Below are 57,671 nucleotides of genomic sequence, written 5' to 3' on the forward strand. Positions count from 1 at the left end.
TGAAGTAACCAGTCGGTTACCTCACCTACTCATCAACCCTATTTGACAAAGAGCCATTATTTATGACTAATTCCAGGACTTGTCATTTTTTCTGGAGCTAAAATACTTTCTAATTCTTCTTCATCTAGTATCTCTTCAGATAAGATGATATCTCTAACACGTTCATTGTTATTGAGTGCCCGTTTGGCAATTTCGGCAGCCTTCTGATAGCCAATATGAGGTACTAGGGCAGTAATCGTTCCGACACTTTGATCAACAAGTTCTTGACAACGTTCAGGATTAGCAGTGATGTCGGCAATACAATTATCAATAAAGGTCGCAATGCCATTTTGAAGAATTTTAATTGACTCAAAGAGTGAATAGAAAATGACAGGTTCAAAGGCATTCAATTCCAATTGTCCAGCCTCGACTGACATGGCGATTGTAGTGTCATTACCAACAACTCGATAAGCAATTTGACTCACTACTTCAGGAATAACAGGGTTTACCTTACCTGGCATAATAGAAGAGCCGTTTTGCTTTTTAGGTAGGTTAATTTCGTTAAAACCTGTTTTTGGTCCTGAAGACATCAAACGTAAGTCGTTAGCAATTTTTGAAAGACTAAGAGCGAATGTTCTTAGAACACCTGAAACAGCTGAAAACGAATCAATGTGCTGTGTGCCATCTACTAAGTCTTCGCTTTGTTGTAATGAAAGGTCGGTAATTTCAGCTAGAGTAGGAACAATTTGTTCGACATATTCCACATCCGCATTCAAACCAGTCCCAATAGCAGTTGCTCCCATGTTTACTACTAACATCTCTTCAATTACTTGAGTAAGTCTTTGATGAGAGCGACGCACTGCGCTGGCATAGGCTTTAAATTCTTGTCCTAAACGAATTGGGATGGCATCTTGCATTTGAGTACGGCCCATTTTGATGACATCGTTAAATTCTGAGGACTTTTTAGTAAGTGTTTTTTCTAAACGCTCTATTTCTTTAAGAAGGCCTTGAGATAGTTGATAAATCGTCAATTTACCTGCAGTTGGGATAACATCATTGGTAGATTGGCCATAATTCACATGGTCATTAGGGTGAACAGGATTATATTTACCTTTTTCTTTGCCTAGGATTTCATTGGCGCGATTCGCAACAACTTCGTTAATATTCATATTCATAGAAGTCCCTGCGCCACCTTGGATAGGGTCTACAATAAATTCTTGGTCTAATTCGCCTGTAAGAACTTCCTCACAAGCTTTAATGATTGCTTGCATAATTTCTTCACTGATAAGTCCCAGCTTACCATTTGTCATGGCGGAAGCTTTCTTAATATAAGCCAGGCTTTGGATAAAAATAGGATCTAGTAATTGTCCAGTAATAGGGAAATTTTCTTTTGCTCGGATAGACTGAACACCATAATAGGCAGTTTCCGGCACTTGATGAGAACCAATCGAATCATATTCTTCTCTAAATTCCTTGTTTTCAGGGTTTTTCATGGAATGCCTCCTAAAGTATTAGTATTTCTTGTTCATTATATAATGAAAGGGCTTTAACTTCAACATGGATTGAGTTATACTGGATATAACATAAATTTTATAAAGGGGTGCGGTAATGTTTCATGGAAAAGAATATGTTATGACCGTTTTTGAAGAGCAATCCTTTTCAAAAGCATCAGAACGTCTATTTGTCTCTCAACCCTCACTAAGTGCAAATGTTAAGCGGATTGAGAAACGTTTGGGTCATGATATCTTTGATCGATCCACTATACCGATCAAATTAACCGAATTTGGGGTGGAGTATATTCGTAATGCCAAGGAAATCCAACGAATAGAAGAAGATTTTCAGCAATATATTTCGAAGGTCGATAATTTACAGTATGGACGCATTGCTATTGGGGGAACAAGCCTCTTTGCTTCAATGATTTTACCCAAGTTAATGGCTAAGTTTAATGAGATTTATCCTGAAATTCAAATTGATTTATTTGAAGAAACATCAAGTAAACTAATCGCTTTATTGCACGAAGGAGAAATTGATTTACTACTTGATAACACTTTTTTAGATAGTCGTTACTATGATCATTATCAGTTTGTAACGGAATCTTTACTCTTAGCGGTTCCCGAAAAGTTTGAAGTGAATGACTTATTACAGGATTATCAGCTAAGTCTAGAAGTAATTAAAGCGCATGCTTCAGATTCTCTCAGTCTCCCGCTAAAATATTTGAAGGAATTTAAGGATGCACCCTTTGCTTTTTTGAAAGTAACCAATGATACTGGAGCTAGAGCAAGAACAATTTGTCAAGAAGCTCACTTTATTCCTAATATCGCTTTTGAAGTAGAGCAGCAATTAACGGCGTATAATATTTCTTCATCAGGTATCGCCGTTTCCTTCATTGGAGAAGCCTTGATCCAACATATTAGTCATACTGACCAAGTTAAATACTATCGTTTAGAGAGTGAAAATGCTAAACGACCGGTTAATTTCTATTGGAAGAGAGACCGCTATCAATCAAAAGCCGTCACTGCTTTTTTAGATATTTTGAGGGAAAAGTAAAATATTTTTTGTAAAGGGTTTCATTTTAGAACTTAGAGTGTATAATTGGTGATATAAGCTAAATGTTATATATTTTAAAAGGAGGAAGGCTTGTGAAAGTTAGAATTGAGCATGATTCGCTTGGAGAAATTCAGGTTCCAGCAGATAGGTATTGGGGGGCAGTGACGCAGCGATCTTATCAAAATTTTGAGATTGGTAGTGAAAAAATGCCTCGGGATGTTATTTGCGCCATTGCTTTAGTTAAAAAAGCGGCCGCAACTGCCAACCAGGCTTTAGGCGTACTCGATCAAGAACGCTCAGAACTGATTCAGCAGGTTTGTAACGAAATTTTAGCAGGCGATTTAGATGAACATTTCCCATTAATTGTTTGGCAAACAGGCTCAGGCACTCAATCTAATATGAATGTCAATGAAGTAGTTGCCAATCGTGGAAACGAGCTTGTAGGTAAACAATTACTTCATCCAAATGATCATGTCAATAAGTCTCAGTCTTCGAATGATGTTTTTCCAACAGCCATGCATTTGGCCGCATTAGTAAAAATCCATTCGCAATTGTTTCCAGTACTAGATCATATCATGGATACTTTAAGCATGATGGAAGAAAAGTACCGCCATGTTGTTAAAAATGGAAGAACCCACTTACAGGATGCTACACCCGTTACCTTTGGACAAGAAGTCAGCGGGTGGTTGTCATCGATTAAACAATCCAAAAGGATGATTGACTTAAGTTTACAACCTCTTTATGAAGTGGCATTAGGGGGAACAGCAGTCGGAACAGGCCTCAACACACCAGAAGGTTATGCTGAAAAAGTAGCACAAGTCTTAGCTGAAATAACGGATTTACCAATAGTTACTTCATCAAATAAATTTCATTCTCTAGCGAGCAAAGACGAATTAGTCTTTACACATGGGGCACTAGCAGCCTTGGCAAGCGATATGATGAAAATCGCTAATGACGTCCGTTGGCTAGCTTCCGGACCACGCAGTGGTATTGGGGAGATTACTTTACCAACCAATGAACCGGGCTCTTCTATCATGCCTGGAAAAGTGAATCCCACTCAATGTGAAGCATTAACAATGGTGGCAGCTCAAGTGATGGCTAATGATAGTTTAATGAGCTTGGCTAATTCACAAGGGAACTTTGAATTGAATGTCTATATGCCAGTGATGATTTATAACTTTATTCAATCCGTTCAATTGTTATCTGATGCGATTGCTTCATTTGATCATAAGTGTTTAGTAGGAATTGAAGTGAATGAAGGTCGTATGAAAGAACTAGTTGATCAATCGCTTATGCTTGTGACTAAGTTAAATACACATATCGGTTATGAGAAAGCGGCTGAGATTGCTAAAAAAGCTTTCAAAGAAGATACTACACTTAAAGAAGCCTGCTTAGCTCTAGGCTATCTAGAAGCAGAAGAGTTTGATCGTTTAGTTGATCCGTCTACAATGGTCTAATTAGAAAGGAAGTTAAAATGGATATTTTTGAAAAATCTTTAAAATTACATTATGATGTAGCTGGTAAAATTGAAGTAAATAGTCGTGTGAATATCGACACAGCTGAAGATTTATCTTTAGCTTACTCTCCAGGAGTAGCTGAACCTTGTCGTGTGATAGCTAAAGATTATGAAGAATCTTTTAAATTAACGCGTCGTAACAATCTAGTAGCAGTTGTAACAAATGGGACAGCGGTTTTAGGTTTGGGAGATATTGGTCCAGCAGCTGGCATGCCAGTCATGGAAGGCAAATGTGCCCTATTCAAACGCTTTGCCGATGTGGACGCTTTCCCAATATGTGTGGATAGCAAAAACGTTGATGAAATCGTTGATACAATCGCTATGATTTCTAAAAGTTTTGGCGGGATTAATCTTGAAGATATCTCAGCACCCACTTGTTTTGAGATTGAAGCTAAGCTAAAAGAACGCACTGACATTCCTGTTTTCCACGACGATCAACACGGTACAGCTATTGTAACAGCAGCAGCTTTGATTAATGCTATTAAACTAACCAAAAAACCTATGGGTAAATTGAAAATGGTTATTAACGGTGCAGGAGCGGCAGGAATTGCCATTGCCAAATTATTAATTCAAATGAATTTTGGCGAAATCATTATGGTAGATCGTAAAGGGATTATTTGTGATGGGAATCCAGATTTAGATCCAGCAAAAGCAGCTATTGCAAAATTGACAAATTCTAGTAAAATGCAAGGTGAACTAGCGGATGCATTGAAAGGAGCAGATGTCTTAATTGGCGTTTCTGCCCCAGATGTTGTGAGTAAAGAAATGGTAAAATCTATGAATGAACCATTAATTTTTGCTATGGCAAATCCGGTTCCTGAAATTATGCCTGAAGATGCAATCGCAGCAGGTGCTAAAGTAGTTGGAACGGGCAGATCAGATTACCCAAATCAAATTAATAATGTTTTAGCTTTTCCAGGAATATTTAAAGGAGCTTTATCAGTGCGTGCAAAAGAAATTACTGATAAAATGAAGGAAAGAGCAGCTATCGCAATTGCAGAAATGGTAGCTGAAGAAGACTTACGCCCGGACAATATCATTGTCTCACCCCTAGCGGATGGAGTGGCAGATGCTGTAGCTAAGGCTGTAGCAGATTGTGCAGTTGAAGAAGGTGTCGCTAGAATTTAGGGGTTCGTTTAATAAATCAAAGGAGTCGGTTAGCACCCTGCTGATTGACTCTTTTACTTATAGGAGTGTTTAAGATTGAAGCAAAAGATTAATAACAGGGATTTTCTAACGCATGGCCCTATGTGGAAAGTTATCTTAACAATTTCGGCCCCCTTAATGATTAATAATTTGGTACGTACCTTTTATACTGTGGCAGACGGTTTATTTTTGGCTCAACTTTCCGCTGAGGATTTTGCAGCCTCTGCTTTTTCGTGGCCTTTAAACTTTTTTTTTATTTCATTAGGCATGGGAATAGGAGTAGCAGCCACAGCTCTTTTATCAAACTTTTTAGGGTCTAAACAGTATGAACGAGTTCAAGTATATGTAGATAATACCTTGCTGTTGACATTAAGTCTGGGTATTGTTCTTGCTTTCTTAGGTTATCTAGCAACTCCTTGGATGCTGTCAGTTATGGGCGGAAGCGGAAGTTTTTTAGACAAATCAATTATTTATTTTAAAATAAGTTTTATTGGTCTTGCCTTTGATTTTGCTTACTTCACCTACCAGGCCATCTTAAATGCTCAAGGGAACACCAAAATTATGACGGCTATTTCTGCTATTTCGATGACAATCAATATTATATTAGATCCTATATTTATTTATGACAAAGTCCCAATACTTAATATTCCTGGTTTAGGTTGGGGAATAGCAGGTGCTGCTTGGGCTACTGTTGTATCTAAGATTGTATTAATTGTGCTAGCTATTTATGTAGTTAGCCAACAATCTAGAATTCAACCTCAATTGAAGGGGATTCGCTTTGATTGGCCAACCAGTCAACATATTATGAAATTGGCTTTACCATCTTTCTTAGGTTATGGGGGGTCTTCATTAGGATTTACGGTTATGAACGCTTTGATTACCTCATACGGAACAAATACACTGGCAGCTTTTTCTATGGTTAATCGTATTTCAGATATTGTGATGCAACCGCAAATGGGAGTAGGGATGGCACTTACTTCAATCGTTGGTCAAAATATGGGAGCCAAACTCTATACTCGCGCCAATCAAATTTTTAAACGAGCTATTATTTTCATTTTGTTTATGTCGGTAATCTCTTCTGCTTTGATGATTCTTTTCCAACAACCGATTTTAAGTATCTTCATTAAAGAATCAGCAGATAGCGACCTCTGGATGCAAGCCAAAGAGTACCTAGCTTATACAGCTTTCATTATTTTCTTTATGGGTTTATTTGCTGCCCTCAATGGTTTTTTCCAAGGCTGTGGTCAAACCAAATATTCTATGTTAATGACCTTGGGACGTTTATGGTTTATCCGTGTACCAATTGTCATGTACCTGCGTTACTTTACAGACTTAGGATCGACAGGTATTTGGATTTCTATGCTGGTTTCTAATATGTTGATTGTAGTATGGGGCTTCTATATCTATCGTAAAAAAGATTGGAAGACCTTGGTACAAAGGCAGATAGGTTAGTCTAAAAACTTAAGCAAAAATTAAAAGTGTAGGTGAAATTTTCACCTACACTTTTAATTTTTAATTATATCAGGCCATGCATCTGAATGAGTTGAACAATTTTTTGATAAGAGGCTATATCTGCTGCAGTTGCATAATTCTTACCCAAATCAAACTTTAAACAAGTTTCTTTACAGTTAGCAAAGATATCAGACATAATTGCTTGTAGTTTGTGATCGACATCTTCAAAAGACCACTGGAGACGCATTGCGTTTTGTGACATTTCTAAACCAGAAACAACCACTCCTCCCGCATTAGCTGCTTTAGCTGGAGCCCAAATAAAATCTTTACTCTGGTTGAACACCTCAATAGCTTCCGACATGCATGGCATATTGGCACCTTCAGCTAAAAAACGCACACCATTAGCGATTAAGTTTCTGGCTTGATGAGCATTTATTTCATTTTGTGTGGCACAAGGTAGGGCAATATCTGCTGCAATTTGACGCGACCAGATTGAGTCTTGTGAATAAGAAGCATGAGGGAACTCTTGAGTGTAAATAGATAGGTCTTTCTTATGGTGCGCAAGAATATCTTCTAAGTGATTAATATTGATGCCTCTTGGATCATAAAGCGATCCTTGACTGTTGGATACAGCTAATACCATTCCACCTAATTGCATAACCTTTTTGATAGCATTTAAACCAACATTTCCAAGCCCTGAGATCATAAAGCGTTTCTGTGATATTTGTTCCTTCTCTTCATTTAACATGGCTTGAAGGAAATAGATGAGACCGTACCCAGTGGCTTCTTCTCGACCAAGTGATCCATTAGCCAAGATAGGTTTTCCAGTCAAGCTTCCTAGCTCAACCCCCTTAAGGCGTTTATATTGGCCATACATATAACCAATTTCACGCTTTCCAACGCCGATATCACCGGCAGGAACATCTATTTTTTCATTAATATGTTTAGCTAGTTCAGTCATATAGGATTGACAAAAGCGCATAATCTCTTGATCAGATTTACCACGTGTTGAAAAATCACTTCCTCCTTTACCACCTCCCATAGGTAGACCAGTCAGGGCATTTTTCAAAGTCTGTTCGAAAGCCAAAAATTTCATTACACTCTCATTAACTTGTGTATCAAAACGTAAGCCTCCTTTGTAGGGGCCAAGTAAAGAAGAATGCTGGATACGATACCCCCAGTTTACATGGACTTGACCTTGGTCATCTTGCCAAGGGACTCGGAATTTAATGATTCTTTCCGGTGTAACCATACGCTCAAGTATCGCTTCTTTTTCTAGACTTTCATCTTGTTCAACTAGGGGCTCGATGGCGGATAAAAACGCTTTAACTGCCTGCAGATACTCGGCTTGTTCACTGAATTTTGCTTGAAGATCATCATAAACATATTTCACATAGGGGTTTTTAAACATAATTGAGCTCCTAACTTATATTTTGAAATAAGTATAACATATAGAACAAAAGTTTAAGAGCAACCATCATGTTTGAGATCAATATAAGGTAAGTAAATTTATTTAGCGTCTATGCTAAAATATAAAAGTAATTGAAAAGAGAAAAAAGGGATGAGAATAATAAATAAGAAAAATTATTCATATATTTTAGAGGGTCTAATTTTATCAGCGCTGGGCATAGCTCTCTTGCTGTTTAAGCTAAAAATTGCAAATATACTTTTAAATGGTCTAGCTATAATCATCTTAATAATTGGAGGGGTAGATTTTCTGGCGTATCTATTGGGTCATATATTTAATAACTCATCAAAAGTGAGGTTTTCACCACCAATAATAAGTCTAGGGCAGATTATTTTTGCATGCGGACTCTTGACTAATTCGCCCAATTTTTATTTATGGATGGTGCGTTGCGTAGGAATTTATCAGTTATTATTGGCTCTCTTAAATTTCTTTTCTTATTACCTAATGTTTAAAGATAAGGCCTTTGAGCGTTATCAACGTTTAGCTTTTGCAATTGCGAATTTTATATTTGCTATTGATAGTATTTTAATAATGAATCAGGGTTATCCTGCTTTGCTTCGTTTGGGTATCTACCTTATTTTTCTTGGAATCAGCTATCTATATGATGGGGGCTTTAACCTACTTGATCTTGAAAAGCAGCATATTTGGCGAAGAAGTCTACGCCTACCCTTGCCAGTGCTCTTTTCAGCTTTGTTTCCTCAGAAGTTAATTAGAAAAGTAGATGAAATACTGATAGACACGACCCAAGATATTGAATCCGATTATAGAGCGTCACTTTTGGCTAATGAAAATGACTTGCCAAAGCAAGAAGACAATTTAATTACTATCCAAATACCTGTTGGAAAATCAACATTTGATAGGGTGGGTCATATGAACATTGCATATAAAGATACTGTTTATTTTTATGGCAATCAAGATGATGACACTAGAAATTTGTTGGATACAAGTGGAGAAGGTGTCTTGGCCTTAATTGATCGTTCAGAATATCTATCCTTTTCATTAAAAAATCGTCTGACGATTGTAGAATATGATATCGCGCTTTCTAAACAACAAGCCCAGCAGTTAGAGGAAAAGTTGAATGGCATTAAAGAAAAAACAATTAATTGGCATCCTCAATCCAAGACAGTCCTAAATTCTTTTGTAGGAAAATTGATGCGTCAAACTAAATATACAAAATTTTATAAATTCAAAGAAGGGCAATTTCAAACATATTTTGTTTTTTGGACAAATTGTGTTTTATTTTCTGATGATATTATTAAGGAAATAGGGTTGGCTCTTTCCCCTTTGGTTGGAATCCAAACGCCAGGGACTTATTATGATTTCTTGGAAAGAGAATACCAGAAAGAAAAATCAATTATTTTAGAGCGAAGAGTTTACAATCGAGCTTTAGGAAATTATTTATCAAAGCTAGAATTATCAGCGGCTAAAAAGGGAAATTAAAATTGTAAAGGGATTTTCACTTTTCAAAGAGAATAGTATGGATACTTTACCCAGACATGAAACTTTCCTATAATAAGGCTATTGAATTGTAAAAGAGGGTAGAGAATGAAACGTAGTGATTTAAAAAATGCAAAACGAATTATTATTAAGTTAGGAACAAACACAATATTGTCCGATGAAGGGATTAATTTCACTAAATTAGATCGCTTAGCTTATGTCTGTGCTAGTTTGATCCAAGAAGGTAAAGAAGTTGTCATTGTTTCCTCGGGAGCTATTGGTGTAGGGAGTATGGACTTAAATGAAGCCAATTATCCAACTACCATTGCAGACCAACAAGCAGCTTCAGCTGTCGGTCAGACGTTATTAATGGGACACTATTCTCGCTTCTTTAAATATTATGGCGTGAATGTCGGCCAAATTCTTTTAACACGAGATGTAGTTGATTATCCTCAATCGCTACAAAATGTTCAAGTAGCCATGGATACCTTATTAAGACGAAAAATTGTCCCCGTTATTAATGAAAACGATGCGGTAGCAGTTGAGGAGTTAAATCATCAAACCAAGTTTGGTGATAATGACACCTTATCTGCTATTGTAGCTAAAATTACAGATGCTGATCTTTTAATTATTCTTTCAGATGTTGATGGTTTATATGACTCAAACCCACAACAAAACCCTCATGCTCAGTTAATTGATCAAGTGACTGAAATCACACAAGAAATTCAGCAAATGGCAATGGGAAAAGGCTCAGAATTTTCAACTGGAGGTATGGCTACTAAATTGAATGCAGCCGAGGTCATCTTTACTACCGATTCATCCTTAGTCATTACCTCAGGAGCCGATCCTTCGATAATTTTTGATATTCTAAAAGGTAAAAGTATTGGAACTTTTTTCCATCGGAAAGGGGATAAATAAAATGGCAACATCGATCGAATTATTAACCATTGGAAAAAGAGCAAAAGAAAGCTTTGAAAAATTACGTAAGTTAAGCAGTCAAGCGAGAAACCAAGCTTTATTAGCTATGGCTCAATCTTTAGAAGAAAAGCAAGAAAGTATTTTAGAGCAAAATATTCAAGATGTGGAGAACGCGCGTGCGGATGGCATGGTAGCTGCCATGATCGAGCGATTAACCCTAGATGAAAAGCGTTTTGCATCAATGGTAGCAGGTATTCGAAAAATAGCTCAGTTAGCAGATCCATTAGCTAACACACGCAAGCAATGGGTGAATGAATTGGGCTTGCGCATTAGTCAAAGACCTGTCCCACTAGGTGTAATTGGCATTATTTATGAATCACGTCCCGATGTGACAGCGAATGCTTCTGGTTTATGTCTAAAAGCAGGAAATGCTGTTATTTTACGAGGAGGTAAAGAAGCCATCGCCACCAACCGAGCAATTGTTGAAGCCATTCAAGCAGGCCTTGAAATGGCTGGCTTATCTAGGTACTGTGTTCAGTTAATGACAGACCCTGATCGACAGTTAGTTACTCAACTCATGCAAATGAATCATTATGTTGACTGCTTAATACCAAGAGGAGGAGCAGGTTTAATTCAAAATGTGGTGAAAAATGCCACTGTTCCTGTTATAGAAACGGGAGTAGGCAATGTCCATATTTATATACATGAAAAAGCAGACTTTAAAATGGCTCAGACGATTGTTGTCAATGCTAAAACACAACGTCCTTCTGTATGTAATGCTGTTGAGACAATCATTGTTGATGAGGCTTTCGCTAAGGCTTACTTACCACAAATAGGAAATGCCTTGTTTGATGCCAATGTTCAAATCTTAGGAGATGAGCAAACACGTGACTTATTGCCATATTCCGTACAGGTTAGTGAGGAAGATTATGAGACAGAGTTCTTAGATTTAGTAGTGGCAATAAAAATTGTAAAAAATTATGACCAAGCGATTGACCATATCAGCCGTTTTTCAACTGGACACTCCGAAGCTATTATTACGCAAGACTATTCAGTGGCGCAAGATTTTATGAATGATGTCGATTCGGCAGCTGTTTATGTAAATGCTTCGACGCGTTTTACGGATGGTGAAGTCTTCGGATTCGGAGGAGAAATTGGTATCTCAACTCAAAAACTTCATGCCAGAGGGCCTATGGGATTAGAGGCTCTGACTACTTACAAATACCTCATTGAAGGTTCTGGTCAAGTTAGAGAATAAAACAAGGGGCTGGGACAAAAGCCTTGAATAATTAAAGAAAGTCCGGTCAACGATATAATCGTTAATCGGACTTTTTCTTTAACAATATAAACAAAGAAAGCGTTTCCTGCTGTAATCGTAGTAATCACAAAGCCATTTAGGAGGGGCTTTCTATCTAGCAACAGTATACTATGAATCAAACTTGCTTGCTACTGGAAATGGATTGTTTATTCCCTGAAAATCATAGTGTTTAGGCGGATTCATGAGGTAGTCAAACAGATTCAATCTGAGATTCAGCAGCTCTTAAGTGAAGAAATTGAAACGCTTAACTGAGCGATTGAATCGCAAACTGTTGCCGGAGCGGATGAACGCAAAAAGAACGCCGTCGTCTCAAAAGTATCACCGAAAAATTGCCAGGATTTTATTCCTCGTTAAGAAAAACACACCACTTATCAAGCGATATTTAACGGTCGTAATAGCTTTTCTAAGACCGATGTCGAGCGGATATTTATGGCCAATAATCTACGTAAATACCCAAAGCAGCGAGCCTAGATTGGAAAGTTACTTTCCAATCTAGGCTCGCTGTAAATATTGAGGTGGCTGAGAGGTCCTTTTGTCCCAGCTTTTTTGATAGGCTTATTGATTATATTTGTCAGCGAACCCACTTAAACGCATAATAAATTTAACAATTTCTACCACCACCACAATTGAGAGGGCGGCTGCGACAACAATTCCCCATTGTCCAGCTGTTAAAGCATGAACATCAAAGAATTGACTGATACCAGGAATTAATACAACACCTAAAAGCATTGCTCCGGATACTAAGAAGGCTAAGTTTAGCCACTTGTTGTCAAAAGGATTACGGCTGAATAGGGAAGCGAAAACGGATTTGACGTTATATGAATGGAATAGTTGGATTAAACCAAGTGTAATGAAGGCCATAGTCTCAGCAAGAACGTGTCGTTCCTCTCCTATTAAGGATGTTTGCATTGGGCCTTCAGCAGCATACCAATATACGAATAGCGTAATTAAAGCTTCTAGAATCCCTTGATAAAGGATAGAGGGTGCCACCCCAAAGGATAAGAAAGAATCTTTTTTAGTACGTGGACGGTGTGACATTACATCAGACTCTGCTTTCTCCATACCTAATGCGATAGCAGGGAAGACATCCGTTACTAAGTTAATCCACAGGATATGAATTGGTTCTAAAATCACCCAACCGAATAAAGTGGCTGTAAATAAAGTGATCACCTCTCCAAGGTTAGCAGAAAGTAAGAACTGAACAGCTTTTTGGATATTAGCAAATACTTTTCGTCCTTCTTCGACTGCTACAACTATGGTTTGGAAATTATCATCAGCTAAGACCATGTCTGAAGCACCCTTAGAGACTTCTGTACCAGTGATACCCATACCGACACCAATATCGGCTTGTTTAAGAGATGGCGCATCATTAACTCCATCACCGGTCATTGAGACAACGGCATCATTGGCTTGCCAAGCACGGATAATACGCACTTTATGCTCTGGTGAAACCCTAGCATAAACTGAGTAATTTCCAACTTCTTTAGCTAACTGATCGTCTGTAATTTCATCTAATTGGGCTCCGGTCATTACGTGACGTTCATTTTCGCTGTCATTTGGGTCTAAGATAGTTAAACGTTCAGCAATGGCCTGAGCAGTCATTGCGTGGTCTCCTGTGATCATGACAGTACGAATACCAGCCATACGCGCTTTTTCAATAGAAGCTTTGGCTTCTGTTCTTTCTGGGTCAATCATACCGACTAAACCAGTGAAAACTAGGTCCTTTTCTAAGGTTTCCGTTGTAACTTCAGCGGGAATCTCATCAATTATTTTATAGGCACCTGCTAAAACTCTTAATGCTTGCCGACCTAATTTAGCATTGACTTCTATAATTTCTTCTCGATCAGCCGCAGTCATTGCAGTAACTTCTTGGGCTTTTTGAATAGAGCTTGAGCGCTTAATTAATTGATCAGGAGCTCCTTTAACAAAGACTAGATAACGGCCATCATCGGTCTCATGAATGGTTGACATTAATTTACGGCCTGAATCAAAAGGAATTTCCTCTACTCGAGGGAATTGTCTTAATTGTCCTTTGAGATCCATCCCATGGTCTAAGGCGTATTGAATGAGGGCTGTTTCAGTAGGGTCACCGTTGACATTTCCTTGAGCATCGACTTTAGAGTCATTAGGGAAAGCGAAAGAGCAAATAAATTTACCATTATTATCAAGTGGATCTTGAGCATAATGCAATTGACCATCATAATAAACCTTTTCAACAGTCATTTGATTCAGTGTTAAAGTACCGGTTTTGTCTGAACAAATAACCATAGTTGATCCTAAAGTTTCAACAGCAGGAAGAGTTCTTACCAAGGCATTTCTGGCAGCCATGGTTCGCGTGCCTAAAGATAGAATAATGGTTGAAATAGCAGGTAAGCCTTCTGGAATAGCGGCAACTGCCAATGAAATAGAAACTAATAACATTTGAATTGGCGAGAATCCTTTAAGAAAGACACCAACAATAAAAGTTATGATAGCGATTGCGATAATTAAATAGGTAAGTGTTTTACCCAATTTTTCTTGGTCTTTTTGAAGTGGAGTGAGCTGCTTTTCCGTCGAAGACAACATGGCTGCAATATGTCCAACTTCTGTATCCATCCCTGTGTGAGTGACGATTCCTAAAGCGCGCCCATAGGTAATATTGGTTGAAGAGAAAGCCATATTGGATCGATCACCAATCCCAGCTTCTTTTTCAATAACCGCTTCGGCATGTTTTTCAACTGGAACAGATTCGCCAGTTAGTGCCGCTTCTTCGACTTTTAAGGAATTGGTTTCAACTAAGCGTATGTCCGCAGGAACGATGTCACCAGCTTCTAAACTAACTACATCACCAGGAACAAGTTCAGTTGATTTGATTTTCATATATTCTCCATCGCGTAATACGTTGGCTTCAGGTGAAGACATATCACGCAAGGCGTTAATGGCATCTTCGGCCTTAGCCTCTTGGAAAACTCCAAGCACTGCATTTAATAGGACAACAATCAGAATAATAATTGAATCAGTTGGTCCTTCTCCCTCCATATATCCAACAAATGCAGATATGACAGAAGCAACTAACAGAACAATGATCATAAAATCTTTAAATTGGTCTACAAATTTTTGTAGAAGAGACCTTGTTTCTTCTTCTTTCAAGGTGTTTTCACCGTATTGCTCCAAACGCTTTTTTACTTCTGTTTGACTTAATCCGCTCTTAATATCGGTATCTAATTCGCTTATAATCTCTTGATTTGATTTAGTATAAGCAACAAAATCTTTGCTAGACATCCACTTTCCCCCTTTAATTTAACGTGTTTATAAGATTGACTTCGAATAGAAAAAAGACTCATGCCACTTGGGCAACACAAAGCTGCGCTCAATGGCATAAGTCTCACTATTTCAGACTGTACCAGTAGTAAAACTACTTAACGTTGTTGATACAGCCAAGATATCATCTATCTTAAGTTACTCCCTTATGAACATCTAGCTAAATTATAATCAATAGCACATTTTTATGCAAATTTTTTTGTAAAGATAGTCAAAGTTTTAAATCAGGAGTAGTTGTCAAATTTGAAGAAAGATTGATGAAATTTAGTAAAAACCTTTATAAATTTTGATAATTAAGCATTCTAAGGTCGTTGGCTCTTGATTTATGGTAAAGTATAATTGTAGACGAAACATAGTATTTAAGGAGGTTATCAAGATGTTTAAGAGAAAAAATATTTTATCATTTGTTCTAGTGAGCAACCTATTGGCAGTACCAATATTTCAAACCCAAGAAGTTTTAGCTCAAGTTGAAACGCAAGCACAAGAAAATTTTGTAGAGCCTACTTTTAATATTTTTTTACAAGTAGATGAGAATGTCCCCCAAGCTCAAAAAGAGATTTCCTATGATATTATTGATATAGCAAGTCAAGAGGTTGTTTATTCTTATCGTAGTGACAATACTGAACAGCAACCAATTGAATTGACTGCTGGTGAATATATCTTCCGTTTATATGATGACGGGAAGTTTCAAAGGGGAGGACAATCAGTTCGACCTTATCAAGTTCAAATCGTTCAAGAAAAACAAGAGAAGGCTGATGAAATTGCTGAGGATTCAGGAGAAATTGTTGAGTTGGCCGATCAAACGATAGTATATGATTATGCCTTTACAATTGACGGCAATTATTTAGAAACACCTCCGATTTTTAACATTTATTTAGTCGGTGATCAAGTTCAAAACCCTCAAGTACCAAAGATTGAATCACCAACTGCAGACAGTAGTCAAGAAGCTGATAATAGTGAAGAAAACAGTCAAACAGAAGTTGCTGACGAATTAGGAAACGTTAATGTAATTCTTAAGGACAGTGTGGGTAATGTCGTTCCGAATGTAGGAATAGTGATCAATGGGCAGGAAGTTTTAACCGATGAACAAGGGATCGCTCAATTTCAAGAAGTTCCTACTGGTAACTATGTAATGAATTTTGGTCGATTACCAGAAGCAATGTCAGGATATGAAATTGAAGAAAATGTTGAGATTTACTCAGGTCAAACTTACGACTTTCCTTTGATATTGTCAGGTGTTATCGAAGATTCAACAACTTCTCAAACAACTGTAGAAGCTAAAGCTGATTTACAAATCGAAGTATATGATCAAGAGGAAGCACCGGTTGAAGGAGTTAAGATTGAATTGACCAAACGGGATGATCCTCAATTTAAACAAGAATTAGTATCCGACCAATTAGGTGTCGCTCAAGCTTCTGATATTCCCACTGGCAATTACCAATATCAAGTAATCGAAACACCGGAAACACATTCAGCTCAAGGAACATTATTAGAAACACAAGTTTCTGCTAATGAAGAAAATCGTCAAGTAATTGGTATTACCAAGTTAGACCAAGTTGGTCAACTGAATATCTTAGTTACCGATACTCAAGGTCAAGCAATTCCCCAAGCTGAAGTTCAAGTGTTAGACCAAGTTTATACGACTGATGACAATGGCTCTATCTTTATTGATTCATTGCCAGTGGGTGATTACGATGTTACCTTGGTGACGACTTCAGGAAATGCTGATTTAGAGTCCAATGTTCAAAGGGTTGAAGTTTCAGTTAATCAGCCTACTGATTTAACATTTGAAATAGAAGAGCCGACTACAACAATGGAACCGACTACAACTGCTGAACCTACTACAGAAGAGCCAACTACGACGACACAGGATCCCAAAGCGGTTTTGACGATTAAAGTTCAAGATCAAAAGGCTGAAGCGGTAGAAGGTGTGAGCATACGCTTAATCAATACTGAAGATGGCCAAGAACAGGAAATAACGACTGATAGTCAAGGTCTAGCCTCAGCTAGTGATCTTGCTCTAGGTAACTACCAATACCAAGTCAGTCAAACCCCTGAAGGATATGTAGCCCAAGGCAATCTAATAGATGTAGCTGTAGAAAATGAAGCGCCAGAGTTACAAGCTGTGACTATTCAAAAAGAAGCTGAGGTGGGTCAAGTTTCAATAGCTGTCAGCAATAGTCAAGGTCAAGCTGTTGCAAATGTGCAAATGCAAATTGGCGAGTTGACTGTTGAAACTAACAAGAATGGAATAGCTTTAATTGAAGAAGTGCCTGTAGGTAGTTATGAAGTCCAGTTTGTTTCTATTCCTGAAGTTTACCGTGCAGATCAATTCTCTCCAGAAACGATTGAAGTGGTTGCAAACCAAAAAGTTGAACTAGCTTATCAGTTGGAAGAAAATGTTACGACTGATGAGCCTTCAACTACGCCAGAGCCGACAACCACAACTGAAGAAGTGATTACATCAATAGAGCCAACAACTACGACACTAGCATCAACTACACAAGAGTCAACTACCACAACTGTTGAGGAAACGACTGTTACCGAAGAAGCGACCGTTCCTGAAATGGTCTTTAAGGACTTAGAAAATGGAGGACAAGTCCTCTTAACCAAGGCAGACGCTAAAAATGTGGAGAAGGTTCTTATTCAAAAAGTTGATTTAAATGCCGCTAATCTCCCTTCTGAATTGAAAGGTAAAGATTTTGTAGCTTATGAAATCAAAGCTTTTAATCAAAACGGTAGTGAAATAAAATTGGAAAATCCAACAATAATCAAACTTCCTACCCGTCCAATTAATAGTCAACTTTTAGCCATGAAAGTTATGGGCCAACAAGTTGAAGGATTAAAAGTACGCCTTAACCGAGAAACAGCCACTGTTGAAAGCAAAGGCCTTGGTATTGTAGCCTTAGTATACAAAGACGCCAAAACTGATCAATCAACAACCACTCAAACTCAAGAGGATGGGAAAGCAGTTGTTGTTAAAAAGTCAACCGATCGTAAAGAAGCTGAAAAAGGCAATTTACCAACAGCTGGTGAAACAACTTCAAAAGTGATTTACTTAGTCGCAGGCATTTTAGTAGTTGGGGGAGCGCTACTGATTGCTCTAAGAAAAAGAAATCAATTTAAAGACAAATAGATTTTTGAAAACAATCCCTAATATTTTTAGGGGTTGTTTTTTGTGTCTAACAAATCTAATAAATGTTAGATAATTGGGTGATGAGTAAATAAGAGTATGCTAAAATTGAGAGTGTGAATAGTAGAGGAGGCTTAACATGGATACACAACTTATGTTTGGATACGGCTCACAAGCGGTTGGATTAAGCTTAGACAAGTTAAATCGACATGGTCTTATAGCGGGAGCGACCGGAACGGGTAAAACGGTTACCTTAAAAGTTATAGCTGAACAGCTAAGTTTAGCTGGCATACCTGTGTTTTTATCAGATATTAAAGGCGATTTGATATCTTTGGCTGAGATGGGTAGTTCTCAAGCATTTATTGAAAGATTACAAGCCACTCACTATGAAAATTATGATAATCAAGCTTTTCCTATCGAACTGTGGGATGCCCATGGGCAATCAGGGCTGCCACTGAGAGTTACTGTTTCAGAAATGGGACCCATTTTATTAGCCAACCTATTAGGTTTAAATGAGACACAAACTAGTATTTTGAATGTGGTTTTTTCGGTAGCAGACGAAAAAGGGCTTTTATTGATTGACTTAACAGATTTAAGAGCAATGCTAAATTTCGTAGGCGAACATGCCAAAGAATTAAGCGGTAGTTATGGGAATATTTCCAAAGCATCCATTGGTGTTATTTTGCGCAGTATTGTAGTTTTAGAACAGCAAGGAGCTGATGCTTTTTTTGCTGAGCCTAGTCTAGAGATTGAAGATTTATTAAGGGTAGATGAATCAGGAAAAGGCATTATAAACATTTTGAATGCCAGCAAGCTCTATCAAACTCCCACACTTTATGCCATGGTCTTGTTAGCACTCCTAGGAGAGCTCTTTGACAGTCTTCCGGAAGTGGGCGATTTAGCTAAACCTAAAATGGTTTTCTTTTTTGATGAAGCCCATGTTTTGTTTGATGGAACTCCGAAGGTGCTGGTTGAAAAGATAGAATTGATGGTTCGCTTAATTCGCTCCAAGGGGGTAGGCATCTTTTTTGTCACTCAAAACCCTATGGACCTTCCAGACAGTGTGTCTTCACAATTAGGCAATCGAATTCAACATGGCTTAAGAGCATTTACACCAAAGGAACTTAAAGTGGTCAAAGCAGTGAGCCAAACTTTCCGACAAGCAGAATCTTCAGCTGTTGATTTGGAAAAAGTGCTCCAAGCGTTAGCCACCGGAGAGGCTGTTGTTTCTACTCTAGATTCAAAAGGCACACCAAATGTTGCTGAACGAGTTATGATTTATCCTCCGATGAGTAAGTTGGGCCTTGTTGACCCTCAAACTATTTTGAAGACGATTAACCACTCACAACTCTTAGATAAATATAGTGAAACAATTAATCGTGAGTCTGCTCACGAACAATTAAATCAAGCTATGCAAGAAACACAAGAAGAAATGATTGAATCGATTGATGGCAAAGCAGAGGACCTCTCAACCAACCAACGCATTAAAGAGCTGGAAGCAGAATTAGCTAAACAGCTTAAGAAGTCAGGCAAAACAGCTTCAAGACGGACGGATTCAAATTTTGACCGCTTTACTAAAAATATGATGAGTCAGGTTGGTCGCGAGATAGGCCGAGTTATCACACGTTCGATATCTGGTATGTTCAAAAAGTAGACTTTAGCGATTAATAAAGGATGATGATTCTTAAAAAAATGTTATAATCAGTAGGGATGCAATATGATAAATGTTTAACACTTTATTCTAGCAATAATTAAAAAGGAGCATTAATTTCTATGACATTAAAACTCATCACTATTGACCTTGATGAAACACTCCTCAGGACTGACAAGACTTATGATCGGGATCGCTTTAACCGCGTTCTGAAACGGTTAAGAGAAGCAGGAGTGATCGTGGCAATTGCTACTGGTAATTCTTATCAGAAAATTGCAGATTACTTTGAAGAGTCTGTCTGGCCGGACTTATATTTTGCTTGTGATAATGGTAATTACATTGTCAAGAATGATCAGACCTTAAAGAAGATTGGCATTCCATATGAAGGTTTTACCCAAATTATCGACTTTTTAGATGAATTTCAAGCCTATTCTCCCGTTTTAGGATTAGGCGATGCGGCTTATTTTAGAGACACTAAGGGTCCATTATTTGATTTCATTTCACGCTACGCTAAAGATGTAAACTACATTCCTCAATTTTCTGAACTGCCTGAAGATTCTGTTGTAACAAAAATTGCGATTGCGACACAAGATACACTTGACCGCAATAAAGTCTTAGCTCGTATAATCAACGAGCGTTATCAAGAAGTTACTGCAGTTACTTCAGGAGATGGATGGGTAGATGTATATAATAAAGAGGGTGGTAAAGGCAGCGCCTTACTTTATTTACAAAACAAATACAATATTAAAGCTGAGGAATCGATGGCCTTTGGTGATTCTTTGAATGATGAAAGCATGATGGCTCAAGTCCACTACAGTATAGCAATGGATAATGCCGATAAAGACTTGGCTATGCAATGTCGCTATAAAATCGGAAATAATAATGACCAATCAGTTATTTGTGTGCTAGAAGATTATATACAATCATTTGAATTAGACTTTTTAGAAAAATACCGTACAATTAAAGAATAGTAGGTTGATTAAATGGTAAAGAGAACGCAAAAGAAAAACATCAAGAACAGAATGGACGAGATGGCTCAAATTGACGCTTTCTTAATTCCGGCTCATCAAGCAGAAATGTATAAAGTTTTAAGACAAGCAGTAGCCGAAGAAGCCATTGAATATTGGCGAGCAAAATATCCTCAGGTTTCTCGTATAAAGGATAATCCTGATGAAGGCGAGGCTATTCAAATTAAAAATGCTGAGGATCAAGAAGTTTTTCGTTTCTATCTTAATCCTTCTAATATTTCTCAAGCGCAAAAGGCAAGAGATAAAGATCAACTGGATAAGTTTTTAATCAAATTTGAAAATATAGACAAAAATTCCCCACCAATGGTTTAATCAACGGTGGGATTTATTATTATACCTTCATTTTCAGAGCTTCTTGATAAATTGAAAATAGCTGTCGACCAATTTGAGGAAGGTCGCGTTCGATGGCAATTTCATAGGCTTTTTCTACTAATGAAGGGAGTTTGCCTTCATAGGCTAGTTGAATTTTTTCTTGAAAGGCTTTAAGATCTATAGCTTTATGAACATTCACACCGTCTTCCAGCCAACCATCAAATACAGGGATATCACGCACAATAAAATCTGTTTTCATGGCGCAAGCTTCAATTGCAGGAATACCTTCAGTTTCTTCAAAAGTCGGGAAAATATAAAGATTGCTCGCTAACAAACCGGCCCGTATATCTTCATTAGGTACATAACCAGCAAATTTTAAGTTAGGTAATTTCGTAGAGACAGCCTTTTTTATTTCATCCGGTACATAGCGCAAGTCAAGATAGCCAAACCAAATAAATTGAATGTGAGGCATCCGTTTGGCTAATTCAACAAAGTCAAGAATCCCTTTGCGTTTTAAGTATAGTCCAATCCCCATTACAACAAAATCATCAGGCTGATAGTCGTACTTTTGACGGAAAACTTTCTTAAGTTTCTCAGTGTCTAGAGGTTGAAATCTAGATAGGTCTATCCCGTTAGAAACAGAATAAATCGGTTGATCGAGACCGTAATTTTCAAGCAGGCTCTTAGAATATGGAGTAGGGGTGATGAGAATATCACCCAAACGGTAACAAGTTAGCAGCCATTGTTTAAAACTAGGTGCTAGAAAATTTGAGAAACGGAAGGAGTTCTCAAAGTCCTCTTTAGTCGAGTGGGCATGATAAATGACTGGAATATTCTTGCGGCGACATTTGGCTGCTAAAAGATAGGATTTAGGGAAGTAGGTATTAATATGTAATAGGTCAAAAGAGTCCTTGGGATTCATGGTATAATCGATTCCCATATATTCCAATGCTTTTTGCTGATGATGAATGGCTTTGCCTAAGCCTGAGCGTTTGATTTGCTCGAGATTGCCTGAATAAAGTAAAACGCGCATCTACTTACCTACTTTCTCTTTTAAAAATCTTAAAAAACTTATTTTTAATGAATGTAATACTTATTTTATCGAACAGGCCCTATTTTAACAAGTTTTACTAAGTCTTGTTAAAGCAATTTAGTCTTTACCAATGATTTGATGTATAATCCAATAGATGAGCAAAGCGACTTTGAGAGGGGGCTTTTTAATGACAGGACATTTTGGTCAAATTTTCTTACTGCCTGGACGCTCGTTACTTGAAAAAGAAATTGAGAGGTTGCAAGTGGATTTATCGCAAGCTGTATTTGAGTATGATGAATTAATTTATAAGGATTGTTTTTATTTAGAAAAGCACTTTTATTTAAATTTTGGTAAAGAATGGCTCAATTTATTAAAAGCTCATTTTCAAGCTGTCTTCTTAGAAAGAAAGTATAGAATAATACGTCTTTATAAGGAAAAGAATCAAAAGCTAAAACTGCAACAGTTAGAAAAAGATTTATCTGTTTATCAGCAGTTAATTATTGAAACGGAAGAAAAGATACAATCAGCAGAACACTCTATCTACGAAGATACTTTAACAGAAGAAGAGGCGCGCTTGATGCGGGGAATGTACCGTCAAATAGTTTCTAATGTCCACCCTCTTCTATATCCTTTACAAACAAAACACCAAGAGGTACTTTATCAAAAAGCCTTGACTGCCTATAAAAGAGATAATAAAGAGATTCTTCAATTGATTTTAGATCATTTAAATGAAGATTATGCTCAAGCGTCTCCATTAAAATTAAGCCAACTAGTCGATGTGAGGAATGCCTTGTTAGTCTCTTTATATGAAAAGAGGAATCAATTGGCCTTAAGACGATCTGATTTTCCCTATCTCATTCGCGATTACGTTCTAAATGATGAATTAGGCGAGAAAATGCGACAAAGTCTGATGCAGAGACGAAGTCAATTTAAGCAAAAAATAAAACAATTGGAGTTAGAAATTGCTAAGTTAAAAGAGAGTTAATCCTCTATTTAGTCCTTTCACTTCAAGACCCAAACTTTTTAACCAAAACCTAAGGTAAATAACAGAGGAGCAATACATGGCAAATAATTTTGAAAAAAACCAACTCTTACAAGCAAGAGTAGAAGATTTAACTCATGAAGGGTTGGGTGTCGCTAAAATTGAGGGCTTTCCATTCTTTATTGAAGGAGCCTTACCGCAAGAAGACATTGAATTTAAAGTCATAAAAATCGGAAAAAAATATGGCTTTGGAAAGTTAGAAAAAGTAGTAAATAAAAGTCCTGACCGAGTAGCCATAACCGATGATATCGGGCGTCAAACGGGAACGATGACCTTACAACATTTGTCTTACGAGGCACAGTTAGCATTTAAAGAAAAGGTTGTGAGAGATGCTTTTGAACGTATTGGGCATTTTAAAGAATTGACCATTCAACCGACTATGGGTATGGATGATCCATGGGGATACCGTAATAAGGCTCAAATTCCAGTACGGATGGTTAAAAGTAAGTTAGAAACGGGATTCTTTCGAAAAAATAGTCACGACCTCATTCCAGTTGAAGACTATCATATTCAAGATCCCGCTATTGATCAAGCCATTCTAATGGTTCGGGACCTTTTAAGAAAGTACCACATTCCGGCTTATGATGAGCAAGCTCACAAAGGCTGCATGCGTCATTTAATTGTAAGAAAAGGCCATTATAGTGGTCAATTAATGGTCATTTTAGTTTCTAAAGCTAAAGTAATTCCTCAACTTGAAGAATTAATGCAAGAGATGATTAAAAAAATTCCTCAGCTGGTATCAATTATTCAAAATATTAATCCCGCCAAAACAAATGTTATTATGGGAAAAGAGACTTATTGTTTATGGGGAAAAGAGTATTTTGAAGATCAGATGTTAGAGATGACTTTCCGAATATCACCACAATCTTTCTATCAAATTAATACTCCTCAAGCTGAGCGTTTATATCAGCTGGCTATTGCAGCAGCAGAACTAGATGGCAGTGAGACTGTATTGGACGCTTATTGTGGCATAGGCACCTTATCCTTAGCGCTTGCCAAACATGCTCAAGCGGTCTATGCCATGGAAGTAGTGGTTGAAGCCGTCGAAATGGCTGAGAAAAATGCCGAAATCAATCAGATAGATAATGTGCATTTTGAAGCGGGTTTAGCAGAAGATTGGCTAGCAAGATGGAATCAAGAAGCCATTCGTTTTGATGTGGTGACAGTGGATCCACCGCGCAAGGGATTGGATCCTCAGTTTATTGAAAGCTTAGTGGAACAAGATCCAGCTAAGATTGTCTATGTTTCTTGTAATCCAGCTACCCAAGCGCGTGATTGTCAACTACTTGCTCAAGCGGGCTATCAAGTCAAAAGTATTCAACCGGTTGATCTTTTCCCATTCACTAATCATGTGGAGACGGTAGCTTTATTAACAAAACTCAATAAATAAGATTTTAAACCAATGAAATTAAGAGCTGTTCCAATTTTCTTCAATAAGGAATTGGAATAGCTCTTTTTTATATGAAGAGTATAAATTGTATTAAATAATAAATAATACAATCAAATTAAAGTTTTTTAAAACGATCTTCGATTATAATCCTTTCGTCTTACTTCTATAATTAAGCTATAAAGAAAAAATACATTTTTGAAAGGAAAACATTATGATAGGAGAAAACATTTTACTCAGTTCCGTGTTTGTTGCCGGATTATTGTCATTTTTTGCACCCTGTACCTTCCCCTTAATTCCAGTCTATATTGGTTTTATGACGGATGAAGCAGGAGAATATCAAAAATTAAAAATTGGCAAGTTCGAAATCAATAAGGGAGGCATTATTAAAACCATGTCCTTCGTATTAGGACTTTCAACCAGTTTTATTATTTTAGGTTTTGGCGCAGGATGGTTAGGCCAAGCCCTAAATAATTCTTCCATTTTAATCTTTGCAGGCTTTTTAGTTTTTTTACTGGGTGTCCACCAAATGGATATCATCCACTTTAAAAAACTGGATCGTATGCGTGGAATACAAGTGAATGTAAAACAGAAAAAAGCCTTAGGAACCTATCTGATGGGTGTTTCCTTTAGTCTTGGCTGGACACCTTGTGTAGGACCAATATTAGGAGCTGTTTTAGTCACTTCCGCCAGCGGAGACACTCAATTTTACGGAGCCTTCTTGATGTTAATTTACTCATTAGGGCTAATGATTCCCTTTTTGATTATGGCGATTCTATCCACTTATATGTTAGACCGTGTTAGCTTTTTCAAAAAACATCTGGTAACCATCAAACGAACAGGTGGCTTCTTGGTAATGATAATGGGAATCGTCCTAATGACCAATCAACTTCCCAACTTAGTCGCTTATTTTAATAACTTATTCAATTAGGAGGAAATGAAATGAAAAAATTTATATTATTACTAGCTGTCGCTTCAATCGCAAGTGGTTGTGCCTTAGCTTCCAACCAAGAGACTACAGATGGCGAATCGAACAATTCAGCCCAAGAGCTTAAAAAGACAAATAAAGTTTCAGAGGATTCAAGCATATCTTCAAAAAGAGAAAGTGCTTATGATTTCACCTTAAAAGATTTAAAGGGAAAAGATTATTCTTTAGCAGAACAAAAAGGCAAGCCAGTTTATGTCAAGTTTTGGGCATCCTGGTGTCCGGTTTGTTTAGCTGGCTTAGAAGATTTAAATACTTTAGCTGGTCAAGAAAATGACTTTGAAGTTGTAACGATTGTTTCTCCTGGTTATAACGGGGAGAAAAACAAAGAAGATTTTATGGAGTGGTTTAATTCGCTAGAATACAATAATATGAAAGTACTTTTAGATGAAGAGGGCCAGACCTTTGCTAATTATGGAGTACGTTCAATGCCAACTAATGCCTTGATTGATAGTCAAGGGGTGCCAGTAAAGATTATTCCAGGTGAAATTCGCAAAGAAACATTAACTCAATTGTTTGAAGCCTTAGCAAAGGAGAATTAAGATGAAAAAGATATTCGTTTTATTGGCGTTTGCCCTATTTTTAGTCGCTTGTTCACAAGTGAGTTCTAACAATAAAGTGAATGACAGTAAATTAGCTGAAATTGACGCCATATTGGATCAAGAGAAAGCTAAAAGCAAAGTGAACCCTAACAAAGACATCGATTATTCTTCTGCTGATTTGAAAAAAATTTATTTAGCCGGTGGCTGTTTCTGGGGTGTTGAAGCCTATATGGAAAGAGTCTACGGTGTTGCAGATGTAATCAGTGGCTATGCGAATGGAAACAAGAGGGAAGTAAGTTATGAAGAAGTGATTAAAGGATCGGGCCATGCCGAAACGGTTGAGGTGACCTATGATCCGGAGCGCATTTCTTTAGATGGACTGTTAGATTATTATCTAAAAGTAGTTGATCCAACGAGTAAGAACCGTCAAGGAAATGACCGCGGTGTTCAATACCGCACAGGTATTTATTTTACTGAAACTACTGATCAAGCGATCATTCAAGCTCGCTTAGATAAAGAACAGGCCAAATATCGTAAAACCATTCAAGTAGAAGTAGAAGAATTGAAAGATTTCTATCCAGCTGAAGAATATCATCAAGATTATTTAGAGAAAAACCCCAATGGCTATTGTCATATTGATTTGAATAAGGCTAATGAACCTTTAATTGATCCGGCTCTATATCCAAAGCCAAGTGATCAAGAGCTCAAAGATAAATTAACAGCCATACAATATAAAGTAACGCAAAAAAATGATACAGAGTCTTCTTTTTCTAACGAATATTGGGATAATGAAGCAGCGGGAATTTATGTCGATGTAGCTACGGGTGAACCTCTCTTTAGTTCAAAAGATAAGTTTGATTCTGGCTGTGGCTGGCCATCTTTTTCTCGCCCCATCGCTAAGGAAGTTGTAACATATAATGAAGATTTAAGTTATAATATGAGTAGAATCGAGGTTAGAAGCCGTGCAGGCGATTCACATTTAGGTCATGTGTTTGAAGATGGGCCTGAAGAATTAGGCGGTTTGAGGTACTGTATTAATAGTGCTTCAATTGATTTTATCCCATTAGAAGAAATGAAAGCTGCAGGCTATGAATCCTTAATAAATTTTGTGAAGTAGGTTATTATGTTGAAATTATTGATAGCTGATGATGAATCAATCATTCGCAGGGGTATTAAACAATTAATTCCATTAGAAGATTTAGGCATTTCAGACGTTTATGAAGCAGAAGATGGTGAAGAAACTTTAAATGTGGTAGAAGACTTTCAACCTGATATTTTGCTTCTAGATATTAATATGCCTAAGCTGGATGGCTTGAGTGTGGCTGAATCTGTCAAGGCTAATTATCCCCAAATTTATATTATTATCTTAACAGGTTACGATTATTTTGAATACATGCAAAAGGCTATTCGAGCTAAAGTGGATGATTATATTTTGAAACCAGTATCCAAAAAAGACATTGAGTTCATCTTACAAACAGCGATTACTAAGATAAAAGAAAAACGTCAAAAAGATGAAATTCAGGCATTAGTTCCTGAAGAAGTCGATAGGGTTAAACGCTCAGATTTGATTGAAGACTATTTGGATAAACATATATTTCAAGCTGATTTGTCGCTTAGTCAGATGGCGGAAGCAATCGGCTATAATAGTAATTATTTGTCTGTTTTGATCAAAGATTACTATGGAATGAGCTTTCAGGACTATATCAATAAACGACGTATGGAGAAAGCAAAGCTACTTTTACTATCAAGCGATAAAAAGAACTATGAGATTGCGCATGAGATCGGAATCGAAGATGTCAATTATTTTATCACTAAATTCAAAAAATATTATCAAATCACCCCCAAACAGTTTAGGCAGGCAAAAAAATGAAAACAATGCGCAACCGATTTGACCGAAAAATCAGTGTATACTTTTTCAGTATTTCAATGATGATCGTTTTAATATTATCTTATGCTAATTATAGGTCTTCAGTTAAAATTATTAAGCAAAATATCGAAATGGAAAACAGTCAGCAGTTGAAGACGGCTAGTTTATATATTGCTTCTTATCTTGAGAAGATGAAAAGTTTAAATAGTTTATTAGCCATGACCCCCGAATTAAATAGTGATCAGGAGCAAGCAATTGATGAGCGTGCTGTAAAAAGCACGCTTGATTTAATAAAATCGAGCGATAACATTATAAAAAATATTATGATAATTACTCAATCCGGTCAGTTAATTACTCAAACCGGAAGCGTAATGGAAAGTAAAGCGTCGGTGTTGAATGAAGACTGGTACCAAACAGCTTTAAAGTCGAATAACATGGCTCAAATTACTCGTGAAAATCATTCGGGCTTTACCATGAATAAAAGTGAACGAGTCATTTCCTTGAGTCATAAAATCGAAGATGCTAATAGACAATTTCAAGGACTTTCTATCATAGATGTCTCCTATAAGTTTATTGAAGATTATATTTCTACGGTAAATTTAGGGGAAAATGGTTTTGCCTTTATTGTAGATGAAAATAAGCAGCTGATTTTTGATTCTGAACAGATGAATGGTGATTCGCTAAAAGAAAAGGCCAATTACCTTGCTATTATTGAAGATTCGAGTGCTTTTAACAAAGAAGATTACATTATTTCATCAATCTATGTTCCGAATACAAATTGGCAATTGACGCAAGTTAGAAGTCCTGAAGAAATTTACATTCTAAATAGAAAGCTGATTACCGAAATGCTTATCTGGGCTTTTTTAATTCTACTTTCAAGTATTTTTCTTTCGATTTTCGTATCAAAAAAAGTCACCAATCCTATTGTGGACTTAATTGATGAGATGAAAAAAGTGAATCAAGAATTTTCGAATATCCCGGTAAACCAACAAGCTTCTCTAGAAATCAGAGAACTGACCTTGGAGTATAATTTGTTATTAAATCGGGTAAAAAAATTGACAGAGGCAATTGAAGAAAAGGAAAAAGCTAAGCGTACTTATGAATTAAAAGCCCTTCAAAGTCAAATTAACCCACATTTTATCTATAACACTTTGGATACTATTTTATGGCTGGTTGAACTAGGAGAAAAAGATCAAGCTGTCGAAGTTATTCAATCTTTAGGTAGTTTATTACGGACCACCTTGAGTGTGGACGAGGACGTTATTGAATTGAAGAGAGAAGTAGAGCAGGTTAAAAATTATATGAACATCCAAAAGATTAGGTATGATGATAAATTTGATTACGATATTTCGCTTGGAGCAAATACAGGCGAAATTTTAGTACCTAAGTTAATTATTCAACCGATTGTTGAAAATGCTATTTATCATGGTATTAAAACTAAAAAAGGCCAGTCGCATATCCAAATTACTTCCAGGATTGGAGCGAACGCTTTAATGATTCAAGTGGAAGATGATGGGATAGGATTTAAAGGTAAAGAGCATTCAAACAAACCAAAGCCTAAACTAGGCGGTATAGGTATGGCTAATGTGGATCAAAGACTGAAAATCCTCTACGGAGAAGCTTATGGCCTAAGCTATACCAGTGATGATCAATTAACTAGGGTAACATTAAAGATAAAAATCTAAAAAGTATTTCTATCCTAAATTTCTACAAGACCGTTAAAAGAATTGAACCAGCGACACTGTAAAACGTTCCTGGTTCTTTTTGACTTGACAGTCCTAACCGTAAAATTTGTTATCAAACAATCAATCATTTAAAATGTAAATAAGAAAAGATAGCAATTTATTGACGCATTAAAAGTCAAAAATAGGATTAGTTAGAAGCTATTATGTATTTCATCAAAAAAACAAACCCTGAGCTTACTCAAGTAAGTAGAAGGGAGAAGATCTGAAAGTAATTCAACAATAAGTCTTGTGCCTTTTTGCTAAAGGAAAGCCTTTTTGATTAAGTGAGAAAATGTGAGCTAGAAATGATAGACAGCAAGTTAGATGGATAATAAAGTCATCGAGAGGAGGAATTATTCAATGACTAAAGACAGCAAAAAGGATTATCAAACAATTATTCATCCCTTGAAGCCATTCTATAAAAAGGACTCTAAAATCTTAATCTTAGGCTCATTCCCTTCAGTGAAAACGAGAGAGTATGGTTTTTTCTATGGACATCCACAAAACCGTTTTTGGCCTTTGATGGAAAAACTATTTAATGAAGCATTAAGTTCCAATATAGAAGAAAGAAGAAAATTTTTAATGAATCATAAAATTGCCGTTTATGATTCGATATATCAATGCGATATTGTCGGTTCGAGTGACGCTAGCATTAAAAATGTAATTCCTTCTAATTTAAAAATGATTTTTGACAAAGCATCTATTCAGCAAGTTTTCTGTAATGGAACTACTTCTTATAAGTATTATCAAAAATATCATGCAAAAGATATGGGTATTAGGGGAATTAAATTATCTTCTACCAGTCCAGCCAATGCGCGATTTCGTTTAGATGATTTGTTTTTAGAATGGAAAAAAATAATCACCTATCTAGATGAATAAAGGATTAGTGAAAAATGGGCCAGAATGGGTATAATGAACATACTCTATTAAGGATGGGAGAAAATATAAAGTAGAGCAGACTCAAGATAATGGTATAAGTCATGGTTGACTATTACCAATAGATGAGTGGGGAAGGACTGAATGTAAAAGAACAAGCAATATAAACAAATGATTAAATCAAAGGAGGAAAAGATGGAACGTTCAAGTGGGGTTTTAATGCATATATCTTCGCTACCCAACGATTATGGAATTGGGTCCTTTGGGCAAGCAGCTTATGATTTTGTTGATTTTCTATCGGATACTAAACAAAAATACTGGCAAATATTACCTCTAACAACGACTTCTTATGGAGATTCACCTTATCAATCTTTTTCAGCTTATGCCGGAAATCCTTATTTTATTGATTTAGACATACTGCAAAAAGAAGATTTATTAACGTTAGAAGATATAGAAGGAATCGACTTCGGCCAAGATAGAAAGTCAGTGGACTATGCTTTAATCTTTAAAAGTCGCCAAACTATCTTGGAAAGTGCCGTTCAACGTTTTAAAAACAAGAATCTAAGTGATAGCTACCAACAATTTATACAAGAAAATCAGGATTGGTTAAATCCTTTTGCTGAATATATGGCGATTAAAGAAACGTTTGATCTTAAAGCTTGGTATGAGTGGGATGAACCAGCAAGAAAACGGGAGGCTGATGCTATAGCTAGCTATCGTTTAGATTTAGCTGAACGACTTGATTATTATCGAATAACCCAATTCTTTTTTTACCAACAATGGCAATCCTTAAAAGCCTATGCCAATCAAAAAGGGATTGAGATTATTGGAGATATGCCGATCTATGTCTCGAGAGATAGCGTAGAAATGTGGACCCATCCAGAATTATTCAAAGTCGATAGAGAGGGCAATCCGACTCTAGTAGCAGGAACGCCACCTGACAACTTTTCCACCGATGGACAACTTTGGGGCAATCCAATTTATGACTGGGAATATCATCGTCAACAAAATTATAAATGGTGGGTCCAACGTTTTAAAGAGAGTTTTAAACTTTACGACTGGGTGCGAATCGACCATTTTAGAGGGTTTGAGTCTTTTTGGCAAGTTCCGCTTTCGGCTAAAACATCCGCTGAAGGAGCATGGTCTAAAGGACCAGGTTGTGATTTGTTTGCTGCTGTCAATGAAGCGTTAGGAGACTTAAATATTATCGCTGAAGATTTAGGTTTTATGACAGCTGACGTGATTGCTATGCGAGAAGCGACCGGTTTTCCTGGGATGAAAATCTTACAGTTTGGTTTTGAGGAAGTGGGTGACTCACCAGATCTCCCCCACCACTATCCACACAATTCAATAGCTTATGTTGGCACTCATGACAATGAAACAGCTAGGGGATGGGCACAAGATACAGCGAGTCCGGCGTCTTTAGATAAAATAAAAAATTATCTAGGAGAATTAAAAGACGAAAGTATAGCTGATTGTCTAAATCGTGGAATTGCTATGTCACGATCTTACTTAGCAATTTTTCGTATGCAAGATCTTTTGGACCTAGATAACCAATCACGAATGAACACTCCTGCAACATTAGGAGGAAACTGGAAATGGCGTATGACGAAAGAACAATTAACAGAAACTGTCAAGACTAAATTGTTGAAACTCACCCAAACTTATTATCGCTAAGGACAGTATTAATATTTCAACAGTAAAAGAAATGGCTATCCTGTTTCTTGCGGATGGTTATCATTGATTTCTTTCAGAAAGATTCTTGCTAATAGTTTCTGGCAATAATGCATTTCATGGATCAAAGAATTTAATTACTTTGCCTTTCAAAGATTTTAGAAGGGAGTCAATTTTATTATGATTTTCTTAGTGTCAAATTAATAGTGTAAGCTAGATCGCAAAATTATAATAAATAGACCAGCATTTTTACTCTTTTCTAATAGTCAGCTCGCATTTTGATGAGCTGTCGATTGCATTGATACGATTGAATATTTGCCTTGCAAGTATGCTCAGCTAAAAGGCGAGGGAAGCAAAGGGCGCTGACTCATCCATTCAAGCTACTTAGCGCATTGTTAGCTCTCTTTTTATTTTTTTGTGAACAGCTCCTTTTTGATCCACAAGGTGTTGAAGTTTGAAGCGGACTTTATCAAAGCTTCATGTATCCGATGTCTGAACTTTGCATCATACTCTGTGATATAACAAAAAATCGTTTTCTCCAGAGCTGCTGTATGAGGAAATTGTTCTTTCACTTTGCTGATTCGCTGGATTTGTTGATTAATTGCTTCTTTTGAATCATTTCCACGTCTAATAGGAGCAAAAGCAGGGCCACAATGAAGACAAACATAATCTTTTTATGGGGTGTTTTTGTTAGCCTTCGGCTTCCTATTTTTAAAATTAAGAAGGATCGACCGCTCTTTGTTCAGCAAAAAGTTAATGGCATCTTCTAAGGCTAGGCGCAAAATTACTGAACAGACTCACCTTGTGCGAGTGCAGTCATTCGTTTTGTGTTAAATTTTTCTATAAGGGACCTCCTGTTTGTGATTGTTTTGTGGCCATCACAATCTTATAAAAGGAGGTTTTTTCTATTGAGACTTCGAGCTTAGACCAAAAATTTTAGGCTGTGGAGATACTTTGTAAAAAAAGAGTAATTGTTTGTATTTAAAAACGTTTATTTATAGAATAAGTGTGAAAAAGAAAGGAGAGTCATTATGACAAAAATAATCGCATTTGGTATCCGGGATGAAGAAAGACCGATAGTTGAGGCTTGGGCCAATAAAGCCAATGTAGAAGTTAAGATGTTGCAAGATATTTTAACTGAAAAGACAATTTACCAAGTAGAAGGGTATGATGGGGTCACCTTATCCCAAGTGGCTCCTTTAGAGCAATCGATTTATGCTAAGTTAGAGGCATTTGGCATTAAACAGATCGCTCAAAGAAGTGCTGGAGTGGATATGTATGATTTGGAAATGGCTAAACGTCATCATTTGATCGTTTCCAATGTCCCTACTTACTCACCAGAATCAATTGCAGAATGGTCAGCTTTGACGGCGATGAATCTTATTCGGCATTATGATGCTATTCAAGAACAAGTGAAGAAGCATAATTTTTCTTGGACACCAAATATTAGAGGTCGAGTAATCGGAAATATGACCGTTGCAATTATCGGTACCGGTCATATTGGCCAATGTGTCGCACAAATTTTTAAAGGGATGGGCGCTAAAATAGTTGGATATGATTTATACCCAAATGATGAACTGAAGGATTTATTAGAGTATCAATCTTCGATAGAACAGGCAGTAGAACAAGCAGATATTGTTTCTTTACACATACCTGCTATTGAGGAAAATCACCACTTATTTGATGAGAAGATGTTTAAGAAGTTTAAGCAAGGAGCAGTCTTATTAAATATGGCAAGAGGATCAGTAATTGATACGACGGCACTACTAAATGCTTTAGATGAGGGCATCCTATTAGGAGCTGGACTGGATACCTATGAACATGAAGCGCCTTATATTCCCAAAGATTTTTCAGACAAGGAAATTGAAGATGAAGTCTTTGTAAAAGTATTAGACCATCCTAAGGTGATTTATTCTCCTCATATTGCATTTTATACGGATGAATCAGTAAAAAACTTAGTAGAAGGCGGCCTAAACGCTACATTAGATGTCATTAAAACTGGAACAACCAAAAATCGAGTAAATTAAGATAAAAATTAGATATACAATTTTGTATATCTAATTTTTATATAGGGGGTAGGAAGGAAAAATGAAAGCAAGAGTTTGGTTTGATGAAAAACGTCAAATGAGTTATTTTGATCAAGTTATTGAGAAGGGGACAAATCAATTTGAGGGGGTATTAGCCGGTCAAAGTGAAGCAAATCTATGGAAATTATCAGAAGGTGACTGCTTGATGTATTCGACGGCTTTGTTTGAAAAGACAGCTAAAAAGAGTGGTAAACTGATCTATGAAGGAGACATTGTTAAGAGCCGATATATTCATGAACGATTAAATTGTGGAGGACTTAATACACCAGAAAATATCGGAGTGGTTGTTTTCAGACAAAATGAATGGCAATTGAAAGTTAAAGTAGAGAAAAAATTAGCTTATTTAAGGGATAACTATTTTTATTTTTCTTTGGATGATCCTTATAGCTATCGTCAAGTCATTGGAAATGAATTAGAAAATGATCTCGATCAATTAGTCGAGAAACACACCACCAAAATGTAAACCAAGAGAAGACAGCTCTTTGTCAATTATTTTAAGGGTTTTGTTTAGCTTGAGGATAAAATCAATAGCATCATAGATTTTATGTATTTTACCTTTGTTGAAACAAAACTTATAATAAAATTGTAAGCGCTTAATAAAAAATATAATGGAAGGTAGTGAAAACATGGTGAAGAAGCTAAGTAGTGTTGACTTTAACCAAGTTGTTGATCAGTATGCCAAACCTTTTGAAATGGTTCAAGTTTTAGACGAAAATGGAAAAGTTGTTGATCCAGAAACATTGAAATCAATAACAGATGAAGAGTTAGTATCTTTGATGGAAGATATTGTTTGGGGTCGTGCTCTCGATGAGAGAACAATTATTTTAAATCGCCAAGGAGCCTTGGGAAATTATGCAACGGCAGGAGGGCAAGAAGCGAGTCAATTCGGCTCATTGGCTGCCTTAACTCGTGATGATTTCTTAGTTCCGACTTATAGAGATTTAGGAGTATTGATTCGTCACGGATTGCCTATGTATCAAGGGTTCCTATGGTATAAGGGCCATGTTGCAGGTAACCAATTTGAGCAGGATTTTAATGCATATGCTCCCCAAGTAATGGTAGGAGGAACTTTACCTCCAGCAGCGGGTGTAGCCATTGGTAAAAAATTCAACGATTCAAAATCAGTTGTACTGGCTCTTTGTGGAGATGGAGCAACTTCACAAGGTGACTTCTATGAAGGAATCAACTTCGCAGGAGCTTATCAAGCACCATTAATTACAGTTGTTCAAAACAATAGATATGGTATATCTGTTCCAGTGGCACAACAAACAGCTGCTCAAACCTTGGCTCAAAAAGCGGTTGCAGCAGGTATTACTGCTGTACAAGTAGACGGCATGGATCCAGTCGCAATGTATGCAACAGTCAAGAAAGCACGTGAATATGCGATAGCGGGTAACGGTCCTGTATTAATTGAAGCCTTGACTTATCGTTTTGGACCGCATACGATGTCGGATGATCCAAAACGTTATCGTGGAGACGATGAACTAGCAGAATGGATGGCAAAAGATCCACTTATTCGTCTTCGCAATTATTTAACAGAAAAAGGCTTATGGTCAGAAGAAAAAGAAAATCAAGTCATTGAAGATTTGAAGAGTGAAGTGAAAGAAGCGATGGCACGTATGGCACAAGAGCCTGCTCAAAAAGTTTCTGATTTCTTGAAGAACATGTTTGAAGTGACTCCGCCAAGTATTTTAGAACAAATTAAGAAGTATGAAGCAAAGGAGATGAGATAAGATGGCAGTATTAACACTAGCACAAGCAATTACAGCAGGACTTAAAGAAGTTTTAAGCCGTGACAACAAAACCTTAATATTTGGTGAAGATGTCGGTTTAAACGGAGGTGTTTTCAGAATTACCGATGGATTACAAGAAGAATTTGGGAAAAATCGTGTGTTTGACACACCGTTAGCAGAATCAGCTATCTTAGGCATGGCAACAGGTTTGGCTACAGAAGGTTTTCGTCCTATTCCAGAAATACAATTTTCTGGTTTTATCTTAGAAGCAATGGATCCTCTAGTGGCTCAAATTTCTCGTTTTCGCTTTCGTTATGGTGGAACTCGTCAAATGCCTGTAACCATTCGTGCTCCATATGGTGGGGGAGTTCACACACCTGAATTACACTCTGATTCATTGGAAGGAATGATGGCTCAAGTTCCTGGCTTACGTGTAGTTATTCCTTCTTCTGCTTATGACGCAAAAGGTTTACTCATTTCATCTGTTGAATCGAACGATCCAGTTGTTTTCTTAGAACATTTAAAATTATATCGCTCAGTTAAAGGCGAAGTACCTGAAGAATATTATACTGTACCGTTAGATAAGGCGAATGTAGTCCGTAAAGGAAAAGATATTACTTTAATTGGCTATGGACTAATGGTAGGGTTGGCAGTTAAGGCTGCTGACAAATTAGCACAAGAAGGAATTGAAGCAGAAGTAATCGATTTACGTACCGTAGCTCCTTATGACTTTGAAACAATTCAGTCTTCGATTGCAAAAACTCATCGTGCAGTTGTTTTACAAGAATCGCAACGACTTGCAGGAATTGCTGGTCAGATAGCTTCAGATATTAGTGAACGTTGCTTTATGGATTTAGATGCACCTGTTGCGCGTGTAACCTCACCTGATACTGTTTATACCTTTGGGGCAGCGGAGTCAGTTTGGATACCAGATGAGAATGATATCTATGAACAGGCTCTAGAAACATTTAAATTCTAAAAGGAGGCATTTTGATGTATCAATTTATATTACCTGATGCTGGTGAAGGTACTCATGAAGCAGAAGTGCTCACCTGGCATGTTAAAGTTGGAGATAAGGTTGAAGAAGACCAAATCATTTTGGAAATACAAAGTGATAAAGCTGCTGTTGAATTGCCTTCACCTGTATCCGGAACAATTTCTAAGCTATATGCTGAAGAAGGTGAAATTGCTTTAGTAGGCAAGCCTATTGCCGATATAGCTCTTGAAGGAGAGGAAGTGGGGAGCCAAGTAGAAAATGTTGCTCAACCAGATTCTCAAGATAATCTGGTTGAAGAAAACAGCTCCAATACATCAGATACAGTGGATCTAGTGGAAGAAAAAGATACTAATAGAACGGAAGCTGTATCGGATGATATTCGTAAGATGGCTATTCCTAGAGTACGTAAATATGCTCGTAGCAAGGGGGTTGACCTTTCGAAAGTAATCGGCACAGGAAATCACGGTAAGATTACGATAGAAGATATCGATCATTTCTTAGAAACAGGTCAAACTGTAGCCCCTAGCGAAGAAACTTCAAATAAACAAGTAAGTCAAGCAGTCGTTGAAAATCAAGTGTCTACTTCTAGCGCGACTCCAGTAGCTGCTGAAGCAATGGCTGAAGATCGAGTGGAAAAACTGAGCATGATGCGTAGAGTAATTGCTAAAGCCATGGTTGAAAGTAAGCGAGTTTCACCTCACGTAACGGTATTTGATCAAGTAGAAGTTTCAGCTTTAGTGGAACATCGTAATCGAATGAAACAAATTGCTAAGAATAAAGATATTAAGTTAACCTATTCTGCATATTTTGTGAAAGTTCTAGTGGCTATGTTGAAACGTTTCCCAGAATTAAACGCTTCTATGAATCTTGAAAAGGGAGAAATATATTACCATAATTACTATCATATTGGCGTAGCTACCGACACTCCTAAAGGTTTATATGTTCCTATGATTCGTAACGCAGAAAGAAAGAGTCTATTTGAAATAGCTCAAGAAATCCAAACTCTAGCGGATAAAGCTCAAAATGGAGAGTTAGAAACAACAGATATGGATAATGGCTCTATGACTTTAACCAATGTGGGTGGCTTAGCAACAGGTGGAGTTTGGTCTACACCTATTATTAACCAACCTGAAGTAGCTATTTTGGGTGTAGGTCGAATTGAAGAACAATTCTTACCAGATGAAGAGAAGAATCCGGTATTAAAACCTGTGTTAAAATTATCTTTTGCTTTTGACCATCGAGTAGTGGATGGTGTAACCGCTCAAAAAGCAATTAATTTAATGAAAGAATACCTAAATAATCCAGATTTATTATTATCGGAAGGGTGATTGACAAATGGTAGTAGGAGATTTTGCAAAAGAAGCTGATACGATTGTAATTGGATCTGGACCGGGAGGATATGTTGCCGCCATTCGAGCGGCACAAACAGGTCAGAAAGTACTCATCATTGAGAAAGATCAAATAGGGGGAGTATGCTTAAATGTTGGTTGTATTCCTTCAAAAGCAATGATTACGGTCGGAAATGAATACGTTAAGACTAAAAACAAAACGCCTTATGGATTAGAATATGGAGACGCAAGTCTGGATTTTACGGCTCTACAAGATTGGAAGAATAATGAAGTAGTCAAAAAATTAACAGCTGGCGTTCAAGCTTTATTGAAAAAGAATAAAGTGGAAATAATCCATGGCGAAGCAATGTTTACTTCTGACCAGACTGTTCATGTTGTAAAAGAAGGAGAAATGGGCGAGACCTATCAGTTTAAGAATGTGATTATAGCTACTGGTAGTCGTCCAATTGAACTTTCAGGTCTACCATTTAGTGAAAACATTATTGATTCGACAGGACTACTTAATTTAACAGAACTTCCAGCATCCTTAATTATAATTGGTGGCGGCTATATCGGAATGGAATTGGCCGGAGCCTATGCTAATTTAGGTACTAAGGTAACAGTCATTGAAGCAAGTGATCGAATTCTTAATGGTTTTGAAAGTGATTTGACCAAGCCAGTTATTAAACAGATGAAAAACAAGGGTATTGACATAATTACTAAAGCAACCGTTGAATCAGCAGTAGACAAAGAAGGAAAAGTGACCGTTTCATATTCTGTTAAAGAGAAAAAAGAAGACCTTTCAGCTGATAAAGTAGCGGTTTTAGTAGGAAGAGTTCCTAATACGGATCTCTTAAGTTTAGAGTTGGCCGGAGTTAAGGTTGATGATAAAGGTTTAATTCCAGTTAATGAGAAAGGACAAACCAATAAAAATAACATATACGCGATTGGCGATATTGTCGCAGGACCGGCTTTAGCTCATAAAGCGAGTTATGAAGCAAAAGTTGCAGCTGAAGCAATTGCTGGTCATGCAGGAGTAGCAGTTGATTATTCAGTTATTCCAACAGTCTGCTATACTTATCCAGAAATTGCGACAGTCGGATTAACTGAAAAACAAGCTAAGGATCAAGGAATCAATGTCAAAAAAGCAAAATTCATGTTCCAAAGCAATGGTCGTGCTCTATCAATGAATGAAAAAGAAGGATTTGTTCGTTTAATCTCCGATAAAGAAACAAATCGTTTGATAGGGGCTCAAATGGTTGGTCCAGAAGTAAGTGAATTAATTGGAGAAATCACCTTGGCAATTGAAAATTTAATGACAGCTGAAGATTTGGTATTAACAATTCATAACCACCCAAGCCTAACAGAAACCATAATGGATGCTGCTGAAATACTTTTAGATCAAGGAATTCACCAATAGCAAATTAAAAGGAGATTTATATGATGGAAAATAAAATGACCGGTAAACAATTTGCAATGAATATTCTTAATGGTTTAGCTCTAGGTACGGTAATCGTATTAATTCCTGGCGCCCTCTTAACAGAACTGGTTAGAGCTATCGCGCCGGGATCACCTTTATTAGGTGTTCTGGCCATGTCAAACTCTATGCTAGGATTAGTCAGTGGTGTCATGATTGGATTGAATTTTAAATTTAATCCAATCCAAGCTGCCTCAATTGGTCTAGCTGCAATGTATGGAGGGGGTGCGGTTCAATTCGTTGGTGGCGCCCTTACCCTGAATGGAACAGGGGACGTCATTAATGTCGGCTTAACATCTGCATTAGCTGCTTTTGTGATATTATTAATTGGAAACAAGCTAAAATCATACACAATTATTGTAATTCCCACTTTAATTTTAGCTTTAGTAGGGAGTATAGGCCATTGGATTTTGCCTTATGTCAAAGGTATTACTGTGCTAATTGGACAAGGCGTGGCTAGCTTATTAACACTTCAACCGATTATAATGTGTATTTTAATTGCTATTGTTTTTTCGATCTTGATAGTCTCTCCAATTACAACGGTAGGAATTGCTTTAGCTGTAGGACTTTCAGGTATAGGCTCGGGAGCTGGAAACCTTGGTATTTGTGCTTGTGGTTTTGGATTAGCTATTATGGGATGGAATGTAAATGGTTCAGGAACAGCCTTGGCCCACTTTATTGGTTCACCTAAGATGTCAATGCCCATTGTGGTTAAAAATCCTAAGACAATGATTCCGATTATATGTAATGCTGCAGTCTGTGGGATGATGGCTGCTTTGTTCAATATTCAAGGAACACCGATGAGTGCAGGATTTGGTTTTAGTGGACTGGTTGGTCCGATAAATCATCTGAACTTAGTAAGTGGTGGTTTCTCATTGATAAACCTCCTAATTACTTTTGTTGCTTTTGTGGTAGTTCCTGTTAGTTTAGGCTTCGTCTTTAAATACGTTTTTACCCAAGCGGTGCCATTAGTGACCGAGGAAGATTATCGTTTAGAATTATAAAAACAAAGTAAGAAAGAAGGAAAGTTATGTCGTTCATTTCACAAATTAAGTCCTTCAAACAAAAAGAAAGATCTAGCAAAAACAAATTCGTCCTAGCTGTAGTAAAAGCTGCAGACGATGAGGTAATGAAAAGTGCAAAAAAAGCCATTCAAGAAGAAGGCTTGAAGATGATCTTTATTGATGATAAGGAGCAATTAGAAAAAATCATTGCAAATTATCAACTATCAGCAGAAGATTACGAAATCATTGACGAATCCAACGACTCACAGGCAGCTTTTGAAGCAGTTCGTTTAGTCCGTGAAGGTAAAGCTGGTGCGATTATGAAAGGGAAGCTTTCCACCGGAAAGTTATTGAAACAAGTCGTTGCTAAAGAGACAGGAATTGTCAAAAGTGGCTTATTAACCCACATGGCCGTTTTATCCATTCCCAAACTTGATCGTTTGTTAGGCATAAGTGATGGTGGCATGGTTTTGCAACCGAATAAAGAAGAGTATAAAACAATTATCCAACATGGAGTGGAAGTATTTCACAAATTAGGTGTAGAAAAGCCTAAAGTAGCTCTGTTATCTGCAGCTGAAACCTTAATTCCTAAATTGCCATCTTCTGTTAACTTTGCTGAAATCGCTGAGGAGTCAGATAATTCGCAGGCAATTATAGAAGGCCCCTTATCTTTAGATATTAGTTTATCACCGACAAGTGCAGCAGAAAAAAATTGGTCTGGAGCAATTAGAGGAGATGCTGATTTAATCATTGCTTCAGATATTGTCGCTGGTAATAGTCTATCCAAGTCACTCTTGCTATTTGGTGACGGCGAGATGGCTGGTATTATAATGGGAGCGCGCGTACCGATTATCTTAACTTCGAGAAGTGCTTCGGCTAGTGAAAAATATGCCTCTATTCTATTAGCTCAGTTAATGATGGATAAGGGGGAATAAAATGAACAAAATTATTGTCATTAATCCGGGAGCTACATCAACTAAGATAGCTTATTTTGAAAACGATCAAGAAATCTGGAAAGATGAAATTCTCTATACTAATGAGGAAATCAGTCATTTTCCACATGTTTTTGATCAGTTTGAAATGCGTTCCCAAGATGTTTTATCATTATTAGAAGAGCATCATTTAACCAAAGACCTTGACACTGCCGTAGGCCGTGGAGGGGGCATTGGTCCAGTGAAGTCAGGGGCTATTCTAGTTGATAACGAGCTATTAGATCGTCTAGAATTCCATCCAGTTATTGAACATGCTTCAAACCTAGGTGCCAAATTAGCACAAGCCGTAATCAATCACTTTGGGAAACCGGGTACCAACGCATATATATATGATCCAATTACAGTCGACTCAATGTCAGACGTAGCTAGACTGACTGGCATAAAAGGAGTGAGTCGTAAAAGTATTGGACATCATTTGAATATGCGGGCGGTTGCTAGACGAGTAGCGAGTGATATGGGGAAAAGTTATCAAGAGGCTAAAATTATAGTGGTTCATATGGGAGGAGGCTGTTCAGCTAGTGCTCATCAAGGTGGTGAAATTGTTGATTTTATTTCAGACGATGAGGTAATGTTCTCAGCAGAACGCTCTGGTGGAATTGCTATTAAAAATTTAATCCCTCTAATCAAAGAAAGGGGAGTCGATGCGTTTTATAAATTTGCTAGAAACGAAGCGGGCTTATACTCTTATTTTCAAACAAAGGATTTAAGATTGATCGAGCAACGAGCTGTTGATGGAGATGAAGAAGCTAAGTTAGTACTTGAAGCTATGGCTTTAGGGATTGCGAAAACAATCGCTTGTTTGGCAGCTACGATAGGCGGTCCAGTTGATGCCGTTTCAATGACAGGCGGAATGGCTCATTCGGAATTTTTAAGAAATGAAGTCAAGAAAAGAACAGCATTTATTGGTCCGTTTATTCCATTCCCAGGAGAATTTGAAATGATTGCCTTAGCAAAAGGTGGTAACCGCGTCTTAAATCAAGAAGAGACCGCACATCGTTTAGCAGAAATGGGTTAATTTGATTTTATGATGGATATAAATTCATTCATCGCTGGTGTCAATGTATAATTATTTCGCAAAGCAATACCAATCGGATAATAGTTATTGCGATCTTCCAAGGGAACCCAAGCGAGTTCTTCTAATTTGCTTAAAGGCTTAAACTCACTCGGTAAAATGCAGATTGAGTTTAAGCTTTTTAAGCTATGAGTAAGCACTTCCCAATCATTGTTGACTAGAACAATATTTGGATCGAACCCAACCTTGCGACAGCGTTTAGGTAACATTTCACCTAGCATAAAATTATCAGTTAGATTACAGAAATTTTCGTCTCTTAAATCTTTAAATTCAAGCGAAGCACGACTAGAGAGTGGGTTGCTTTTAGGTAGAACAACACTGACCTTATATCCTTGAGTGGTCGTGTTTAAAGGTTCAATATGAATACCTTCTTCAATCTTAGGAAAAGAAACGAGGCCAATGTCAATTGTACCCTCAGCAAGCAATTGTTGAAGATGACGAGACCCATCTTGAACTAGGACCAATTCCAAGTTGGAATGGGTAGCAATAAATTTTGATATTTGAGGCATGAATTGAATGGCAAAGAGAGAAGTTAATCCGACTTTCATTATTTCAGCTGGATTATGATTATAGCCTTGAATTTCAAGAACTAGTTCATCGAAAGCTTCGGTCAAGTTTTTCCCCCTGTCATAAAGAATTTTACCGGTATGAGTAAGCGTCATTTCTTTTTCTGAATAAGTAAAAAGTTGTGTATCTAGTTCCAGTTCAATTTTTTTAATTGCTTGGGAAAGTGTAGGTTGAGTAATAAAAAGACTTTTAGCAGCGTGAGAAATGTTTTTTGTTTCTGCTACAGCAATAAAATATTTAATCTGACGTATATCCAAGATAGACACCTCCTTTTAGATTTTTTAAATTCATTATATCAAATGACGGCTATTTCTACTAATAAAGCTAATTTTTGTTTAATAGATTGTTTTGTTCTTTGCATTATGATTGATTTTATGAGAGCTTGAATATTGTTATAGTTTCCTCAAAATCTAATAAAAATAGAGATCCTTCTTTGATTTGTCTGGCAGGATCTCTATTTAGTTTGTTTTATTTAATTGCTCCATCAACCATGCCTTTAAGGATTTGTTTTTGAGCAAAGAGGAAAACAATAATGATTGGAATCATAATCATTAAGGATGAAGATAAAATCATATCCCACTGTTTAGTGTAGGAACCGGCAAAGTTTGAAATAGCAATCGGTAATGTTTGAATGTCATTACCGACACCTAACAATTGCATCGGCAGTAAGAAATCATTCCAGATCCAAATGCCATTTAAAATAATAATCGTAACATAGATTGGTTTCATAATGGGCATGACTACATAAAAGAAAGTTTGTAGTTTGTTAGCACCATCTATTTCGGCAGCTTCTTCAATCTCAAGTGGGACACCCTTTAAAAAACCATGAAACATAAAGACAGACATGCCCATTCCAAAGCCAATGTAGGCCAAGATTATCCCAGGATAAGATCTCAAGAGTGAGAAATTCATTAGGGGTTCAGTTACATTCATGGATAGGATTCTAAACCAAGTAATCAGTGGATACATGACGACTTGGAAAGGGATAACCATTGAAGCCACAAACATATAAAAAATGAGTGAAGAAGTTTTTGATTTGTATCTCACTAATCCCCAAGCAGCTAATGAACTGACCAGACTAATTAGAGCCAAGGAAGTGACAGTAATAATTACTGATGATAAAAAAGAACTAGGATAATCAATAGAGGGGTTGTTCCAAATAGTAAGGAAGTTTTCCCATATTTGTCCCCAATTTTCAGGCAGTGAGAGTGGATTGACTAATATTTCGCGAGAGGACTTGGCTGAGTTAATAAATATTAACAGTAAGGGGCTGATAAATAAGACAAAAACTAAGAGGGCGAACAACTCTAAGAAAAACTTTTTCCATTTGATAATTGACATTACATTTCGACCTCCTGACGTTTTGTAATATAAGTCTGACTAAGACTAATAATGACTAGAATAACAAAAAGAATTACTGCTCGAGCTTGACCATAAGCTAAATTATTTTCAACAGAAGCAGTATTATAAATATTCATAGTGATAAACTCAGTAGACTTGATGGCTTCACTATTCCACATCATAGAAGGGCCACCACCCGTCAAGGAGTAATTGACATCGAATATTTTAAAGGAATTATTAATGGTTAAAAATAAAGAAACAGTAAATGATGGCATAATCATTGGCAAAGTAATGTGGCGTAGCTTTCCCCACCAATTGGCTCCATCTAAGGAAGCAGATTCATACAATGAACGAGGAACGTTTTGCAAGCCCGCGTAATAAATCATCATAATATAACCGGCATATTGCCAAGTTGAAGTTAAAACCAAGGCAGAAACAGCTAGACGCGGAGAACCTAAGAAGAGATTTTCAACCAGCCAATCGAAAGCCAACAATTCTCCAACTTGAGGAAAAACATTATTATAGATAAATTGCCAAATATAACCCAAGACAATTCCACCAATTAGATTAGGAACAAAGAAGCCCGCACGATAAATATCTCTACCTTTAACTTGACTAGAAACAATCATAGCTAAAGTAAAAGCGACTAAATTAATAATAATTATATTAAAAAAAGCAAAAATAAAGGTAACCATCAGAGAATAACGAAAACGAGAATCGGCAAAACTTTCTTTATAATTACCCAAACCAATAAAATCTGCAACAGGCTTAATAATCCCGCCCCAATTCGTAAATGAATAATAAATGCCCATCACGAAGGGAATGAAAATCACTAAAGTAAGTGCAATAAAAGCAGGGGCCACTAAAAAAATAAAATTGCGACGCTGCCGTTTACTACGAGATTTTTTATGAGAGGCAGATGCCATAAGAACCCTCCTTATAAATGAAGGAACTAGAAGAAACCCTCTAGTCCCTTTAAGAACACTGCTAAATTAACCTTTTATTTTGAAAGTTGTGAAATTTCTTCAGACATTAGTTGAATGAATTCATCTTTGTCAATGTTACCTTGAGCAAATTGACCATAGATAGGGCCTAGGTTATTCATACCGAAACCATCAGGCATAAAATAAGTCGAATCAAAGGAGTAAACTGGCTTTTCATCAACAATCCATTGTGCTAAGAATGCAGACATTGGCGCTTGTGGTGTTTCTTCAGTGGTTGAGAAAGGTGAGATCATATTGGCTTGGTTTACAATATAGTCTTGACCTTCAGGAGTATCCACCATGTCTTGGAAGAATTTATTGATAGATTCCATTGCGCCAGATTCTTTATTCACAACATAATATGATGGAGCACCAATAAAGAGACCATCAGCATTTGCATCAGTTCCTAGTGTTTGATAAGGAATGAAGCCCATTTTGAAATCAGCCTCTAATTCTGCTAAGTTGGGATCTTTCCAGTTTCCTTGATGAAGGAAAGCTGCTTGCCCTGTAGCAAAAGCAATATCCATGTCTTCTTGTGTACCTACTGTTAACATTTGCTTGTCAGTATGTTGGAAGAGAAGCTCTACCCAATCCGCATAGTTTGCCATACGGTCTTCATCGACTTCACCTTTAAGGGTCATTTCTGTAACAGTACGGTCACCATTTTCTAAACCGGATCCAAGATAAGCGTTGAAGTCATGATTACCCATAATCCATGTTTCGCCTTCTTTAGTAGCGTTTGCTACAACTGAAGTCAGTCCTAATTCTTCTTTACGATTTTCTAAATCTTCAAAAGCAGCTTTAACTGCTTCAAAAGAATCTAAACTAGCTGGATCAATGCCTGCTTTTTCTAAAAGGTCTGCATTATAAGCTAAACCATAACCTTCAACTGAAACAGGGAAACCATAGACTTCATCGCCTTGTTTAAATTCAAATTCAGTTTGATCAATCCAATCACCTTCAAGAGGAGTGAGGAAATCAGCCCAGATATCGTAGCCTCCTTGCCCTTCAATAACAAAGACATCAGGACCGTCACCCGCTGTGAAATCTGATTTCAATTGGTCACCTAGAGTACAAGAACCAGAACAGACTTTAACTGTAACATCCACTCCATTAGCCTCACCCCATGTTTTAGCATAGTTAGTTAAAGCCTCTTGAGTTTCACTTTTGTTAGAATAGAGCGTAAAAGCATCAGGACTGTCAGACGCAGCTGAAGCGCTCGGCAGAGATATGAGAGAACTAGCCGCTAAAATCAAGCTAGCCTTAGAAATTTTTGATAGAATTGTCATGGTATTCCTCCTATAATTTTAACTTTTGTTATAATAATTATAGCTTTAAGAATAAAGGTTTGCAATCGTTTGCAAAATTAATAAAAAAAGTTACAAACAGGAGGACTAGGATGGCTAAAGAAAGTGCATTAGAGTTAAGGAAGCTGGTAATTTACAGTATATTTACCCGTAACTTTTCAAAAGAAGGTAGTTTTAAAGAGGTGGAAGCTGAAATTCCACGTTTAAAAAAGTTAGGGGTTGATATGGTTTGGTTTTTGCCTCATTATCCGATCGGAAAGATTAAACGAAAGGGCACAAAAGGATCACCCTATGCCATAAAAGACTATCGCGGCATTCACTCAGAGTTAGGTAGTCGCGAGGATTTTATTCATTTAGTGGATCAAATTCATCAAGCGGGTATGAAAGTGATGATTGATATCGTTTATAATCATACCTCTCCAGACAGTCTTTTAAGCAATCAAAAATCTCAATGGTTTTATCAAAAACCAGACGGCAGTTTTAGTAATCAGATTGGTGATTGGACAGATATTATCGATTTGGATTATAATGACAATTTTGACTTATGGGATTATCAAATTGAGACTTTAATGGACTATGCCAAAATCGTTGATGGTTTTCGCTGTGATGTAGCTTCTTTAATTCCTTTAGATTTTTGGTTGGCTGCTCGTGAAGCAGTTAAAGAAGTTAATCCTGACTTAGTGTGGTTAGCAGAGAGTGTTGAGCCTTCATTTATTCTCGAAACAAGAAAACAAGCTATGACCGGACTGTCAGACTCCGAAGTCTATCAAGCTTTTGATTTGACCTATGATTATGATATTTTTAATGATTGGGTTGCTTATTTAGAAGGAAATCAACCTTTATCTGCTTACCTTACTAGTTTAAATCGACAAAATTGGATTTATCCTGCCAACTTCACTAAATTACGTTTTTTAGAAAATCATGATCAAAAACGTATTGCAGCAAGAATTAAGGATAAGCACTCGTTAGAACAAATCACAGCCTTTAACCTCTTTTTACGTGGTGCGCATTTAATCTATAATGGACAAGAGATTCAAGCTAATCATCTACCTAATCTTTTTGAAAAAGATCCAATCGACTGGTCTAATGAGTCGACTTTTTCAGAGTATTTAGCGGACTTAATCCAAATTAAAAAGGAGTATATTCCTTGTGAAGGAAGTTTTGAAGTGGGTGGCGATGATGACTTAGAAGCTGTTTGGGTTAAGTATCAAAACCATGAAGAATGTTTGATGGGGATCTTTGCTTTGAATAAAGAAAAACATGGTTCGATTAAAATACCACTTGCTGATGGAGCATATCGTCATCTATTAGAGGATAGATGGATAAAAGTTAATGATGGAGAAATAGCCTTATCCGATAGACCTCAATACCTCACTTATAAAGAAGATTAAAGCCAAGCCTCATATCAAAACAAATTGGTATAAGGGTACATTTGTTATATGCTGAAACATCAATAAGATTTGATGTGAGGTGATAAAATGGAAGATTTAAAGGTGATGGTTGATTAAGACAAAGCGTTAAGTGATGAGAATCGTTTAGTTATTTTGCAGCTTTTGAAGAAGGGGGAACAGTGTGCTTGTGTATTACTTGAGCAACTTGACCATTCTCCATCGGGATTGTCTTACCACATGAAAAAAATAGTTGGATCAGGCATTGTTAAAGAGCGTCAGGAAGAGAAATGGGTTTACGGTCGTATTTCTAATCAAGGGCGAAATCGCTTTATATCAAATCTCAATGTTTTAACTAAGCCTACTGATAAAGAAATCAACAAGTTTTAAGCAGTTAGCTATTTAAAGGAGTTGTAAAATGAAAAAAGTAGCATTTGTCTGTGTTCATAACTCATGTCGAAGCCAAATAGCAGAAGCGCTTGCCAAACGTTATGGTCAAGGTGTAATTGAGGCATATTCAGCTGGAACGGAAGAAAAAGATCAAATTAATCAAGAGGCTGTGCGTTTAATGAAAGATATCTACCAGATAGATATGGAAGCTAACCAGCAGCCTAAATTAATCACTGAACTAGCTGAAATCGACTATTTGATCACTATGGGCTGTAATGTGAATTGTCCGTTTCTTCCTTTTAATGATCGCAAAGAGGATTGGGGCTTAGAAGATCCCAGTGGTAAATCAGATGAAGCATTTAAAGAAGTGATTGCTTCGATTGATCAAAAAGTCAAAGAATTAGTTGCCGAAATTAGTCAATTATAGGAGGTTTTTTATGAATCAAGTTGAAATGAAATCGTTTGAAAAAAACTTAACATTATGGGTGTTGGTTTGTATGATGATGGGTGTGTTAATTGGAAAATTCATTCCGCAAATACCAGTCTTTCTCGGGCAATTTGAATTCTATAATGTTTCCATTCCTACAACTATTCTCCTATGGATTATGATTTACCCTATGATGTTGAAAATAGATTTTAATAGTGTTAAGAATATTGGAAAAAATCCTAAGGGCTTATATATTACTTGGATGGTCAACTGGGTGATCAAACCACTTACCATGTATTTAATCGCTTATTTATTCTTTAATATTATCTATGGTCGTTTCTTATCAGCTGAATTAGCTTCTGAATATGTAGCGGGTGCCGTTCTCTTAGGAGCAGCTCCATGTACTGCTATGGTCTTTGTTTGGTCGAAATTGACTCGAGGAAACAGTGCTTATACTTTGGTTCAAGTGGCAACCAATGATTTGATCCTTTTAGTAGCTTATGTGCCAATTGTTAGTTTCTTATTAAAGATGGGGAATATTGCTATTCCTTGGGAGACGCTATTATTATCTATTGTACTTTTTATTGTTATTCCGCTTTTAATGAGTATGGTTACACGTCGCATTATTATCTCAAATAAAGGCAATGATTACTTAGAGAATACCTTTATTCCATCTTTTGATCGTTACACTTCTTTAGGCCTATTATTGACTTTGATTATTATTTTCTCTTTCCAAGGTAACCATATTATGAATCAGCCGCTTAATATTCTATTGATTTCTATTCCTTTGATTATTCAAACTTTACTAATCTTTGGAATTACTTTTGCTATAGCATATAAAGTCAACCTGCCATACTCAATAGCAGCACCTTGCGGCATGATTGGTGCTTCTAACTTTTTTGAATTAGCGGTAGCGGTAGCTATTTCACTTTTTGGACTTTCTTCTGGAGCTACTTTAACGACTGTTGTCGGTGTCTTAGTAGAGGTGCCTGTTATGTTAATGTTAGTTCGCTTTGCTAATAGTAAGCAACATTGTTTTAGAAAAGAAGAGCAATCCATTTAATAGATTGCTTTTTCAGCTAGCATTCGATTAAATAAATTGCTATGATATAATGAATATAAATAATTTCAAGGGGTGAGTAAGATGGATGCTGGAGAAGATGTTCGAGTCTGGAGTAACAAGAATTATAAAAAAAGACATTCACTATCAGCATCGCTTACTCGCCTTGCTTTTAGTGGGTGTTCTTTAATTGTTTAACTATAAAAATGACAGTGATTTGTAAAATCACATATAAATGAAAGAATTTTCATTTAGGAGGGAAACAAATGAAGAAATACCAAATCGATCAAATTAATCATTTACAAGAAAAAATCAATCGCATGGACCCAATTGATATTGCTGAACAATTTGATAACTTAACGGCCTATGAAATTGCTTTAAGGATTAAATTGTTGAGTAAAGATCTATTAGCGGATACTTTTGCCGAGCTGAGTAAAGAAAAGAAAATGGAAATCATTGAGATTCTATCTGATGAAGATACTGGTGAATTGATCAAAGAACTTGATGAAAATGAACTAGTTGACACTTTGCAAGAATTACCAGCCAATATGGTAAAAAAAATCATGCAATACTTTGTCACCGAAGATCGGCGACCAATTATTAATCAATTGTTGGGTTATCCAGAAGAAAGCGTCGGATCAGTGATGACCGTTAACTTTTTAGCTGCAAAAGAACGCTTGACCCTTAAAGAAATATATAATCTGGTACTCCAATCAGACCTAGATGCCAATAAATTAGAACAAATCTGGATTACAGATGGATCGCTACGCTTGTTAGGATTTATTCATTTGGGTGATTTAATTCGTTATCCTCAAGCTGAAGTATCTGACTTATTAAAGGGCTTAACACGCACAGTATCAGCTAAAGATGATCAAGAAGTGGTAGCTAAATTGGCTCAAAAATATGACTTGTCAGAAATACCGGTTGTCGATTCAGAAAATCGTTTAGTAGGTACTGTTCCTGTTGAATGGGCCATTGATATCTTAGCAGAAGAGTACCATGAAGACTTCGGAAACATTCACGGGATCAATGACGTGGAAGAAACGCATTATTTAAAACAATCTGATTTGTCGATAGCCCGCAGTCGAATTACCTGGTTAATCATTTGTTTAATTACTGCATCTGTCACGGGTTTTATAATTCAACGCTATGAAGTGACTTTAGCTACCAACGTAGCTTTAGCCATGTATATACCGATGTTAATGGATAGTGGGGGGAATGCAGGAAGTCAGTCCTCGACTACTATTATAAGAGCCCTATATTTAGGAGAATTACAAGGTGTTTCTTTTGTGAAAATTTTACTAAAAGAACTTAGGATAGGTTTTATTGTTGGACTTGCCTTGGTTGTGGTCAATATGTTAAGAATTTTAATTTTAGATTCTGTTTCATTCCAAGTGAATCTGGTCGTATCGATCACTTTATTAATGACCGTCATGTTATCCAAAGTAATCGGTGGTTTATTACCAATTTTGGCAGACAAATTAAAGATCGACCCTACTGTTATGGCAGGTCCTTTAATTACGACGATTGTTGATACTGCATCCTTACTAGTATATTTTGAAGTAGCTAGTCGTTTATTGAATATTTAATCCAGTGAAAACCATCTTGTTGCTAAAAGACACTGCACCCCATAAATGGGACAGAATAAAAACACCTTTCACACGAATTCTGAACGGCTCCTTGTTAAGTAGATAGGTAAAAAAGTAAATTTTATGCACCTATGGATTTTATCCGTAGGTGTTTTTATGTTGGTCTCACTATTTGGGGTCAGTTCTAAAAACAACAAGATGGTTTTTATATTAAATACGAATTTGAGTCCATTTTCCTGCCTTAAATCGGTGGCGCATAAGAAGAAAGCGTGAAAATTGATCAGATAGTACACCGATCCAAATGCCAGCGAGTCCGAGCTTAAAAATATTGACCAAAATAAGAGTAACTGCGGTACGAATAATGGATGCTGAAATAATTCCTACGAATAAGGTATATTTAACATCACCACCTGATCTAAGACAACCTGCATAAATGATTTGTGAGATCTGTAATAGAACAATGACCATAGTGAATTGAATAACAATAATAGATTGGTCAATCAACTGAGGGTCCCTGAAGTAAATACCCATTAAATCGCGTCCGAAGAAGAATAAAAAGGCTGAGAGTATTATAGAAATAACAAGTCCTATTCGTTGGCAAATTTGACCAAATTCAATCGCTACTTTAGGTTTTTCTTCACCTAAGGCCTTACCTGCAAGAGCAACAGCCGCTACCTGCATTCCATCCGCAAAAGAAAATCCTAAACCCAAAATATTCATACCAGCATTATGGATTGCGAAAGTGTTTGTTCCTAAGCTAGCAGCAGTTAATGCAGTGGCTAAGAAACCAATCCGCATCGCTAAGTTTTCGATATACATAGATGATGAGAGCTTCCCAATCGTTTTAGCAACATTGAAATCAAAATGAACTTTGTTTTTCAAGAGATACCTAACTTGAATCAAACTATGAGTTTTAAATAATGAGCGTACACTCATAAACATTGCTACGACTGAACCGAGTACAGTCGCAATAGCCGCTCCTTTAATACCTAAACCCGGGAAGCCAAACTTACCACCAATTAATAGGTAGTTAAAGAAGACGTTCAAGACAGAAGAAGTCAGGTTAGTGACAAAAGCTATTTTGGTATTACCACTTCCTCTTTGAGCGGCATTGATCGTCATAGCAATTAAGTTAAAGACCATGCCACCCATAATAATTTGATAATAAAGAACTGCAGAAGGGTGAGTATCTGGTTGACTACCTGCTAAGTGGATAATATCACTGGCAAAGAAAACAGTGATCAAACTAAAAAGTAAACATAATATAAGAGTTAGAATCATGGCGGTAAGAAAAACGCTATTAGCACCCATTTTATCTTTTTGACCTCGACGTCTAGCAACTAAAGACGAAACGGCTATATTAATCGAAATAAAAATTGCTAAGGCAATAAATTTTGGTTGAGTGGTTAAACCAACGGCTGCAATGGCATAGCTTCCTAAACTTCCTACCATCATGGTATCTATCATCCCCGCTAAGGCAATAAAAAAAGACTCCAAGACCGAAGGCCAAGCCATTTTTAAGGCTGTTAAATAATATTTTTTGTTCATTTTAAATCATCCTTTATTTAACTTTGTAAAAAAAGTATTCAACTACAATCCTATAACTTTGCTGTCTATATTACCAGAAAATTGCCCCCTTTGTTTCTACCAACGGAGTTTGAATATGTTTGAATTAATATCAGTAGAATAGCTACTTATGCTATAATGTTTGAGAATGGACGGAGAAGGAGTGCCACAATGATTCAAAATATTAAAATTAGTGACAAAGAACATGATCAATTTGTAAAAGAACATTCTAATGGCGATATGTGCCAACTATCCTCTTGGGGAAAAGTAAAACAAGCTTTTGGTTGGAAGTGGTCAAGAGTTAGTGTGGGAACTGATGCCCAAGTGACAGGCGCCGCTTCCTTATTATATAAAGAAATCCCATTGATCAAACGGTCTATCTGTTATGTTTCAAGGGGATTCGTGGTCGATTGGTTCGATGATGAATCGGTCAAAGCATTGTTAGAAGCGGTAAAAGAAGATGCTAAAAAACACCGCGCTTTTCTAATAAAAATAGATCCTGATATAGAAGAATCAACAGCTGGTCTATTAGAACAAATTGAATCCTTTGGCTTTAAGCATCAAGGGTTCACTTTTGGCTTTAAAGAGGCGGCTCAACCGCGCTTTCATATGGTAACTGATATTAATAAGAATGAAAAAGAACTCTTAAAATCTTTTCAAGGTCGAACGCGAACTAATGTCAGAAAAGCCAATAAGTATGGCTTTGATTTAGAAGATGCTCCTGAGAGTAAGATGTCTATTTTCTATGACATCATGAAAGTTACTGGTGATCGAGATGGCTTTTTAATTCGTGATCTTTCATATTTTAAACGCATTTATCAAGAAATGAATCCTCCTCATGAAGCCAAGCTCTTTTTAGTAAAATTGAATCCAGACCAAGCAATCAAAGGGCTCGAACAAGATGTTAAAAACCGCCAAAAAGAACAGAAGAATTTGTCGAAGAAAGAAATCAGTGAAGGAATTCTGCAACAGTTAGAACAAATCGAACAGTCGATTGCAAATACTTACGATTTAATAGAATCCTTAAAGCAGGCAGAAAACGAAAGTGAAGAAACCATCTATTTATCAGGAGCAATCTACGTTCAATGTGGACGCAAGGCCTATTATTTATATGGTGCATCTTCTAACCAATTCCGTGATTTATTACCTAATTACTTTATGCAATGGGAAATGATGCGTTATGCTCAAGAACAGGGGTGTTTATCGTATGATTTTGGAGGGGTGTCGGGTATGGAGGGGCATCCAGAGGATGACGCACCTGGTTTGTTTGAATTTAAAAAGCGATGGGGAGCTAATAAAAGAGCTCGAATCGGTGAGTTTGATTACGTACTTTCGCCAATACTTACTAAATTATATCGCTTTGCCTTTTCTTTAAGAGCGCGATTGATTCAGCTTAGAAATCGGTAACGGCTTTATTTTAACGAAAGTTAAAATGGATATTAGCAAGCTACTTCTAGGGGTTCAAATTTTAAGTGAGTTACATATGAAATTAAGATTATATTTAAAATACTATTCGAACACCTGAAGTAGAAATATTGAATTAAATTCTTCCTTATTATTTTATGGCTAGTAATATATAATAGCCCAACTTATATTTTTATTTCTAAGATTCACTTAATTTCATTTAATTAGAATGTAAGAGCGGATCAATTGGAAGATTTTTCACCTATGCTATAATATCAAAGAAAGATGGAGAAGGAGTTCCACAATGATTCGAAATATTATAATTAGTGATACTGAACATGATCAATTTGTAAAAGACCACCCCAATGGCGATATGTGTCAATTGTCTTCTTGGGCCAAAATAAAACAATCTTTAGGTTGGAAGTGGTCGAGAGTTAGTGTGGGCCATGAAGACCGAGTGACAGGAGTTGCATCCTTATTATATAAAGAAATTCCTATTATCAAACGTTCTATTTGTTATGTGTCTAGGGGATTCGTGGTCGATTGGTTCGATAACGAATCAGTTAAAGCCCTTCTAGAAGTGGTTAAAGAAGATGCAAAACAACATAATGCTTTTTTAATCAAAATTGATCCAGTTCTAGAAGAGTCCACCCCTCATTTATTAGAACAGATTGAAAGCTATGGATTTAATCATCAAGGGTTTACCTTTGGTTTTAAAGAGGCGATTCAGCCCCGTTTCCATATGATTACAGATTTGAATAAAAGTGAAAAAGAAATACTGGATTCATTTCAAGGATTGACTCGTACTAATATTCGAAGAGCTAATAAATATGGCTTTATTCTAGAAGAGGCGCCTATAAGTAAAATGGCTATTTTTTACAATCTTATGAAAGAAACAGGTGCAAGAGGGAAGTTCTGGATTCGAGATATAAGTTATTTCGAGCAAATTTATAATGAAATGAATCCAAAAGGAGAAGCACAATTTTACTTAGTGAGGTTAGATCCAAAAGCAGCCATAGAAGGATTAGATGCTAATGATAAGAATCGTCAAAAAGAATTGAAAAGTCTCAAAAAGAAAAAACCAACTCCAGAATTTGAACAACAAATCAAACATTTAGAAGAAGCGATTGAAAAATCTGCTCATCAGAAAAAAACTCTTGAGCAAATTGCTCAAGAAAATCCAGCCGGCTATTACTTATCAGGAGCCATTTTCGTTCAATCAGGTGGGAAAGGCTATTATTTATATGGTGCCTCATCTAATCAACTACGTGAATTACTACCGAATGACTTTATGGTTTGGGAAATGATGCGTCAAGCGAAAAAGCGGGGATGCCATTCATTTGACTTGGGAGCAATTTCTGGCTTAGAAGATAAGCATGAAGATGATGCACCCGGACTGTATAATTTTAAGAAACGTTGGGGTGCCGTTAAAAGTGCTCGAATTGGTGAGTTTGATTATGAATTATCGCATTTTATTTCAATCTTATATCGTCAATTATTTAAGTTGCGCCAAATTTACTTTAATTGGCAAAAGAATTGAAAATAATAGTCGTAAAGAACGATAACTGACAAATTGTAATAGATTATTACTAGAATATTCATAAATACATGATATACTAGAATCTCGAAAGGGAGGTAATTTTGTGAAATTTTTAAAACGCTCACTGGTAACAATAATGATAGTAAGCCTAATCTTTGGTTTAGTATATGCAGGTGGAATCGGCTATTATTCTAATCGTTTTCAAGCAAATACTAAAGTGGGACAAATTGATGTAAGTAACTTGACACTCCCTCAAGCAGAGGAAAAAATAGAAAAATATGTACTAGATCAACAAATTGAATTTTTTGAAAATGATCGGTCAGTAGCAAGTATTAAAATGAAGGATTTACAGCCTCAAATTGACCAATCTGCTAAATTGGAAGAGCTTTATAATAATCAAAATCCAAATGCTTGGTTAAATTATTACTTTAAAGGTCAAAGTTTTGAAGACACCTCTTTAACTGACATAGAGATCGATTACCAAGTATTACAGGATAAATTAGAGGCCCAAGGCTTAGATAATAATAAGCGTTCCGCTTCACAAGATGCCTTTATCGACTATTCAGAAGCAGAAGGCTACCATGTTGTTGAAGAAAAACAGGGAACTCAGATTGATGAGGAAGCTTTAAAAAATGGTATGATGGCTCAGATTCAAGCGGGTAATTCTAACGTAGAATTAAATCAATATTACAAAAAGCCTACAATGACCAGTCAAGATAGCAAAATTGAAGAGTTTTTGGAACAAATTCAAGATGTTGTAGATACAGAGATAACTTTAGAGATTGATGGCAACGAAGAAGTCATTCCTAAGAAAGAAATTGAAAAGTGGCTGCATTTTGATGAGAACAATCAAATCGTTTTCGATGAAAATATGATTATGGAATTCTTAAAAACATACAATGATAAGTATTCATCTTACTTAAATCCTCGTTCCTTTAATTCTACTTTACGAGGTCAAGTTACAGTACAACCTGGTACTTTAGGATGGTCAATTGATCGACAAGCTGAAGCGAGTCAAATTGTAGAAGATTTGCAAAAAGGCGAGGACGTACGTCGCGATCCAGTAGTAGTAGGAAGCGGTTAT

General features: G+C 36.7%; 45 protein-coding genes and 1 pseudogene (1 of these 46 running past the window's edge). 37 read left to right on the forward strand and 9 right to left on the reverse strand.

Annotated elements, in window-relative coordinates:
* Positions 1 to 56: 56 nt before the first annotated feature.
* Complete coding sequence (locus ACQV2O_RS03515) at positions 57 to 1,472, reverse strand: aspartate ammonia-lyase (RefSeq protein ID WP_428875007.1); 1,416 nt, start codon at positions 1,470 to 1,472, stop codon at positions 57 to 59.
* Positions 1,473 to 1,587: 115 nt separating this feature from the next.
* Here ACQV2O_RS03515 and ACQV2O_RS03520 point away from each other — a divergent pair, with 115 nt between their 5' ends.
* From ACQV2O_RS03520 to ACQV2O_RS03535, 4 genes are all read left to right on the forward strand, one after another.
* Positions 1,588 to 2,526: a LysR family transcriptional regulator gene (locus tag ACQV2O_RS03520; protein WP_428874471.1), complete on the forward strand. Its 939-nt coding sequence runs from the start codon at positions 1,588 to 1,590 to the stop codon at positions 2,524 to 2,526.
* A gap of 92 nt (positions 2,527 to 2,618) precedes the next feature.
* Positions 2,619 to 3,983, forward strand: a complete 1,365-nt coding sequence (gene fumC, locus ACQV2O_RS03525; RefSeq protein WP_428874472.1) for a class II fumarate hydratase — start codon at positions 2,619 to 2,621, stop codon at positions 3,981 to 3,983.
* 17 nt (positions 3,984 to 4,000) lie between these two features.
* Positions 4,001 to 5,170: an NAD(P)-dependent malic enzyme gene (locus ACQV2O_RS03530; RefSeq protein ID WP_428874473.1), complete on the forward strand. Its 1,170-nt coding sequence runs from the start codon at positions 4,001 to 4,003 to the stop codon at positions 5,168 to 5,170.
* A gap of 75 nt (positions 5,171 to 5,245) precedes the next feature.
* Positions 5,246 to 6,640 (forward strand): MATE family efflux transporter, encoded by a 1,395-nt coding sequence (locus ACQV2O_RS03535; RefSeq protein WP_428875008.1) that lies wholly within the window; start codon positions 5,246 to 5,248, stop codon positions 6,638 to 6,640.
* A 64-nt stretch (positions 6,641 to 6,704) separates the two neighbouring features.
* Here ACQV2O_RS03535 and gdhA read toward each other — a convergent pair whose 3' ends face one another.
* Complete coding sequence (gene gdhA / locus ACQV2O_RS03540) at positions 6,705 to 8,051, reverse strand: NADP-specific glutamate dehydrogenase (protein WP_428875009.1); 1,347 nt, start codon at positions 8,049 to 8,051, stop codon at positions 6,705 to 6,707.
* 468 nt (positions 8,052 to 8,519) lie between these two features.
* On the opposite strand from gdhA, the gene ACQV2O_RS03545 reads away from it, so the two are divergent.
* From ACQV2O_RS03545 to ACQV2O_RS03555, 3 genes are all read left to right on the forward strand, one after another.
* The gene (locus tag ACQV2O_RS03545) at positions 8,520 to 9,548 is read left to right on the forward strand and encodes a DUF308 domain-containing protein (RefSeq protein WP_428875010.1); all 1,029 of its coding nucleotides are present in this window, start codon (positions 8,520 to 8,522) and stop codon (positions 9,546 to 9,548) included.
* Between the two features lie 105 nt (positions 9,549 to 9,653).
* Positions 9,654 to 10,463, forward strand: a complete 810-nt coding sequence (gene proB / locus ACQV2O_RS03550; protein ID WP_428874477.1) for a glutamate 5-kinase — start codon at positions 9,654 to 9,656, stop codon at positions 10,461 to 10,463.
* Between the two features lies 1 nt (position 10,464).
* Complete coding sequence (locus ACQV2O_RS03555) at positions 10,465 to 11,721, forward strand: glutamate-5-semialdehyde dehydrogenase (RefSeq protein WP_428875011.1); 1,257 nt, start codon at positions 10,465 to 10,467, stop codon at positions 11,719 to 11,721.
* A 615-nt stretch (positions 11,722 to 12,336) separates the two neighbouring features.
* On the opposite strand, the gene ACQV2O_RS03560 is transcribed toward ACQV2O_RS03555, so the two are convergent.
* Entirely contained in the window at positions 12,337 to 15,042 is a 2,706-nt protein-coding gene (locus tag ACQV2O_RS03560; protein ID WP_428875012.1) for a cation-translocating P-type ATPase, read from the reverse strand.
* Positions 15,043 to 15,457: 415 nt separating this feature from the next.
* Here ACQV2O_RS03560 and ACQV2O_RS03565 point away from each other — a divergent pair, with 415 nt between their 5' ends.
* The 4 genes from ACQV2O_RS03565 (at position 15,458) to ACQV2O_RS03580 (ending at position 21,205) form a co-directional block, all read left to right on the forward strand.
* A complete protein-coding gene (locus tag ACQV2O_RS03565) occupies positions 15,458 to 18,217 on the forward strand; it encodes a SpaA isopeptide-forming pilin-related protein (RefSeq protein ID WP_428875013.1) in 2,760 nt (919 codons plus the stop codon).
* Between the two features lie 136 nt (positions 18,218 to 18,353).
* Complete coding sequence (locus ACQV2O_RS03570) at positions 18,354 to 19,868, forward strand: helicase HerA-like domain-containing protein (protein ID WP_428873456.1); 1,515 nt, start codon at positions 18,354 to 18,356, stop codon at positions 19,866 to 19,868.
* Between the two features lie 119 nt (positions 19,869 to 19,987).
* Entirely contained in the window at positions 19,988 to 20,836 is an 849-nt protein-coding gene (locus ACQV2O_RS03575; RefSeq protein WP_428875014.1) for an HAD-IIB family hydrolase, read from the forward strand.
* 12 nt (positions 20,837 to 20,848) lie between these two features.
* Entirely contained in the window at positions 20,849 to 21,205 is a 357-nt protein-coding gene (locus tag ACQV2O_RS03580) for a hypothetical protein (RefSeq protein WP_428873458.1), read from the forward strand.
* Between the two features lie 19 nt (positions 21,206 to 21,224).
* On the opposite strand, the gene ACQV2O_RS03585 is transcribed toward ACQV2O_RS03580, so the two are convergent.
* Entirely contained in the window at positions 21,225 to 22,238 is a 1,014-nt protein-coding gene (locus ACQV2O_RS03585; protein WP_428875015.1) for a glycosyltransferase, read from the reverse strand.
* A gap of 187 nt (positions 22,239 to 22,425) precedes the next feature.
* On the opposite strand from ACQV2O_RS03585, the gene ACQV2O_RS03590 reads away from it, so the two are divergent.
* The 18 genes from ACQV2O_RS03590 to buk all read left to right on the forward strand — a co-directional run bounded on the left by ACQV2O_RS03590 (position 22,426) and on the right by buk (position 42,968).
* Positions 22,426 to 23,223 (forward strand): hypothetical protein, encoded by a 798-nt coding sequence (locus ACQV2O_RS03590; protein WP_428873461.1) that lies wholly within the window; start codon positions 22,426 to 22,428, stop codon positions 23,221 to 23,223.
* 76 nt (positions 23,224 to 23,299) lie between these two features.
* Positions 23,300 to 24,670, forward strand: a complete 1,371-nt coding sequence (gene rlmD / locus ACQV2O_RS03595) for a 23S rRNA (uracil(1939)-C(5))-methyltransferase RlmD (protein WP_428875017.1) — start codon at positions 23,300 to 23,302, stop codon at positions 24,668 to 24,670.
* Between the two features lie 211 nt (positions 24,671 to 24,881).
* Positions 24,882 to 25,598: a cytochrome c biogenesis CcdA family protein gene (locus ACQV2O_RS03600; RefSeq protein WP_428873480.1), complete on the forward strand. Its 717-nt coding sequence runs from the start codon at positions 24,882 to 24,884 to the stop codon at positions 25,596 to 25,598.
* Positions 25,599 to 25,609: 11 nt separating this feature from the next.
* Positions 25,610 to 26,194, forward strand: a complete 585-nt coding sequence (locus ACQV2O_RS03605; protein WP_428875018.1) for a TlpA family protein disulfide reductase — start codon at positions 25,610 to 25,612, stop codon at positions 26,192 to 26,194.
* 1 nt (position 26,195) lies between these two features.
* The gene (gene msrB / locus ACQV2O_RS03610; protein WP_428873483.1) at positions 26,196 to 27,311 is read left to right on the forward strand and encodes a peptide-methionine (R)-S-oxide reductase MsrB; all 1,116 of its coding nucleotides are present in this window, start codon (positions 26,196 to 26,198) and stop codon (positions 27,309 to 27,311) included.
* 6 nt (positions 27,312 to 27,317) lie between these two features.
* A complete protein-coding gene (locus ACQV2O_RS03615; protein WP_428875019.1) occupies positions 27,318 to 28,064 on the forward strand; it encodes a response regulator transcription factor in 747 nt (248 codons plus the stop codon).
* Positions 28,061 to 29,746, forward strand: a complete 1,686-nt coding sequence (locus ACQV2O_RS03620) for a cache domain-containing sensor histidine kinase (RefSeq protein WP_428873486.1) — start codon at positions 28,061 to 28,063, stop codon at positions 29,744 to 29,746. Before ACQV2O_RS03615 ends, ACQV2O_RS03620 begins: the two co-directional genes overlap by 4 nt.
* A gap of 399 nt (positions 29,747 to 30,145) precedes the next feature.
* Positions 30,146 to 30,664 carry a DNA-deoxyinosine glycosylase gene (locus ACQV2O_RS03625; RefSeq protein ID WP_428873487.1) on the forward strand — a complete coding sequence of 173 codons (519 nt, stop codon included), beginning with the start codon at positions 30,146 to 30,148 and terminating at the stop codon, positions 30,662 to 30,664.
* Between the two features lie 192 nt (positions 30,665 to 30,856).
* Complete coding sequence (gene malQ, locus ACQV2O_RS03630; RefSeq protein ID WP_428873488.1) at positions 30,857 to 32,338, forward strand: 4-alpha-glucanotransferase; 1,482 nt, start codon at positions 30,857 to 30,859, stop codon at positions 32,336 to 32,338.
* 1,028 nt (positions 32,339 to 33,366) lie between these two features.
* Entirely contained in the window at positions 33,367 to 34,362 is a 996-nt protein-coding gene (locus tag ACQV2O_RS03635; protein WP_428873490.1) for a D-2-hydroxyacid dehydrogenase, read from the forward strand.
* 61 nt (positions 34,363 to 34,423) lie between these two features.
* Positions 34,424 to 34,885 (forward strand): YopX family protein, encoded by a 462-nt coding sequence (locus ACQV2O_RS03640; protein WP_428873491.1) that lies wholly within the window; start codon positions 34,424 to 34,426, stop codon positions 34,883 to 34,885.
* Between the two features lie 163 nt (positions 34,886 to 35,048).
* On the forward strand, positions 35,049 to 36,155 hold the full coding sequence (pdhA, locus tag ACQV2O_RS03645) for a pyruvate dehydrogenase (acetyl-transferring) E1 component subunit alpha (protein ID WP_428873493.1): 1,107 nt from the start codon (positions 35,049 to 35,051) through the stop codon (positions 36,153 to 36,155).
* Between the two features lies 1 nt (position 36,156).
* Positions 36,157 to 37,134, forward strand: coding sequence for an alpha-ketoacid dehydrogenase subunit beta (locus ACQV2O_RS03650; protein WP_428873495.1), 978 nt, complete (start codon positions 36,157 to 36,159; stop codon positions 37,132 to 37,134).
* A gap of 14 nt (positions 37,135 to 37,148) precedes the next feature.
* Complete coding sequence (locus ACQV2O_RS03655; RefSeq protein WP_428875020.1) at positions 37,149 to 38,480, forward strand: dihydrolipoamide acetyltransferase family protein; 1,332 nt, start codon at positions 37,149 to 37,151, stop codon at positions 38,478 to 38,480.
* Between the two features lie 7 nt (positions 38,481 to 38,487).
* Complete coding sequence (lpdA, locus tag ACQV2O_RS03660; protein ID WP_428873498.1) at positions 38,488 to 39,900, forward strand: dihydrolipoyl dehydrogenase; 1,413 nt, start codon at positions 38,488 to 38,490, stop codon at positions 39,898 to 39,900.
* A 23-nt stretch (positions 39,901 to 39,923) separates the two neighbouring features.
* Entirely contained in the window at positions 39,924 to 40,961 is a 1,038-nt protein-coding gene (locus tag ACQV2O_RS03665; protein WP_428875051.1) for a PTS transporter subunit IIC, read from the forward strand.
* Between the two features lie 26 nt (positions 40,962 to 40,987).
* Entirely contained in the window at positions 40,988 to 41,896 is a 909-nt protein-coding gene (locus ACQV2O_RS03670; RefSeq protein WP_428873499.1) for a phosphate acyltransferase, read from the forward strand.
* Position 41,897: 1 nt separating this feature from the next.
* Entirely contained in the window at positions 41,898 to 42,968 is a 1,071-nt protein-coding gene (gene buk / locus ACQV2O_RS03675; RefSeq protein ID WP_428873500.1) for a butyrate kinase, read from the forward strand.
* On the opposite strand, the gene ACQV2O_RS03680 is transcribed toward buk, so the two are convergent.
* From ACQV2O_RS03680 to ACQV2O_RS03695, 4 genes are all read right to left on the reverse strand, one after another.
* Entirely contained in the window at positions 42,965 to 43,849 is an 885-nt protein-coding gene (locus ACQV2O_RS03680) for a LysR family transcriptional regulator (protein ID WP_428873502.1), read from the reverse strand. The genes buk and ACQV2O_RS03680 overlap by 4 nt on opposite strands.
* A 211-nt stretch (positions 43,850 to 44,060) precedes the next feature.
* Positions 44,061 to 44,933 carry a carbohydrate ABC transporter permease gene (locus tag ACQV2O_RS03685; protein WP_428873504.1) on the reverse strand — a complete coding sequence of 291 codons (873 nt, stop codon included), beginning with the start codon at positions 44,931 to 44,933 and terminating at the stop codon, positions 44,061 to 44,063.
* Positions 44,933 to 45,859, reverse strand: coding sequence for a carbohydrate ABC transporter permease (locus ACQV2O_RS03690; RefSeq protein WP_428873506.1), 927 nt, complete (start codon positions 45,857 to 45,859; stop codon positions 44,933 to 44,935). Before ACQV2O_RS03690 ends, ACQV2O_RS03685 begins: the two co-directional genes overlap by 1 nt.
* A 74-nt stretch (positions 45,860 to 45,933) precedes the next feature.
* Entirely contained in the window at positions 45,934 to 47,205 is a 1,272-nt protein-coding gene (locus tag ACQV2O_RS03695) for an ABC transporter substrate-binding protein (protein WP_428875021.1), read from the reverse strand.
* Between the two features lie 110 nt (positions 47,206 to 47,315).
* Here ACQV2O_RS03695 and ACQV2O_RS03700 point away from each other — a divergent pair, with 110 nt between their 5' ends.
* The 5 genes and pseudogenes from ACQV2O_RS03700 (at position 47,316) to mgtE (ending at position 52,077) form a co-directional block, all read left to right on the forward strand.
* The gene (locus ACQV2O_RS03700; protein WP_428875022.1) at positions 47,316 to 48,614 is read left to right on the forward strand and encodes an alpha-amylase family glycosyl hydrolase; all 1,299 of its coding nucleotides are present in this window, start codon (positions 47,316 to 47,318) and stop codon (positions 48,612 to 48,614) included.
* Positions 48,615 to 48,746: 132 nt separating this feature from the next.
* Positions 48,747 to 49,001 (forward strand): annotated as a pseudogene (locus ACQV2O_RS03705) (ArsR/SmtB family transcription factor); the annotation flags it as partial.
* A 28-nt stretch (positions 49,002 to 49,029) separates the two neighbouring features.
* Positions 49,030 to 49,428 carry an arsenate reductase ArsC gene (locus ACQV2O_RS03710; protein WP_428873510.1) on the forward strand — a complete coding sequence of 133 codons (399 nt, stop codon included), beginning with the start codon at positions 49,030 to 49,032 and terminating at the stop codon, positions 49,426 to 49,428.
* A gap of 10 nt (positions 49,429 to 49,438) precedes the next feature.
* Positions 49,439 to 50,491 carry an ACR3 family arsenite efflux transporter gene (gene arsB, locus ACQV2O_RS03715; RefSeq protein ID WP_428875023.1) on the forward strand — a complete coding sequence of 351 codons (1,053 nt, stop codon included), beginning with the start codon at positions 49,439 to 49,441 and terminating at the stop codon, positions 50,489 to 50,491.
* A gap of 263 nt (positions 50,492 to 50,754) precedes the next feature.
* A complete protein-coding gene (gene mgtE / locus ACQV2O_RS03720; RefSeq protein WP_428873512.1) occupies positions 50,755 to 52,077 on the forward strand; it encodes a magnesium transporter in 1,323 nt (440 codons plus the stop codon).
* A 210-nt stretch (positions 52,078 to 52,287) separates the two neighbouring features.
* Here mgtE and ACQV2O_RS03725 read toward each other — a convergent pair whose 3' ends face one another.
* A complete protein-coding gene (locus ACQV2O_RS03725; protein ID WP_428875024.1) occupies positions 52,288 to 53,625 on the reverse strand; it encodes an MATE family efflux transporter in 1,338 nt (445 codons plus the stop codon).
* A gap of 189 nt (positions 53,626 to 53,814) precedes the next feature.
* Between ACQV2O_RS03725 and ACQV2O_RS03730 the strand changes: the two genes are divergently transcribed.
* The 3 genes from ACQV2O_RS03730 to ACQV2O_RS03740 all read left to right on the forward strand — a co-directional run.
* Positions 53,815 to 55,050, forward strand: coding sequence for a lipid II:glycine glycyltransferase FemX (locus tag ACQV2O_RS03730; RefSeq protein WP_428873514.1), 1,236 nt, complete (start codon positions 53,815 to 53,817; stop codon positions 55,048 to 55,050).
* A 301-nt stretch (positions 55,051 to 55,351) separates the two neighbouring features.
* A complete protein-coding gene (locus ACQV2O_RS03735; RefSeq protein WP_428873515.1) occupies positions 55,352 to 56,587 on the forward strand; it encodes a lipid II:glycine glycyltransferase FemX in 1,236 nt (411 codons plus the stop codon).
* A gap of 103 nt (positions 56,588 to 56,690) precedes the next feature.
* Positions 56,691 to 57,671, forward strand: the 5' portion of a protein-coding gene (locus ACQV2O_RS03740; RefSeq protein WP_428875025.1) for a L,D-transpeptidase family protein. Its footprint extends 405 nt past the window's final position; the window shows 981 of its 1,386 coding nt (coding positions 1-981); it begins with the start codon at positions 56,691 to 56,693; its stop codon lies off the right edge, out of view.

Origin of the sequence: Facklamia sp. P13055, from assembly GCF_050409445.1 — a bacterium.
Taxonomy (GTDB): Bacteria; Bacillota; Bacilli; order Lactobacillales; family Aerococcaceae; genus Facklamia.

Excerpts from the sequence above, each read along its gene's own strand:
- ACQV2O_RS03515 (WP_428875007.1), bottom strand. The coding sequence starts at position 1,472 with ATGAAAAACCCTGAAAACAAGGAATTTAGAGAAGAATATGATTCGATT.
- ACQV2O_RS03520 (WP_428874471.1), top strand. The coding sequence starts at position 1,588 with ATGTTTCATGGAAAAGAATATGTTATGACCGTTTTTGAAGAGCAATCC.
- ACQV2O_RS03530 (WP_428874473.1), top strand. The coding sequence starts at position 4,001 with ATGGATATTTTTGAAAAATCTTTAAAATTACATTATGATGTAGCTGGT.
- gdhA (WP_428875009.1), bottom strand. The coding sequence starts at position 8,051 with ATGTTTAAAAACCCCTATGTGAAATATGTTTATGATGATCTTCAAGCA.
- proB (WP_428874477.1), top strand. The coding sequence starts at position 9,654 with ATGAAACGTAGTGATTTAAAAAATGCAAAACGAATTATTATTAAGTTA.
- ACQV2O_RS03555 (WP_428875011.1), top strand. The coding sequence starts at position 10,465 with ATGGCAACATCGATCGAATTATTAACCATTGGAAAAAGAGCAAAAGAA.
- ACQV2O_RS03560 (WP_428875012.1), bottom strand. The coding sequence starts at position 15,042 with ATGTCTAGCAAAGATTTTGTTGCTTATACTAAATCAAATCAAGAGATT.
- ACQV2O_RS03565 (WP_428875013.1), top strand. The coding sequence starts at position 15,458 with ATGTTTAAGAGAAAAAATATTTTATCATTTGTTCTAGTGAGCAACCTA.
- ACQV2O_RS03570 (WP_428873456.1), top strand. The coding sequence starts at position 18,354 with ATGGATACACAACTTATGTTTGGATACGGCTCACAAGCGGTTGGATTA.
- ACQV2O_RS03575 (WP_428875014.1), top strand. The coding sequence starts at position 19,988 with ATGACATTAAAACTCATCACTATTGACCTTGATGAAACACTCCTCAGG.
- ACQV2O_RS03580 (WP_428873458.1), top strand. The coding sequence starts at position 20,849 with ATGGTAAAGAGAACGCAAAAGAAAAACATCAAGAACAGAATGGACGAG.
- ACQV2O_RS03585 (WP_428875015.1), bottom strand. The coding sequence starts at position 22,238 with ATGCGCGTTTTACTTTATTCAGGCAATCTCGAGCAAATCAAACGCTCA.
- ACQV2O_RS03590 (WP_428873461.1), top strand. The coding sequence starts at position 22,426 with ATGACAGGACATTTTGGTCAAATTTTCTTACTGCCTGGACGCTCGTTA.
- rlmD (WP_428875017.1), top strand. The coding sequence starts at position 23,300 with ATGGCAAATAATTTTGAAAAAAACCAACTCTTACAAGCAAGAGTAGAA.
- ACQV2O_RS03600 (WP_428873480.1), top strand. The coding sequence starts at position 24,882 with ATGATAGGAGAAAACATTTTACTCAGTTCCGTGTTTGTTGCCGGATTA.
- ACQV2O_RS03605 (WP_428875018.1), top strand. The coding sequence starts at position 25,610 with ATGAAAAAATTTATATTATTACTAGCTGTCGCTTCAATCGCAAGTGGT.
- msrB (WP_428873483.1), top strand. The coding sequence starts at position 26,196 with ATGAAAAAGATATTCGTTTTATTGGCGTTTGCCCTATTTTTAGTCGCT.
- ACQV2O_RS03615 (WP_428875019.1), top strand. The coding sequence starts at position 27,318 with ATGTTGAAATTATTGATAGCTGATGATGAATCAATCATTCGCAGGGGT.
- ACQV2O_RS03620 (WP_428873486.1), top strand. The coding sequence starts at position 28,061 with ATGAAAACAATGCGCAACCGATTTGACCGAAAAATCAGTGTATACTTT.
- ACQV2O_RS03625 (WP_428873487.1), top strand. The coding sequence starts at position 30,146 with ATGACTAAAGACAGCAAAAAGGATTATCAAACAATTATTCATCCCTTG.
- malQ (WP_428873488.1), top strand. The coding sequence starts at position 30,857 with ATGGAACGTTCAAGTGGGGTTTTAATGCATATATCTTCGCTACCCAAC.
- ACQV2O_RS03635 (WP_428873490.1), top strand. The coding sequence starts at position 33,367 with ATGACAAAAATAATCGCATTTGGTATCCGGGATGAAGAAAGACCGATA.
- ACQV2O_RS03640 (WP_428873491.1), top strand. The coding sequence starts at position 34,424 with ATGAAAGCAAGAGTTTGGTTTGATGAAAAACGTCAAATGAGTTATTTT.
- pdhA (WP_428873493.1), top strand. The coding sequence starts at position 35,049 with ATGGTGAAGAAGCTAAGTAGTGTTGACTTTAACCAAGTTGTTGATCAG.
- ACQV2O_RS03650 (WP_428873495.1), top strand. The coding sequence starts at position 36,157 with ATGGCAGTATTAACACTAGCACAAGCAATTACAGCAGGACTTAAAGAA.
- ACQV2O_RS03655 (WP_428875020.1), top strand. The coding sequence starts at position 37,149 with ATGTATCAATTTATATTACCTGATGCTGGTGAAGGTACTCATGAAGCA.
- lpdA (WP_428873498.1), top strand. The coding sequence starts at position 38,488 with ATGGTAGTAGGAGATTTTGCAAAAGAAGCTGATACGATTGTAATTGGA.
- ACQV2O_RS03665 (WP_428875051.1), top strand. The coding sequence starts at position 39,924 with ATGGAAAATAAAATGACCGGTAAACAATTTGCAATGAATATTCTTAAT.
- ACQV2O_RS03670 (WP_428873499.1), top strand. The coding sequence starts at position 40,988 with ATGTCGTTCATTTCACAAATTAAGTCCTTCAAACAAAAAGAAAGATCT.
- buk (WP_428873500.1), top strand. The coding sequence starts at position 41,898 with ATGAACAAAATTATTGTCATTAATCCGGGAGCTACATCAACTAAGATA.
- ACQV2O_RS03685 (WP_428873504.1), bottom strand. The coding sequence starts at position 44,933 with ATGTCAATTATCAAATGGAAAAAGTTTTTCTTAGAGTTGTTCGCCCTC.
- ACQV2O_RS03690 (WP_428873506.1), bottom strand. The coding sequence starts at position 45,859 with ATGGCATCTGCCTCTCATAAAAAATCTCGTAGTAAACGGCAGCGTCGC.
- ACQV2O_RS03695 (WP_428875021.1), bottom strand. The coding sequence starts at position 47,205 with ATGACAATTCTATCAAAAATTTCTAAGGCTAGCTTGATTTTAGCGGCT.
- ACQV2O_RS03700 (WP_428875022.1), top strand. The coding sequence starts at position 47,316 with ATGGCTAAAGAAAGTGCATTAGAGTTAAGGAAGCTGGTAATTTACAGT.
- ACQV2O_RS03710 (WP_428873510.1), top strand. The coding sequence starts at position 49,030 with ATGAAAAAAGTAGCATTTGTCTGTGTTCATAACTCATGTCGAAGCCAA.
- arsB (WP_428875023.1), top strand. The coding sequence starts at position 49,439 with ATGAATCAAGTTGAAATGAAATCGTTTGAAAAAAACTTAACATTATGG.
- mgtE (WP_428873512.1), top strand. The coding sequence starts at position 50,755 with ATGAAGAAATACCAAATCGATCAAATTAATCATTTACAAGAAAAAATC.
- ACQV2O_RS03725 (WP_428875024.1), bottom strand. The coding sequence starts at position 53,625 with ATGAACAAAAAATATTATTTAACAGCCTTAAAAATGGCTTGGCCTTCG.
- ACQV2O_RS03730 (WP_428873514.1), top strand. The coding sequence starts at position 53,815 with ATGATTCAAAATATTAAAATTAGTGACAAAGAACATGATCAATTTGTA.
- ACQV2O_RS03735 (WP_428873515.1), top strand. The coding sequence starts at position 55,352 with ATGATTCGAAATATTATAATTAGTGATACTGAACATGATCAATTTGTA.